This is a genomic window from Streptococcus mitis (assembly GCF_000722705.1).
Taxonomy (GTDB): Bacteria; Bacillota; Bacilli; order Lactobacillales; family Streptococcaceae; genus Streptococcus; species Streptococcus mitis_P.
In genome coordinates this window covers 460,901-505,369 of the sequence record NZ_JPFW01000007.1, presented here as the reverse complement: position 1 = coordinate 505,369, position 44,469 = coordinate 460,901, and the positions used below count along the sequence as shown (strand labels likewise).

The 44,469-nt window shown below is 36.3% G+C and carries 50 protein-coding genes, 1 tRNA gene, 5 pseudogenes and 1 riboswitch (1 of these 57 running past the window's edge); of the genes and pseudogenes, 48 read left to right on the top strand and 8 right to left on the bottom strand.

The window, feature by feature from the left end; all coding sequences use genetic code 11:
• Nucleotides 1-176: pseudogene (locus SK642_RS11200) on the bottom strand (IS1182 family transposase); the annotation flags it as partial.
• Here SK642_RS11200 and SK642_RS10925 point away from each other — a divergent pair.
• The gene (locus SK642_RS10925) at nucleotides 137-343 is read left to right on the top strand and encodes a hypothetical protein (protein WP_235230856.1); all 207 of its coding nucleotides are present in this window, start codon (nucleotides 137-139) and stop codon (nucleotides 341-343) included. The pseudogene SK642_RS11200 and the gene SK642_RS10925 overlap by 40 nt on opposite strands.
• Here the strand turns inward: SK642_RS10925 and mscL are convergent.
• Nucleotides 310-690 (bottom strand): large conductance mechanosensitive channel protein MscL, encoded by a 381-nt coding sequence (gene mscL, locus SK642_RS05185; RefSeq protein ID WP_033683653.1) that lies wholly within the window; start codon nucleotides 688-690, stop codon nucleotides 310-312. The two genes, SK642_RS10925 and mscL, sit on opposite strands and share 34 nt — an antisense overlap.
• Nucleotides 691-770: 80 nt before the next feature.
• Nucleotides 771-1,202 carry a GtrA family protein gene (locus tag SK642_RS05180; protein ID WP_033683650.1) on the bottom strand — a complete coding sequence of 144 codons (432 nt, stop codon included), beginning with the start codon at nucleotides 1,200-1,202 and terminating at the stop codon, nucleotides 771-773.
• Nucleotides 1,203-1,230: 28 nt separating this feature from the next.
• Nucleotides 1,231-1,328, top strand: a riboswitch (PreQ1 riboswitch).
• Here SK642_RS05180 and SK642_RS05175 point away from each other — a divergent pair.
• The 4 genes from SK642_RS05175 (at nucleotide 1,326) to dapA (ending at nucleotide 4,462) form a co-directional block, all read left to right on the top strand.
• Complete coding sequence (locus SK642_RS05175; RefSeq protein ID WP_000737072.1) at nucleotides 1,326-1,835, top strand: QueT transporter family protein; 510 nt, start codon at nucleotides 1,326-1,328, stop codon at nucleotides 1,833-1,835. (Overlaps the previous riboswitch by 3 nt.)
• Before the next feature lie 99 nt (nucleotides 1,836-1,934).
• A tRNA-Thr gene (locus SK642_RS05170) sits at nucleotides 1,935-2,007 on the top strand.
• Nucleotides 2,008-2,394: 387 nt separating this feature from the next.
• Entirely contained in the window at nucleotides 2,395-3,471 is a 1,077-nt protein-coding gene (locus SK642_RS05165) for an aspartate-semialdehyde dehydrogenase (protein WP_033683649.1), read from the top strand.
• A 55-nt stretch (nucleotides 3,472-3,526) separates the two neighbouring features.
• Nucleotides 3,527-4,462, top strand: coding sequence for a 4-hydroxy-tetrahydrodipicolinate synthase (dapA, locus tag SK642_RS05160; RefSeq protein WP_000121608.1), 936 nt, complete (start codon nucleotides 3,527-3,529; stop codon nucleotides 4,460-4,462).
• Between the two features lie 46 nt (nucleotides 4,463-4,508).
• Here dapA and mnmE read toward each other — a convergent pair whose 3' ends face one another.
• Together mnmE and SK642_RS05150 are read right to left on the bottom strand one after the other, a co-directional pair.
• On the bottom strand, nucleotides 4,509-5,882 hold the full coding sequence (gene mnmE, locus SK642_RS05155) for a tRNA uridine-5-carboxymethylaminomethyl(34) synthesis GTPase MnmE (RefSeq protein ID WP_033683648.1): 1,374 nt from the start codon (nucleotides 5,880-5,882) through the stop codon (nucleotides 4,509-4,511).
• A gap of 137 nt (nucleotides 5,883-6,019) precedes the next feature.
• Nucleotides 6,020-6,202, bottom strand: a complete 183-nt coding sequence (locus tag SK642_RS05150; RefSeq protein WP_001117401.1) for a 4-oxalocrotonate tautomerase — start codon at nucleotides 6,200-6,202, stop codon at nucleotides 6,020-6,022.
• Between the two features lie 123 nt (nucleotides 6,203-6,325).
• Between SK642_RS05150 and SK642_RS05145 the strand changes: the two genes are divergently transcribed.
• From SK642_RS05145 to SK642_RS04965, 38 genes and pseudogenes are all read left to right on the top strand, one after another.
• A complete protein-coding gene (locus SK642_RS05145; protein WP_033683647.1) occupies nucleotides 6,326-6,925 on the top strand; it encodes a thymidine kinase in 600 nt (199 codons plus the stop codon).
• Nucleotides 6,915-7,394, top strand: a complete 480-nt coding sequence (locus SK642_RS05140) for a GNAT family N-acetyltransferase (RefSeq protein ID WP_033683645.1) — start codon at nucleotides 6,915-6,917, stop codon at nucleotides 7,392-7,394. Before SK642_RS05145 ends, SK642_RS05140 begins: the two co-directional genes overlap by 11 nt.
• A 9-nt stretch (nucleotides 7,395-7,403) precedes the next feature.
• A complete protein-coding gene (gene prfA, locus SK642_RS05135; RefSeq protein WP_001028815.1) occupies nucleotides 7,404-8,483 on the top strand; it encodes a peptide chain release factor 1 in 1,080 nt (359 codons plus the stop codon).
• Nucleotides 8,483-9,319, top strand: a complete 837-nt coding sequence (gene prmC, locus SK642_RS05130) for a peptide chain release factor N(5)-glutamine methyltransferase (protein ID WP_033683644.1) — start codon at nucleotides 8,483-8,485, stop codon at nucleotides 9,317-9,319. The genes prfA and prmC overlap by 1 nt, the downstream gene beginning before the upstream one ends.
• Entirely contained in the window at nucleotides 9,303-9,905 is a 603-nt protein-coding gene (locus SK642_RS05125) for an L-threonylcarbamoyladenylate synthase (RefSeq protein ID WP_033683643.1), read from the top strand. Before prmC ends, SK642_RS05125 begins: the two co-directional genes overlap by 17 nt.
• A gap of 1 nt (nucleotide 9,906) precedes the next feature.
• The gene (locus SK642_RS05120) at nucleotides 9,907-10,338 is read left to right on the top strand and encodes a GNAT family N-acetyltransferase (protein ID WP_033683642.1); all 432 of its coding nucleotides are present in this window, start codon (nucleotides 9,907-9,909) and stop codon (nucleotides 10,336-10,338) included.
• 60 nt (nucleotides 10,339-10,398) lie between these two features.
• Nucleotides 10,399-11,655 (top strand): serine hydroxymethyltransferase, encoded by a 1,257-nt coding sequence (glyA, locus tag SK642_RS05115; RefSeq protein ID WP_033683641.1) that lies wholly within the window; start codon nucleotides 10,399-10,401, stop codon nucleotides 11,653-11,655.
• A gap of 7 nt (nucleotides 11,656-11,662) precedes the next feature.
• Nucleotides 11,663-12,637: a nucleoid-associated protein gene (locus tag SK642_RS05110; protein WP_033683640.1), complete on the top strand. Its 975-nt coding sequence runs from the start codon at nucleotides 11,663-11,665 to the stop codon at nucleotides 12,635-12,637.
• On the top strand, nucleotides 12,637-13,251 hold the full coding sequence (pmp23, locus tag SK642_RS05105; protein WP_033683639.1) for a cell wall hydrolase Pmp23: 615 nt from the start codon (nucleotides 12,637-12,639) through the stop codon (nucleotides 13,249-13,251). Before SK642_RS05110 ends, pmp23 begins: the two co-directional genes overlap by 1 nt.
• Nucleotides 13,252-13,324: 73 nt before the next feature.
• Nucleotides 13,325-14,299, top strand: coding sequence for a DUF1002 domain-containing protein (locus SK642_RS05100; RefSeq protein WP_033683638.1), 975 nt, complete (start codon nucleotides 13,325-13,327; stop codon nucleotides 14,297-14,299).
• A gap of 73 nt (nucleotides 14,300-14,372) precedes the next feature.
• Nucleotides 14,373-15,731 (top strand): 23S rRNA (uracil(1939)-C(5))-methyltransferase RlmD, encoded by a 1,359-nt coding sequence (rlmD, locus tag SK642_RS05095; protein WP_033683637.1) that lies wholly within the window; start codon nucleotides 14,373-14,375, stop codon nucleotides 15,729-15,731.
• 197 nt (nucleotides 15,732-15,928) lie between these two features.
• Nucleotides 15,929-16,546 carry a TetR/AcrR family transcriptional regulator gene (locus SK642_RS05090; RefSeq protein ID WP_033683636.1) on the top strand — a complete coding sequence of 206 codons (618 nt, stop codon included), beginning with the start codon at nucleotides 15,929-15,931 and terminating at the stop codon, nucleotides 16,544-16,546.
• Between the two features lie 109 nt (nucleotides 16,547-16,655).
• Nucleotides 16,656-17,366 (top strand): ABC transporter ATP-binding protein, encoded by a 711-nt coding sequence (locus SK642_RS05085; protein ID WP_033683635.1) that lies wholly within the window; start codon nucleotides 16,656-16,658, stop codon nucleotides 17,364-17,366.
• Nucleotides 17,359-18,918, top strand: a complete 1,560-nt coding sequence (locus tag SK642_RS05080; protein WP_033683634.1) for a membrane protein — start codon at nucleotides 17,359-17,361, stop codon at nucleotides 18,916-18,918. Before SK642_RS05085 ends, SK642_RS05080 begins: the two co-directional genes overlap by 8 nt.
• Before the next feature lie 18 nt (nucleotides 18,919-18,936).
• A complete protein-coding gene (locus SK642_RS05075) occupies nucleotides 18,937-19,158 on the top strand; it encodes a DUF1648 domain-containing protein (RefSeq protein ID WP_033683633.1) in 222 nt (73 codons plus the stop codon).
• Nucleotides 19,155-19,496, top strand: coding sequence for a GntR family transcriptional regulator (locus tag SK642_RS05070; RefSeq protein WP_033683632.1), 342 nt, complete (start codon nucleotides 19,155-19,157; stop codon nucleotides 19,494-19,496). Before SK642_RS05075 ends, SK642_RS05070 begins: the two co-directional genes overlap by 4 nt.
• Nucleotides 19,497-19,664: 168 nt before the next feature.
• A pseudogene (locus tag SK642_RS05065) lies at nucleotides 19,665-20,407 on the top strand (CPBP family intramembrane glutamic endopeptidase).
• Between the two features lie 373 nt (nucleotides 20,408-20,780).
• Nucleotides 20,781-21,346: pseudogene (locus SK642_RS05060) on the top strand (hypothetical protein).
• A gap of 321 nt (nucleotides 21,347-21,667) precedes the next feature.
• Complete coding sequence (locus SK642_RS05055) at nucleotides 21,668-21,856, top strand: hypothetical protein (RefSeq protein ID WP_000179769.1); 189 nt, start codon at nucleotides 21,668-21,670, stop codon at nucleotides 21,854-21,856.
• 63 nt (nucleotides 21,857-21,919) lie between these two features.
• A complete protein-coding gene (locus SK642_RS05050) occupies nucleotides 21,920-22,684 on the top strand; it encodes an ATP-grasp domain-containing protein (RefSeq protein WP_033683631.1) in 765 nt (254 codons plus the stop codon).
• Nucleotides 22,685-22,786: 102 nt separating this feature from the next.
• Nucleotides 22,787-24,520, top strand: a complete 1,734-nt coding sequence (locus tag SK642_RS05045) for a DUF262 domain-containing protein (protein WP_033683630.1) — start codon at nucleotides 22,787-22,789, stop codon at nucleotides 24,518-24,520.
• A gap of 26 nt (nucleotides 24,521-24,546) precedes the next feature.
• Nucleotides 24,547-25,302: a hypothetical protein gene (locus SK642_RS05040; protein WP_033683629.1), complete on the top strand. Its 756-nt coding sequence runs from the start codon at nucleotides 24,547-24,549 to the stop codon at nucleotides 25,300-25,302.
• A 347-nt stretch (nucleotides 25,303-25,649) separates the two neighbouring features.
• The gene (locus tag SK642_RS05035) at nucleotides 25,650-25,817 is read left to right on the top strand and encodes a hypothetical protein (RefSeq protein ID WP_006153932.1); all 168 of its coding nucleotides are present in this window, start codon (nucleotides 25,650-25,652) and stop codon (nucleotides 25,815-25,817) included.
• Between the two features lie 82 nt (nucleotides 25,818-25,899).
• Nucleotides 25,900-27,615, top strand: a complete 1,716-nt coding sequence (locus SK642_RS05030; RefSeq protein ID WP_033683683.1) for a hypothetical protein — start codon at nucleotides 25,900-25,902, stop codon at nucleotides 27,613-27,615.
• 163 nt (nucleotides 27,616-27,778) lie between these two features.
• On the top strand, nucleotides 27,779-28,123 hold the full coding sequence (locus SK642_RS05025) for a hypothetical protein (RefSeq protein WP_033683628.1): 345 nt from the start codon (nucleotides 27,779-27,781) through the stop codon (nucleotides 28,121-28,123).
• Nucleotides 28,124-28,198: 75 nt separating this feature from the next.
• Entirely contained in the window at nucleotides 28,199-29,482 is a 1,284-nt protein-coding gene (locus SK642_RS05020) for a hypothetical protein (protein ID WP_033683627.1), read from the top strand.
• A 236-nt stretch (nucleotides 29,483-29,718) separates the two neighbouring features.
• A complete protein-coding gene (locus tag SK642_RS05015) occupies nucleotides 29,719-30,525 on the top strand; it encodes an alpha/beta fold hydrolase (RefSeq protein ID WP_033683626.1) in 807 nt (268 codons plus the stop codon).
• A gap of 11 nt (nucleotides 30,526-30,536) precedes the next feature.
• A pseudogene (locus SK642_RS10040) lies at nucleotides 30,537-30,632 on the top strand (ADP-ribosylglycohydrolase); the annotation flags it as partial.
• A 136-nt stretch (nucleotides 30,633-30,768) separates the two neighbouring features.
• Nucleotides 30,769-31,386 (top strand): SAP domain-containing protein, encoded by a 618-nt coding sequence (locus SK642_RS05010; RefSeq protein ID WP_033683625.1) that lies wholly within the window; start codon nucleotides 30,769-30,771, stop codon nucleotides 31,384-31,386.
• A gap of 40 nt (nucleotides 31,387-31,426) precedes the next feature.
• On the top strand, nucleotides 31,427-32,281 hold the full coding sequence (locus SK642_RS05005) for an ADP-ribosylglycohydrolase family protein (RefSeq protein ID WP_033683624.1): 855 nt from the start codon (nucleotides 31,427-31,429) through the stop codon (nucleotides 32,279-32,281).
• Nucleotides 32,282-32,403: 122 nt separating this feature from the next.
• Entirely contained in the window at nucleotides 32,404-33,285 is an 882-nt protein-coding gene (locus SK642_RS05000; protein ID WP_033683623.1) for a diacylglycerol/lipid kinase family protein, read from the top strand.
• A gap of 63 nt (nucleotides 33,286-33,348) precedes the next feature.
• A complete protein-coding gene (locus tag SK642_RS04995) occupies nucleotides 33,349-33,840 on the top strand; it encodes a nucleotidyltransferase domain-containing protein (RefSeq protein WP_033683622.1) in 492 nt (163 codons plus the stop codon).
• A 147-nt stretch (nucleotides 33,841-33,987) separates the two neighbouring features.
• Nucleotides 33,988-34,644: a hypothetical protein gene (locus SK642_RS04990; protein WP_033683621.1), complete on the top strand. Its 657-nt coding sequence runs from the start codon at nucleotides 33,988-33,990 to the stop codon at nucleotides 34,642-34,644.
• Nucleotides 34,645-34,847: 203 nt separating this feature from the next.
• Nucleotides 34,848-36,590, top strand: a complete 1,743-nt coding sequence (locus tag SK642_RS04985) for a glycoside hydrolase family 13 protein (protein WP_033683620.1) — start codon at nucleotides 34,848-34,850, stop codon at nucleotides 36,588-36,590.
• 119 nt (nucleotides 36,591-36,709) lie between these two features.
• On the top strand, nucleotides 36,710-37,021 hold the full coding sequence (locus SK642_RS04980) for a hypothetical protein (RefSeq protein WP_000420556.1): 312 nt from the start codon (nucleotides 36,710-36,712) through the stop codon (nucleotides 37,019-37,021).
• A 3-nt stretch (nucleotides 37,022-37,024) separates the two neighbouring features.
• Nucleotides 37,025-37,741 carry an acyl-CoA thioester hydrolase/BAAT C-terminal domain-containing protein gene (locus SK642_RS04975; protein ID WP_033683619.1) on the top strand — a complete coding sequence of 239 codons (717 nt, stop codon included), beginning with the start codon at nucleotides 37,025-37,027 and terminating at the stop codon, nucleotides 37,739-37,741.
• A gap of 166 nt (nucleotides 37,742-37,907) precedes the next feature.
• Entirely contained in the window at nucleotides 37,908-38,078 is a 171-nt protein-coding gene (locus SK642_RS04970; RefSeq protein ID WP_033683618.1) for a hypothetical protein, read from the top strand.
• 8 nt (nucleotides 38,079-38,086) lie between these two features.
• The gene (locus SK642_RS04965; RefSeq protein ID WP_235230855.1) at nucleotides 38,087-38,488 is read left to right on the top strand and encodes a type II toxin-antitoxin system death-on-curing family toxin; all 402 of its coding nucleotides are present in this window, start codon (nucleotides 38,087-38,089) and stop codon (nucleotides 38,486-38,488) included.
• A 211-nt stretch (nucleotides 38,489-38,699) separates the two neighbouring features.
• Here SK642_RS04965 and SK642_RS04960 read toward each other — a convergent pair whose 3' ends face one another.
• From SK642_RS04960 to SK642_RS11060, 3 genes are read right to left on the bottom strand one after another with little or no spacing between them, the layout of a single operon-like run.
• The gene (locus SK642_RS04960) at nucleotides 38,700-39,515 is read right to left on the bottom strand and encodes a TIGR03943 family putative permease subunit (protein ID WP_033683617.1); all 816 of its coding nucleotides are present in this window, start codon (nucleotides 39,513-39,515) and stop codon (nucleotides 38,700-38,702) included.
• Nucleotides 39,512-40,417 carry a permease gene (locus SK642_RS04955; protein WP_033683616.1) on the bottom strand — a complete coding sequence of 302 codons (906 nt, stop codon included), beginning with the start codon at nucleotides 40,415-40,417 and terminating at the stop codon, nucleotides 39,512-39,514. Before SK642_RS04955 ends, SK642_RS04960 begins: the two co-directional genes overlap by 4 nt.
• Entirely contained in the window at nucleotides 40,418-40,549 is a 132-nt protein-coding gene (locus tag SK642_RS11060; protein WP_000268685.1) for an SPJ_0845 family protein, read from the bottom strand.
• Nucleotides 40,550-40,704: 155 nt separating this feature from the next.
• Between SK642_RS11060 and SK642_RS04945 the strand changes: the two genes are divergently transcribed.
• From SK642_RS04945 to SK642_RS04925, 5 genes and pseudogenes are all read left to right on the top strand, one after another.
• Nucleotides 40,705-41,085: a hypothetical protein gene (locus SK642_RS04945; protein ID WP_033683615.1), complete on the top strand. Its 381-nt coding sequence runs from the start codon at nucleotides 40,705-40,707 to the stop codon at nucleotides 41,083-41,085.
• A gap of 385 nt (nucleotides 41,086-41,470) precedes the next feature.
• Nucleotides 41,471-41,554, top strand: a pseudogene (locus SK642_RS10920) (acetyl transferase); the annotation flags it as partial.
• A gap of 116 nt (nucleotides 41,555-41,670) precedes the next feature.
• Entirely contained in the window at nucleotides 41,671-43,800 is a 2,130-nt protein-coding gene (locus tag SK642_RS04935; RefSeq protein WP_033683612.1) for a Tex family protein, read from the top strand.
• Complete coding sequence (locus SK642_RS04930; protein ID WP_033683611.1) at nucleotides 43,787-44,239, top strand: SprT family protein; 453 nt, start codon at nucleotides 43,787-43,789, stop codon at nucleotides 44,237-44,239. Before SK642_RS04935 ends, SK642_RS04930 begins: the two co-directional genes overlap by 14 nt.
• A 55-nt stretch (nucleotides 44,240-44,294) precedes the next feature.
• On the top strand, nucleotides 44,295-44,469 hold the 5' portion of the coding sequence (locus SK642_RS04925; protein WP_033683610.1) for a PspC domain-containing protein. The gene runs 98 nt beyond the window's last position; the window shows 175 of its 273 coding nt (coding positions 1-175); the start codon lies at nucleotides 44,295-44,297; the stop codon falls past the right edge of the window.

The following is a 44,469-nucleotide window of genomic DNA, read 5'->3' as shown; positions in this document are numbered from 1 at the left end:
TAAGCATTTTAGGGTGATAAGACGGGCGACCAAAGGCATGATAGAAGGCGTGGAAGTGACTATCCTTCAAGGTATTTACCACTTTTTTCAATAGTAAAGACAAGATGGTCTTGTGGCAAGAAGGAACTGATTTCTAGTGGTAAAGTTGTTTGATTTGTGTTATAGTGAATATGCATGGGATAGCCTTTCTAAATGGTTTATTAAGCAATTCTATTTTACCAAGACTATCGCAACCATGCAAAAAAGCAACGGCAAATCCGTTGCTTTTTTTGGAGAAAAGAGACTATTGTCCCAGTCTCTTTTAATCGATTATTTTTTCTCAAGAAGAGCTTTGATTTCTTGAAGTACTTCCAACTCAGTTGGAGCAGCTGGAGCTTCCTCTGTAACTTCTTCTTTCTTAGTAAGGCTTTGAGCTTTTTCCATAGCTTTAATAACAAAGAAGAGGACAGTACCTACAACAAGGAAGTTGATAATAGCACTCAAGAATTTACCATATGTAACACCATTCCATGCAAGCTCAGCGATGTTTTGTACTTTCGCAGCTTCCAAGGCTGGATTCAATAGAAGTGGAGTGATGATATCATTAACAAAAGAAGTAACGATAGCACCAAAGGCAGAGGCAATGATCACACCGACAGCAAGGTCAACAACATTACCACGAAGCAAAAATGCTTTAAGATCTTTTAACATTTTCATAATTCCTTTCCAAAATTTTTACTATTCATTATATATTAATTAAGAAAAGCTTGCAAGATATATGCTCAGAAATTTTATTTGTTAAAAACATAGACCTTACTTAAAATATAATTAAGAATAATTATTGATATTTGTGCAAGAACTGTTTCGATTGCATTGATTTTGTCAAGACTTTCATTTACGAATTGTCCTATGATATGAGGGAATTGAGTCACAAACAGAAAAGTAAAGAGCAAATCTAACAGAAAAGTAGAAAGGCGAGCAAGAGAAAATTTCACTAGACGCTTAGGCCAATTCTTCCTTTCTTGCTTAAACACGATAGTATCATTTGTGATAAAGGCAAAGAGAATACCGATAATATTTGCTAAAGCAGTAGCAAGAAGTTCCTGATGACTTAGTTGATAAATGACTAGTCGTGAGAGAATCGAAACTAGAGTTGTCGCAAAACCAAAAAAGAGATAAGCTAAGATTTCATTGTTAAAAAATTTTTGAATACGAATTTTCATGTTTTAAGTATAGCACAAAGCAAGTTATTGTGCTATACTGGTAAGGTTGAATGAATCAACCCTTGGTGCTTAGCTTCTTTCACCAAGCATATTACACGCGGGCAACCCGCCAAAGGAGAAAAGATGAAAAAATTAACTATTCGTGACGTAGCAGATATTGCAATCGTTGCTGCTATCTATGTTGTTTTGACTGTCACACCGCCCCTAAATGCCATTAGCTATGGTGCTTATCAGTTTCGTATTTCAGAAATGATGAACTTTATGGCTTTTTACAATCCTAAGTACATCATCGGAGTTACCATCGGTTGTATGATTGCTAATTTCTTTAGCTTCGGACTGCTAGATGTCTTTGTTGGTGGTGGATCAACCCTAGTATTCCTCAGTCTAGGTGTTTGGCTTTTTGCAAAATACAGTAAAGATTACCTCTTTAACGGATTAATTCGAAAAGATCATTTCTTCTTTTCAATCCTCTTTTCAATTTCCATGTTTACTATCGCTGCAGAGTTGAATATTGTAGCGCAATTACCATTTTTCCTTACTTGGTTTACAACAGGAATCGGTGAATTTGCCTCATTGATTATTGGAGCGATTATTATCGGTAAAATTGGTCGTCGCATCGATTTAAGCAAATAGAACAAGATAAGCTGGGTGCCTCTTACCTGGCTTTTTCTTATGGAAAATTTCTAAGGAAACTTGACAAGTTTTTCTGATTATAGTATACTTTTCAGGTAAGCTGATTTAGCTCAGTTGGCAGAGCGCATCCATGGTAAGGATGAGGTCGCCGGTTCAATCCCGGCAATTAGCATGAAAGAAACAGAAAAGCCCTTGATTTACAAGGCTTTTTGTTATGTCTGCCCCAAATTTTTCAAAGATACTTCTTATGCACCTGTGTAAAAAAACTAAAGAGTCTCTACTGTTGACAAAAGTTATTCTCTTTAGTAGAATAGTAGATGCGATGAGTCGATAGGTAGTCTTCGGACTGCTATTGAGCATAAGGAGGTCATAACGCAGGAGCGGACCTTGATGAGTTGTGTGAACCTGCTCATCACATGAAGATGCCTCTTAGTCCTTGGTCTAGCGACCGGGGATTTTTATTTTCCAAAAAATGATGAAAAAGCTTTGCAATTCATGGAAAAAGTAGTATAATACATCTATTATAGAAATTTTTAGAAAATTCCGAAAGAGGTTACTTATGGGATATACAGTTGCTGTAGTCGGCGCGACAGGTGCTGTCGGTGCTCAGATGATAAAAATGTTGGAAGAATCAACACTTCCAATCGAAAAAATCCGTTTACTTGCTTCTGCACGTTCAGCAGGCAAGACTTTGAAATTTAAAGACCAAGATATTACGATTGAAGAAACGACTGAAACAGCTTTTGAGGGAGTTGACATTGCTCTCTTTTCAGCAGGTGGTTCTACATCAGCTAAGTATGCACCATACGCAGTTAAAGCTGGAGCAGTAGTAGTAGATAACACATCTTATTTCCGTCAAAATCCAGATGTACCATTGGTTGTTCCAGAAGTCAATGCTCACGCACTTGATGCCCACAACGGGATTATTGCTTGCCCTAACTGTTCGACAATCCAAATGATGGTGGCACTTGAGCCTGTTCGTCAAAAATGGGGCTTGGATCGTATCATTGTTTCAACTTACCAAGCCGTTTCAGGTGCTGGTACGGGAGCGATTCTTGAGACACAACGTGAACTTCGTGAAGTTTTGAATGATGGTGTGAAACCGCGTGATTTGCATGCGGAAATCTTACCTTCAGGCGGTGACAAGAAGCATTATCCTATCGCCTTTAACGCTCTTCCACAAATCGATGTCTTCACTGACAATGATTACACATACGAAGAGATGAAGATGACTAAGGAAACTAAGAAAATTATGGAAGATGACACCATTGCAGTATCTGCAACATGTGTTCGTATTCCAGTCTTGTCAGCTCACTCTGAGTCAGTTTATATCGAAACAAAAGAAGTGGCTCCAATCGAAGAAGTTAAAGCAGCTATCGCGGCCTTCCCAGGTGCTGTTCTTGAAGATGATGTAGCTCATCAAATCTATCCACAAGCCATCAATGCAGTTGGTTCACGTGATACCTTTGTTGGTCGTATCCGTAAAGACTTGGATGCTGAAAAAGGAATCCACATGTGGGTTGTTTCAGATAACCTTCTCAAAGGTGCTGCTTGGAACTCAGTTCAGATTGCAGAAACTCTTCATGAACGTGGCTTGGTTCGTCCAACTGCCGAATTGAAATTTGAATTAAAATAGTTATATCGTTTAGGAGTTCAGATGAACTCCTTCTTTGAAATAGAGAGGTGTTTTCATGTCTTATCAAGATTTAAAAGAGTGTAAAATCATCACGGCCTTTATTACCCCTTTCCACGAGGATGGTTCCATCAACTTTGATGCCATTCCAGCTTTGATTGAGCATTTGTTAGCCCATCACACAGACGGAATTCTTCTTGCAGGGACGACTGCTGAGAGTCCGACTTTGACCCACGATGAAGAGTTGGAACTCTTTGCGGCTGTACAAAAGATTGTTAATGGACGTGTTCCTTTGATTGCGGGTGTAGGTACCAATGATACACGAGACTCAATCGAATTTGTCAAAGAAGTAGCAGAATTTGGTGGTTTCGCAGCTGGACTTGCTATCGTACCTTACTACAACAAACCTTCTCAAGAAGGAATGTATCAGCACTTTAAGGCGATTGCAGACGCTTCTGACCTACCAATTATTATCTATAACATTCCAGGGCGTGTGGTTGTCGAATTGACTCCAGAAACCATGCTTCGTTTAGCTGACCATCCAAATATCATCGGTGTTAAAGAATGTACTAGCTTAGCTAATATGGCTTACTTGATTGAGCACAAGCCAGAAGAGTTCTTGGTCTATACTGGTGAGGATGGAGATGCTTTCCATGCCATGAATCTTGGTGCAGATGGGGTTATTTCTGTTGCATCCCATACAAATGGGGATGAGATGCATGAGATGTTTACTGCCATTGCAGAAAGCGATATGAAGAAAGCTGCAGCTATTCAGCGCAAGTTCATTCCTAAAGTCAATGCCCTCTTCTCTTATCCAAGTCCTGCTCCTGTTAAGGCGGTTCTTAACTACATGGGATTTGAAGCTGGACCAACTCGTCTACCTCTTGTTCCAGCACCAGAAGAAGATGCCAAACGCATTATCAAGGTTGTTGTAGATGGCGACTACGAAGCAACTAAGGCAACTGTAACAGGTGTCTTAAGACCAGATTACTAATAAAGACTATAAAATCCATGACCGCAAGAATGATCATGGATTTTTCTTATTTTCCTAAACAGAATTGGCTAAAGAGTTGGGTAATGAGTTCATCTGGAGCAGCATCCCCTGTGATTTCTCCGAGGATTTCCCAAGTACGAGTCAAGTCAACTTGAAGCAAGTCAACTGGCATACCTAGTTCCAGCCCTTCTTTAACAGCCTGTAAGCTTTCGACTGCTTTTTCAATCAAGGAAATATGACGGGCATTTGATAGGTAGGTTGCATCTTGCTCAACCAAACCAGCATTTTCAAAGAAGAGGTTGTTGATTCTCTCTTCAATCTTATCGATGTTTTGATTTTTAAGAACTGAAATACGGATGACATCTTCAGGGAGTTCCGAAGTTTCAATCGCTTCAGGCAGGTCTGTTTTGTTAAGCAGAATAATGCGATTAGTATCTTGGCTGACTTCTAAGAGTTGACGATCTTGGGCGGTCAGTGGCTCGCTAGCATTTAGCACTAGCAGAACCAAGTCAGCTTCCTTGAGGGCTTTTTTGGAGCGCTCGACACCGATTTGTTCTACAATGTCATCTGTTTCACGAATTCCAGCTGTATCAATCAATTTGAGAGGTACACCATTGATGTTGACGTATTCTTCGATGACATCTCGAGTAGTACCAGCAATGTCTGTAACGATAGCCTTGTCCTCACGCAAGAGGTTGTTGAGAAGGCTTGATTTCCCAACGTTGGGACGGCCGATGATGGCAGTTGAAATTCCTTCACGGAGGATTTTACCGCGACGAGCTGTCCTAAGCAGATTGGTTAGCAACTGTTCAAACTCTAGAGTCTTCTCGCGGACAACAGCAGTAGTGGCTTCTTCAACATCGTCATACTCAGGATAGTCGATATTGACCTCGACTTGGGCAAGAGTATTGAGGATTTCTTGCCGAGTATTATTAATGAGGTCAGAAAGGGAGCCGTCTAATTGCTTAACTGCAATGTTCATGGCCTTGTCAGTTTTGGCACGGATGATGTCCATCACCGCCTCAGCCTGTGTCAAGTCTACGCGACCGTTTAGAAAGGCACGTTTAGTAAATTCTCCAGGTTCTGCCAACCGAGCTCCTTCACGGATAGCCAGCTGGAGAATCTCATTGGTTACCGCAATCCCACCGTGGGTGTTGATCTCGATAATATCCTCACGAGTGAAGGTCTTTGGAGACTTCATAGCCCCAACCATAACCTCGTCCATAACCTTACCAGTTTGAGGGTCAACGATGTGACCGTAGTTAAGAGTGTGGCTAGCAACCTGACTCAAGTCTTTCCCTTTAAAAATTTTTTGCGCAATGGTAAAACTGTCAGTTCCGCTCAAGCGGACAATACCAATGGCTCCTTCACCTAGTGGAGTAGAGATAGCAGCGATGGTATCAAATTCACGTGTAATCATAATATTTCCTTTAATTAATAGCTCTTTTCTTGGAAATTCTTCCAAGTATCCTTTCAAATTGTAACAAATTTAAACTATTTCTTCAATGGATGCCACTTGGAGATTGAAAAAGCCTAAGCAATTCTGCTTAAGCTAGCTTATTTGGTACGCATTTCCCCTTGTGGGAAGTAAGTTCCTTCTGGCATGTCGTTGATGATGACATGAACGGCTGATTGAGGGGCTCCAGTATTACGGACAACAGCTTCCGTCACTTCCTTAGCAAGAGCTTTCTTTTGCTCGAGCGTGCGTCCTTCAAATAAATCGATGCGTACAAATGGCATAATAGCTTCCTCCACTAGTTTTTGATTTCTTCTATTTTACCACATTTTGCCGTTTAAAGCTTAAGAAAATTATGATATACTAGAATGTAGCAAAAATTTAGAAATGGACGTGAAGCAAGAAGCATGGCACAGTTGTATTATCGTTATGGGACCATGAACTCTGGTAAGACCATTGAGATTCTCAAAGTGGCCTATAACTATGAGGAGCAAGGAAAAGGTGTTGTCATTATGACCTCGGCTCTGGATACGCGTGACGGTGTTGGCTATGTGTCGAGTCGTATTGGCATGAAACGCCCTGCCCTTGCGATTGAGGAAACGACGGATATCTTCGGTTATATCCGAGACCTACCAGAAAAGCCTTACTGTGTTTTGGTCGATGAAGCCCAGTTTCTCAAGCGTCACCATGTTTACGACCTAGCTCGTGTTGTGGACGAGTTAGACATACCCGTCATGGCTTTTGGTTTGAAAAATGACTTTCGCAATGAATTGTTCGAAGGTTCCAAATATCTCTTGCTTTTAGCAGACAAGATCGAAGAAATCAAGACTATTTGCCAGTATTGCAAGAAAAAGGCGACTATGGTGTTGCGTACACAGGATGGACTGCCCGTTTATGATGGTGAGCAGATTCAAATCGGTGGAAATGAAACCTATATCTCGGTTTGTCGTAAACATTATTTTGCGCCAATGATAACCTCTAACAAGGAGCAAAACTATGACAATTGAACTAAGAGATGTCACAATGGAAAATTATTTTGATGTTTTGAATTTGGATGTCAAGGAATATCAAAAACAATTCATTGCAACCAACGCAATTAGTTTAGCTGAAGCATACGTCTACACTAAAAATGGAGATTTTGTAGCTCCATTGGCAGTTTATAATAATGATGCAATCATAGGATTTGTGATGATAGCTTATGATAAAAAGATCGGAATTAGTAGTGGAAATTATTTACTATTTCGTTTTATGATTGATAAGAATCTTCAAAATCAAGGATATTTTAAACCAATTATGGATGAAGTGCTAGACTATGTTCAGACAGCGCCAGCAGGTTTAGGCAATAAACTTTGGTTGTCTTATGAACCAGAAAATGAACATGCAAGATCTTGTTACCTCAGTTATGGATTCAAAGAAACTGGGGAAATATCCGAGAACGAAGTAGTAGCAATCTATGATCTAACAATTGAGAAATAAGGAGAAAAAATGAATATCTATGATCAACTACAAGCTGTAGAAGACCGTTATGAAGAACTAGGTGAATTGTTGAGTGACCCTGATGTCGTTTCAGACACCAAGCGTTTCATGGAGCTTTCAAAAGAAGAAGCTTCAACTCGTGACACGGTAACAGCCTACCGTGAGTACAAACAAGTCCTTCAAAATATCGTTGATGCCGAAGAGATGATTAAGGAATCGGGCGGAGATGCGGATTTGGAAGAAATGGCTAAGCAAGAATTGAAAGATGCCAAGGCTGAAAAAGAAGAATACGAAGAAAAACTGAAGATCTTGCTCCTTCCAAAGGATCCAAACGATGACAAGAACATCATCCTAGAAATCCGTGGAGCAGCTGGTGGAGATGAAGCAGCACTTTTCGCTGGGGATTTGCTAACCATGTACCAAAAGTATGCAGAAGCCCAAGGATGGCGCTTTGAAGTTATGGAAGCTTCTATGAACGGTGTCGGTGGTTTCAAAGAAGTGGTTGCTATGGTTTCGGGTCAGTCTGTATACTCTAAACTCAAGTATGAATCAGGTGCCCACCGAGTGCAACGTGTTCCTGTGACAGAAAGCCAAGGCCGTGTACATACTTCGACAGCCACAGTTCTTGTCATGCCTGAAGTGGAAGAAGTAGAATACGATATCGATCCAAAAGACCTTCGTGTTGACATCTACCACGCATCAGGTGCTGGTGGACAGAACGTCAACAAGGTTGCGACTGCTGTTCGTATCGTTCACTTGCCAACCAATATTAAGGTTGAGATGCAGGAAGAACGTACGCAGCAGAAGAACCGTGAGAAGGCCATGAAAATCATCCGCGCGCGTGTCGCTGACCACTTCGCACAAATTGCACAAGATGAACAAGATGCTGAGCGTAAGTCGACAATCGGTACTGGTGACCGTTCAGAACGGATTCGTACTTATAACTTCCCACAAAACCGTGTCACAGACCACCGTATCGGCTTGACCCTCCAAAAACTAGATACCATTTTGTCCGGTAAATTGGATGAAGTTGTGGATGCTTTGGTTCTTTATGACCAAACACAAAAATTAGAAGAATTAAACAAGTAATGAAATTAGCTCAATTATTTTCAGATTTTGAAGAAGAGTTGATAAGACAAGGAGAGGAAGCAGAAAGCCTCTCTTTTGTCTATCGTAGCCTGAAAAATCTATCTTTTACGGACTTTGTTTTTGCCCTCCAGCAGGAAGTGACGGAAGAGGAAGAAGTATTTGTAAAAGGAATTTTCCAACAGCTAGCAGCTCATAAACCGGCACAGTACATCATTGGACAGGCAGATTTTTATGGAATGCAGTTAAAAGTTGATGAGCGCGTATTGATTCCTCGTCCAGAGACAGAGGAGTTGGTTGAGCTTATCCTAGCTGAAAATCCTGAGACGAATCTTTCAGTTCTGGATATCGGTACAGGTAGCGGAGCTATTGCTCTTGCCTTAGCAAAAAACAGACCAGATTGGTCAGTGACGGCAGCGGATATTTCCCAAGATGTTTTAGATTTAGCTAGCGAAAATGCTAAAAAGCAAAATCTTCAAATATTTTTAAAAAAATCTGACTGTTTTACAGAAATTTCTGAAAAATATGATATAATTGTTTCCAATCCACCCTATATCTCTCGTGAAGATGAGTCAGAGGTAGGCTTGAATGTTTTGTATTCAGAGCCTCATCTAGCTCTCTTTGCAGATGAGGATGGCCTAGCTATTTACCGTAGAATTGCGGAAGATGCAAAAGACTATCTCAAAGATGGTGGTAAGATTTACCTTGAAATTGGATACAAGCAAGGTCAAAGTGTTCCTGAACTTTTTAGGAAACATCTTCCTGAAAAACGAGTACGAACGCTCAAGGACCAGTTTGGTCAAGATAGGATGGTTGTAATTGATGATGGACAGGATTAGGCAAGAGTTGGAAAAGGGGGGGGCGGTTGTTTTACCTACGGAGACAGTTTACGGTCTCTTTGCCAAGGCTCTAGACGAAAAAGCGGTTGATCATGTTTATCAACTCAAATGTCGTCCAAGAGACAAGGCGCTTAACCTCAATATCGCCTCTCTAGAGGACATCTTGTACTTTTCTAAGAATCAGCCAACTTATCTACAAAAACTTGTAGAGACCTTTTTACCAGGTCCCTTGACCATTATACTAGAAGCCAATGACCGAGTTCCCTATTGGGTCAATTCTGGTCTCGCGACTGTTGGATTTCGAATGCCCAGTCACCCCATTACACTAGATTTGATTTGTGAGACAGGTCCATTGATTGGGCCGTCTGCCAATATTTCAGGTCAGGCAAGTGGGATAACCTTTGAACAAATTCTGAAGGATTTTGACCAAGAGGTTTTGGGCCTAGAGGACGATGCTTTTCTAACTGGACAGGATTCTACTATCTTGGACTTGTCTGGAGATAAGGTGAAAATCTTACGTCAAGGGGCCATTAAGCGAGAAGATATTCTTGCTCGGTTGCCAGAGATTTCTTTTGAGGAGGAATGAGATGCTAAGAGATTTAAGAGAAACTGATGTGAAAGCTATATGTGACATCAATCAAGAGGCTTTGGGCTACTCTTTTAGTCCAGAGGACACGGCTAACCAACTGGTTAGATTGTCTCAGGATTCCCATCATTTCCTACTTGCTTATGAGGATGCAGCTAGTCATGCCTTGCTTGGATATGTCCATGCTGAAGTTTACGAATCCCTCTATTCCAAAGCAGGCTTTAATATCTTAGGATTGGCGGTTTCTCCTCAAGCACAAGGGCGAGGTATCGGTAAAAGCTTACTGCAAGGGGTGGAGGAAGAAGCAAAAAGACGTGGTTATGAGTTTATCCGATTAAACTCTGCCGATCATCGTCTGGGTGCTCATGCATTTTATGAAAAAGTTGGTTATACTTGTGATAAAGTGCAGAAACGGTTTATTCGCATCTTTTAGTTTATTTTCGTATTGTAAAAACAAACTAGAGGACCAGTCACACTATAAAGGAGAAGACCTATGATTTTTGACAAAGATGATTTTAAAGCATACGATGCTGATCTCTGGAATGCTATTGCCAAAGAAGAAGAACGCCAACAAAACAACATCGAGTTGATTGCTTCGGAAAACGTAGTTTCCAAGGCTGTTATGGCTGCGCAAGGGTCTATCTTGACGAATAAATACGCCGAAGGCTACCCAGGACGCCGTTACTATGGTGGAACTGATGTAGTAGATGTGGTAGAGACTCTTGCTATTGAACGCGCAAAAGAAATTTTCGGTGCTAAATTTGCCAATGTCCAACCTCACTCAGGAAGTCAAGCCAACTGTGCAGCTTACATGGCCTTGATTGAACCAGGTGATACCGTTATGGGAATGGATTTGGCAGCAGGTGGACACTTGACCCACGGAGCTCCTGTTAGCTTCTCAGGTCAAACCTACAACTTTGTGTCTTATAGTGTGGATCCTGAAACGGAACTCTTGGACTTTGATGCCATCTTGAAACAAGCCCAAGAAGTAAAACCAAAATTGATTGTAGCTGGTGCTTCAGCCTATTCTCAAATTATCGACTTTTCAAAATTCCGTGAAATTGCTGATGCCGTTGGTGCTAAGCTCATGGTAGATATGGCCCACATCGCTGGTTTGGTGGCGGCTGGTCTACATCCAAGCCCAGTGCCATACGCTCACATCACGACAACAACGACCCACAAAACCCTTCGTGGTCCACGTGGTGGTTTGATTTTGACTAATGATGAGGAATTAGCTAAGAAAATCAATTCAGCAATTTTCCCAGGTATTCAAGGCGGTCCTTTGGAGCATGTTGTGGCGGCTAAGGCTGTCTCATTCAAAGAAGTTTTGGATCCAGCCTTCAAGGAATATGCTGCTAATGTCATCAAAAACAGCAAGGCTATGGCAGATGTCTTCTTGCAAGACCCTGATTTCCGTATCATTTCTGGCGGAACTGAAAACCACCTCTTCCTAGTGGACGTGACTAAGGTTGTAGAAAACGGAAAAGTTGCTCAAAACTTGCTGGATGAAGTCAATATTACCCTAAATAAAAACTCAATCCCTTACGAAAGCTTGTCACCATTCAAGACAAGCGGAATTCGTATCGGATCTGCAGCTATCACTGCACGTGGATTTGGTGAAGAAGAAAGCCGCAAAGTTGCTGAACTCATCATTAAAACCCTTAAAAATGCAGAAAATGAAGCTGTCTTAGAAGAAGTGAGAAGAGAAGTCAAAGCGTTGACAGATGCCTTCCCATTATACGAGGACTAAAATTTTTATGGACATTTATATTAAGAAAGCTATTATCCATCAGTTCAGTCCCGATGATACCGAGCTGTTCCTAGCGGATAAGTTTCTCAATATCACTCCAAAAATCGAAGAATACCTGCGTAAAAAAATCGAACGTGTGTATTCAGATGAAGCCAAGACTGGGATTTTCGAAGAAGAAAATCCCTTCTTCAATCACATCACAGACGATTTGTTGGAGACATCAATAACACTGGCTAATCTCTGGAAAGAAGAGTTTAGCATTTCTGAAAACCTCAAGACTAATGACTTGATTTTTGTGCAATTTTCTAAAGAAGGGGTGGAACATTTCGCTTTTTTGCGAATTGCACTGCGTGAGACTCTGACTCACCTCGGAGGAGAAGTTGATAATCCAATTAAGCTGACTCAGAATAATCTGCCTGGATTTGGAACGGGTGCTGACGAGGCCTTGGTGGTTAATCTTCTGAGTCGCAAGTATCATCTGATTGAAAAACGAATCAAGTACAACGGGGCTTTCTTGAACTATTTTTCAGACAACCTCCTTGCCGTCGCCCCTAAGATTTCACCTAAGAAATCCATCAAGGAGCTGGAAAAAACGGCACAGCGCATTGCTGAGACTTTTAACACAGATGATTTTCAATTTCAATCTAAGGTCAAATCAGCTATTTTCAATAACCTGGAAGAAAGCAATGAATTGTCACCTGAAAAATTGGCCAATGACCTTTTTGACAACAATCTGACGGCTCGTTTGAGCTTTATTGACCAAGTTAAAGAATCTGTACCAGAACCTGTTCAATTTGATGAAATTGATGCCAGTCGCCAATTAAAGAAATTTGAAAACCAAAAACTTTCCTTGTCAAATGGAATTGAGCTCATCGTTCCCAATAACGTCTATCAAGACGCCGAGTCTGTTGAGTTTATCCAAAATGACAATGGAACTTACTCTATCTTAATCAAAAATATCGAGGATATCCAAAGTAAATAATGTTTAAACGAATTCGAAGAGTGCTTGTACTAGCAGTCTTCCTTTTTGCTGGATATAAAGCTTACCGTATTCACCAAGATGTCAAGCAAGTCATGACCTATCAACCCATGGTGCGAGAAATCTTGAGTGAAAAAGATACCCCAGCAAACGAAGAGCTTGTGCTCGCTATGATTTATACTGAAACAAAAGGAAAAGAAGGCGATGTTATGCAGTCTAGTGAGTCTGCAAGTGGTTCAACCAATACCATCAATGATAATGCCTCTAGCATTCGACAAGGTGTTCAAACTCTGACAGACAATCTCTATCTGGCCCAGAAGAAGGGGGTAGATGTCTGGACGGCTGTTCAAGCCTATAATTTTGGACCTGCCTATATTGATTATATCGCCCAAAATGGCAAGGAAAACACCTTGGCTCTGGCCAAACAGTACTCTCGTGATACTGTTGCTCCCTTGCTTGGTAATACCACTGGAAAGACTTATAGTTATATTCACCCCATTTCCATTTTTCATGGAGCCGAACTCTATGTAAATGGAGGAAACTATTATTATTCTAGACAGGTGCAACTTAACCTTTACATCATCAAATGTTTCACTCTCTTTTCGACATCTGGCTAGCCCAGGTGTTTTTGTTATAAGTTTTCTTTAAGATAGATATATTACTCTAGAAAGGTAAAGGAGGATAATCCCTATGAGAAAGAAACTCTTTCTGACTAGTGCTGCGGTCTTGTGGACAGTAACAGCTATGAATAGCGCCCATGCAGCAACAGATGTGCAAAAAGTTATCGATGAAACCTATGTTCAACCTGAATACGTCCTAGGTTCTTCGTTGTCTGAAGATCAAAAAAATCAAACTCTAAAAAAACTGGGCTACAATGCCTCAACAGATACTAAAGAACTCAAGACTATGACACCTGATGTCTATTCTAAAATCATGAATGTGGCCAATGATTCTAGTTTACAGTTGTATTCATCAGCCAAGATTCAAAAGCTAGGTGACAAGTCGTCACTTGAGGTCAAGATTGAAACACCAGAAAACATCACTAAGGTGACGCAGGATATGTACCGAAATGCAGCCGTAACTCTGGGCGTGGAACATGCCAAAATCACTGTAGCATCCCCTATTCCAGTTACAGGTGAGAGTGCCTTAGCAGGGATTTACTATTCGCTAGAGGCTAATGGAGCCAAGGTGCCACAAGCCAACAAAGATTTGGCTCAAGAAGAGTTAAAGGCTTTGTCTGATATCAATGCTGAAAACAAGGACAAAACAGGCTATGATGCTAATAAATTAAACGTTGCTTTAGCAGACATTAAGTCAGGACTCGCCAAAGCTAAAGAAAGCAAGGGAAATCTGACGGAGGAAGATGTCCGCAAAATCGTTGAAGATACCTTAAAAAATTACAAACTTGATCAGGTCATAACAGGAAACCAGATCAATATCATCATCAATTTTGCTTTGAATCTCTCAAAGAGTGATATCCTCAGCAATGCAGACTTCACTAAAACCCTGAATGACCTTAAACAAAGCATCGTATCACAAGCTGGCGACAGTTTTAAAAATATCAACCTTAACTTTGATGCGGATAAGGCGCTAGAGGACGGCGGTAATTTCCTAAGCTCCCTCTGGCAAGCCATTGTCAACTTCTTCAAGAGTTTTGGTTCTTAAGAAATTTCATGGTATAATAGATGGTAACCGTAACGTTGCCGTCTTTTTTGTCGGTCAATAGAAAGAGAAGAGAATGTTAAAGAAAAATGATATTGTAGAGGTTGAAATTATTGATTTGACCCATGAAGGTGCAGGAGTTGCCAAGGTGGATGGTTTGGTCTTTTTTGTCGAGAATGCTTTACCAAGTGAAAAAATCCTCATGCGAGTCCTCAAGGTTAATAAAAAGATTGGTTTTGGGAAGGTTGAAGAATACCTTGTTCAATCACAACACCGTAATCAAGATCTAGATTTGGCTTACCTTCGTTCAGGAATCGCGGATTTAGGTCATCTTGCTTATCCAGAACAGCTCAAGTTTAAAACTAAGCAAGTCAAGGACAGTCTATACAAGATTGCTGGAATTGCTGATGTAGAGGTTGCTGAAACTTTAGGTATGAAAAATCCAGTCAAGTACCGAAATAAGGCGCAAGTACCTGTTCGTCGAGTCAATGGTGTCTTGGACACAGGATTTTTCCGTAAGAATTCCCACGACCTCATGCCTCTGGAAGATTTCTTTATCCAAGATCCTGTGATTGACGAGCTAGTGGTAGCCCTACGCGACTTGCTCCGTCGTTATGATTTGAAACCTTATGACGAAAAGGAACAGTCCGGCTTGGTTCGGAACCTTGTGGTGCGTCGTGGCCACTACTCAGGGCAAATCATGGTTATTTTGGTAACAACTCGTCCTAAAGTTTTCCGTGTGGAACAATTGATTGAACAAATCATCAAGCAGTTACCAGAGATTGTGTCTGTTATGCAAAATATCAACGACCAAAATACCAATGCGATTTTTGGTAAGGAATGGCGCACTCTTTATGGACAAGACTTTATCACTGACCAGATGTTGGGAAATGACTACCAGATCGCTGGCCCAGCCTTTTATCAAGTCAATACTGAAATGGCTGAAAAACTCTATCAAACAGCCATTGACTTTGCGGAGTTAAAAGAAGATGATGTGGTTATTGATGCCTATTCTGGTATCGGCACGATTGGCCTTTCCGTTGCGAAACATGTCAAGGAAGTCTATGGTGTGGAGGTTATTCCAGAAGCGGTTGAGAATAGCAAGAAGAATGTTGCATTAAACAATATCACAAATGCTCACTATGTCTGTGACACAGCTGAAAATGCCATAAAGAATTGGCTCAAAGACGGTATTCAACCAAGTGTTATATTGGTTGATCCTCCACGCAAGGGATTGACCGAGAGCTTTATCAAAGCAAGTACCCAAACTGGAGCTGATCGTATTGCCTATATCTCTTGTAATGTCGCAACCATGGCGCGTGATATCAAACTCTACCAAGAGTTGGGATATGAATTGAAGAAAGTACAACCAGTGGATCTGTTTCCTCAAACGCATCACGTGGAGTGTGTGAGTTTGTTAGTGAAATGCAGTTAAACCTCAAAAGGTTCACCCAAACCTTTTGAGTCCCACAAACGCATCACGTCGAGGCGGTATCACTGCTTGTACGAGCTTAGAAAAAAATGTTGACGAAAAATCCTTGGTGTCAAGGATTTTTTGGTATCCTCAAAAAGGTAATTTTTAATTGACAATTTGTCAGTAGAGTAGTATAATTTATAATCAGGAGGAATAAAATGCGAGATGTAAAAGATCCGGAAATTCGACGGGCTGAGATTATGGATGCTGCTATGCTCCTCTTTATGGAGAAAGGATATGCGAACACAACAACTCAGGATATAGTCGATAAGGTAAATATATCACGAGGTTTGTTATACTATCACTTTAAGAACAAAGAAGATATTCTGTATTGTCTTGTGGAACGTTATTCAGAGAAATTATTGAGAGATGTTCATGTGATTGTCAATGATGACGACAAAACTGCTATTGAAAAAATAAGAGCCTTTATAGATGCCACAATAATCTCTACAGATAACGTTTCAGCGGAAGGAACTGAGTTACAAAAGACGGTTGATCTTGAAGAAAATCGTTATATGTTAGATAAGTTATCTCATAAGCTCATTGAAAAACTGACTATATATTTTAATAGGATAATAAATCAAGGCATCTCAGAAAAAGTATTTTTTGTAAAATATCCATCAGAAACAGCAGAATTCCTGATGACAGCCTATGTTTTTGTTTCCAATAACATAGGTATAAAAACTTCAAAGAAAGAACCTGTCAAAGATTACTTGGATGCATTTAAGATAATGCTAGAACAAAACCTAAATACAGAGGAACTCTTTAGCTATTAAAAAGAGATGGAATTTCTGTAAAGAGAACTATGTGCCGATAGCTAAATAAAAACAAGCTATCGGTATTATTTCAAAGTATAACTGACAAATTGTCAATGAGGGTGAAAATATGTTAGAGATAAAGAATTTTAGTAAATGTTATGGGGATAAAAAGGTTGTGGATAACCTATCTATTTCAGTACAGCCTGGAGATATTTATGGTTTTATTGGAGCAAATGGTGCGGGGAAAACGTCAACGATAAAGGCAGTTGTCGGTATCCATGATTTTGAAGACGGAAGTATAATTATCAACGGTCATTCTATTAAAGAAGAACCTGTTATTTGTAAAAAAATGATGGCGTATATCCCAGATAATCCAGATTTGTATGAACATATGACAGGACTTCAATATATTAATTTTATTGCTGACTTGTTTGAAATTCCTACAAAAATACGCAGGGAGAGAATCCAAAAATACGGTGATTTATTTGATATGACTGAGCATCTTTCGGGGATTATTTCTTCATATTCACATGGTATGAAGCAACGAACAGCGATTATTTCTGCACTTGTACATTCTCCCAAACTGTTGATTTTAGATGAACCTTTTGTTGGGCTAGATCCCAAAGCAACTTTCCTACTAAAGAAAATTATGCATGAGTGTGTTTCAGATGGAGGTGCTATTTTCTTTTCAACCCATGTATTGGATGTTGCGGAAAAATTATGTAATAAGATTGCCATTATCAAAAATGGAAAGTTAATTGCAAGTGGCAATACAGGAGACGTCAAAGGTGATGAATCATTGGAGGCATTTTTCATGGAGGTGCAGGACAATGAGTAACATTTGGATACTGCTTAAAGCGCAATTGATTAATTTCTTTCCTATTAACGAGATTAGAGATTCAGGAAATAAAAAACAAAGTTCAATGGCTATTGCGAGTTTTGGCATAATAACCCTTTCCTTATTTTGCTTTGTTTATAATATACTAACAGCGAAAACATTGGTACACGTCGGACAGCAGGACTTGATACCGGCATATATGGTCTCTGTCTCAAGTTTTTCAATACTATTTTTAACAGTATTTTATTCGAATGGCATTTTATTTGGAAGTCGAGATATGGAAATTCTCTTATCTTTACCTGTTAAAAGTTTGGATATTATTACCAGCAAGTTCATGTTTATGTACTTATTGAATTTTTTAATAGGATTGATGTTTATGCTCCCGGGTGGAATTGTATGGATCTTGAATGGAAGTTTAAACGTCTTACAAATTGTACTGTATTTTACTTCTATCATCTTTGCTCCCTTGATACCTATGTGTATAGCAGCATGTATGGGAATCATTGTTGTGACTATTTCATCTTATTTTAAGAGGAAAAATGTTATTGCTCTAATCTTTTCATTTGCAATGATAGGCATAATTGGATATATTGCAGTGTCAGCTATGAAATCAGGTAATGAAGACAGCATTGAGATCATGCTTTCTAAGCAAATTACAGAACTGTACCCAATATCCGGGTTATTCGTGCAACACACAAATTTTCCAATGTATATTGGAATGGGATTTTATATAGTTCTTTCAATAGTCGTCTTTTATCTATTTGTCAAAATTGCTTCGTTGAAGTATGGACTACTTAATATACTTGCCAATACAAAATCAAGATATGCTAATGACAAAGTATCTTATGAAAGAAAATCGGTATTTTTTGCCTTGTATCAAAAAGAGCTTGGACGATTTTTAAGTTCTTATATGGCAGTCTTGAATGCTGGGCTTGGAGTGATTCTTTTATGTGTCTTTAGTATATGTTTCCTGTTTAATTCTGTAGGGCAAATAGGAAATTCTACAGGAATTGAAAATATAAATGAGTATCTTTCAAACTTAGCTCCCGTCTTTATTTCATCTATGCTTTCACTCAGTTGTGCAGCAGCTTCATCTATGTCTTTAGAGGGTAAAAATATTTGGATTTTGAAAAGTTCTCCGGTTGAGGTAAGAATGATTTTAAATGCTAAGATAGCTGTTAATCTTACACTTCATTTGATTGGATATATGATTTCTGTATCTGTATTTGTGCTAAAACTAGATATGAATCTCATTCAAGTCACGAACCTAATTATTGTTCCTATATGTTACTCCTTTTTTATAACTGTAATCGGAATTGCATTAAATAAAAAATATCCTAACTATGATTGGGACAGTGAGATGATAGTTGTCAAACAAAGTCTTCCTGTTATTGTAACTGGAATTATTGGTATGATTGCGCTTATTACGCCACTTTTGCTTAATTGGCTGTTTAATCTTCCGATTATATTTGTTTTACAGGTAGTATCAGTAGTTTTATTGGTTATTACAATGGGTGTTTATTTAACAATAAGCAAGTCAAATTTTATCTAGTTAAAGGAGAAAAATAAGATGAAAAACAGACTGATAAAAGATATTTTGGTGTTATTAGTAATCCTAGCTATAATAGTTGTTATTTGTAGATTTCTCCCAGAAAAAGTTCCGATTCATTTCAATGCAAAAGGAGAAGCAGATATGTTTGCAAATAAATACTATCTTCTACTAGCTACAGTCATCCCCTATTCTGCATATTGGAAGTTTGTTAGGGAAAGTGAAAATAAAAAGATTAAATGAAACCCCATCTATATTTACAAATTACATCAAAATTAAGAACGACTATTTTAAGAGGTGATTATGCACCTGAACAACAAATTCCTTCAATAAGGAGATTAGCAGAAAACGAGAAGTGTAATCCGGCAACTATTAAAAAAGTAATGAAAGTTCTCGAAGAACAGAATTTGGTTATTAGCTGTGGAACATTAGGATATTTTGTCATAGCAAGCGAGCAAGAAATAAAGGAGTTAAGATATCAAGAATCTAACAAGCTAGTGAAAATTTTGTTTGAAAAACTAGGTGAACTAGGCTTTTCAGAAGATGAGATTGTCAATTTATTTTTTAGAAAAGATGCTTAGAAGAAATTGAATGGAAATTTATTAGGATTATTTGTGAAAGTATAGAAAAGCCTTGATTGTAAGGCTTTTTTGTGTTTTTATGATAGAATATAGGTAGTTATAATCGAGAGCAACTAAGAAGTAGTAAAAAAATATTATACGTAGAATAATCAAGATTAGGAAGATAAGATGACAGAAATTGACAAAAAGAATTTAAAAAATTATCTTTATTTTACATTTGGAATTACTTATATAGCTTGGGGGCTTCTTGCCATATTTACTCAATCTCATATTTTGGGATTAGAAACATTTATAGGGAGAATGTTACATATAGTAGGTGCACTTGGTCCAGCTATTGCAAGTGGCTTTTATTTGAAAAGTAATAATATAAAATTTAAACATTTTGTATTTAATAAAAGAAAAAATAGTAGTATTTATTTCATTATTCATTTGTTAGCAATTTTGATACTATTCTCTGTATCTTCATTAGAATTAAACGGAGTATCAATTTATCTGATGCCACTATTCTTTATACAATTAATTTTTTTGGTGGTGGACATGAAGAATTAGGATGGAGAGGTATATTACAACCGTTACTTGATAAAAAATATACTTATTGGCAATCTAATTTGATTGTAGGATCAATTTGGGGGATTTGGCATCTGCCTTTATGGTTTATAGTTGGAGAAAGCCATCAAGGATTTCCTTTTATTTTATTTTTTATATATACATTATTTTTAAGTTTTGTTTTAGGGCTTCTTTATCGTCAAACGAAATCAGTGGGGTACTGTCTATTATTTCATGCGTTCGCAAATTTGTTAAATCTCTATTTTGTGTTAAAAATTAATGTTATTTTTACCATCATTTTTATTGGTTATTTGATTTATACAATATTGGCTAGTAATAGAATTAATAAGGAAACAACATTTTAAAATTTAGATCAGGATATCCATTATTAAAAGTAACGATTTGCTAATTAGATGATCTATGTTAGAGAATTTTCTATTATAATTTAAAGTGGAGTGATGAATGTCGTTTCTTTTGGAAGTAGTGATAACCTTTCCGTTACACAGTATCATTCTAAAATGATTTTTACTGCCTTTCGTTTATTAATATAAAAGAAGAATATTACCACATGTTGAGGCGGTATCACTGCTTGTACGAGCTGAGGTATCAGCGAAGTAGAAGTAAATGATCTCCCATGCGATAGGACTCGTAGAATGAGGAGGGAAACCGACGAAATGATACAGAAAGTCTTAACTGGTCAAGTGACGTGCTTATTTACATTAGCCTAATAATGAATCGATGGTTATATTGGAATTGTACCAAAATGATTATTCTAAAGATTTAGTTGCGTTTGATTCCATAGAAGATGGGAAAACTTTTGTAGCTCAAATCCCGGGATACACTCTGGAACAGAAGATGGTTTTGAAGTGGAATATTTTAATCCTAAAAACATACAGGATTATATGGAAATTATTTTTAACGGAAATATTGTTCCTTTATCTAAATTTATGTTCGATCCTGAGGAAAATGTAGACATTATTTGGAAAGAGATTTCAAATTTATCCCTCAAAAACGATAGAGTGATTGAAGGATATTCAAAAATCGATGCATATGTCGTTAACAACCATGAAATTAAAACCTATGTTGAAGCGAGAGAAGCGAACTATCGCCAGGCAAAAGACTTTCTAGAAGGCAGCGGATATGAATTAGACAGAAGCTTTTTCGGAAGTGAAGACGGCGAAGCGATTCTCTACAGAAAAAAAGGGAGAGAAGATTGGCATTTCTTGTGTCACTTAGACCCAATGTTTGTAGAGATTGAAGATGTAGAAGGATATGTTGAAGAAGAGATGGGAGAGATTCAATAGTCAATCAAAGTTCCTTGTGAGTATGTACCTTTGCTAGTAAAAGCGTCAAAACGTTGTAACGAAGGGGGTTAAGAAAACCCTTGAGTGTAAGCCTTTTTCTTCTTTAGAGGGAAATTATTAGAGTAGCCTCTCATAATTTATACTAGATTTGATAACTTATTTGAGACAGATTTTATTTCTATAAATACTGTGAAAATTTTTTAATACCAAAGATTTAAAGTTACTGTGTTAAAAAACCTCTCCACTTTTAAACTAATGTATTATAAAAATCAGTTGACACAAGTGTTACACCTGTGATAGAATTAACTTGAGGTGAAGTAAATGGCAACTGATAAAAATAGAATAATGATTAGCTTGGATGATAAAAATCTAGAGAAACTTGAAAATTTAGTAGAAGATGCTAGAGATAGAAGGGGAATGCGACTAACAAAGTCCCAGGTTATAGAATTGCTCCTAAATACTGTTGATTATTTCGATGATATTATGGGAGCTATTTACTCAAAAAAATAACAGCATAAATGCTATTATTTTTTTTACAAATAGGTGTAACACTAGTGATATAGGAGTGATGAAATGGTTGTTTATATTAGACAAAGCAAACTACCAAGTGAAGTTTCAATTAATAAGTACAATGCTCAAGTAGGTGCCTACTTACAAGGAGAAGAAGTTATTTTATATCAATCTTTTTCTGAAATAAAACAGTTAACAAGTGATGATACAGTTGTAGATTATATAACGGAGACTAGAGCATTACTAAAAATGATGGGGTTAAATGTTCCGGTTTATGACTATCCTATTGAGCTTAAAGAGTTTTATGGTCGAAAGATTTATGCTGGAATTTTAGGAGAGATTATGAATATACCTGATAATTGGGGAAAATTTATTAAGCCTAAAGCTGGTTCAAAAGTCTTTACTGGAAGAGTTGTTAATGGAACCCATGATTTAATAGGTATTGGTCTACCTTTTGATTATCCTATATGGATTAGTGAGGTTGTAGAATTCATAGCTGAATGGCGTTGTTTTGTGTTAGATGGTCGCGTATTAGATGTTCGACCCTATACAGGTGATTATCATGCATTATTTGATCCTAGTGTAATTGATGAAGCCATATCATGTTGGAAAGATGGGCCAATAGCTTATGGACTAGATATCGGTGTTGCTCGAGATGGCAAGACACTTGTTGTTGAAGTAAATGATGGTTATGCATTAGGAAATTATGGCCTATCTCCTTTAAACTCAATCAATTTTCATAAAGCTAGATGGAAAGAAATGGTAAAACCTTATTTTGAAAAAAACGATGTTTTTACTATGCCTGAAAATGGAAATATAAGTTTCTAAAAGGAACAGAAATAAATCTGTGTAACTGCAACTAATAAGTTGCAGTTTTTTATTTTGAATAATGATATAATAGTATAAAGTAATATTCAAGGGGATGTTAATATGCCAAAGGGTTTTCAAACTCCTATAACCATTACAGAAGCGATTGATAAAATTGATGAAAATAAATATGTTTTGCCAGGAATTCAACGACGTTTTGTTTGGGGAAAAAATCAAATTGAACTACTTTTCGACAGTATTATGAGAGATTACCCTTTTAATTCATTGATGTTGTGGGAAATAAATTCTCCTCAAATAAAAAATAATTATAACTATTATTCTTTTTTGAGAAAGTATAAACAAAGATTTGAAGTTGAAAATGAAATGATTAATAAAACAGCTTCCGATGATGATTTTTTTGCTGTTATTGATGGGCAACAAAGACTAAATAGCTTATACCTTGGTTTAAAAGGAAGCTATACAATGAAAAAACCTCATAGACCTTGGGTAGATAAATCTGATTACTTTGAAGAACAGTTTTTATATTTAGATATTACTTCGGAATACCAAAGTGAATCAGATATCGACAGAGCATATAATTTCAGATTTTTGCCGAAATCTGAGGCTGAAAATAGTAAAGATAAAACTTGGTATAAAGTCGGTGATATTCTTCAAATAAATCCTGATGACATATTTGAAGAAATTAGTGATTTTGTTGAACAACAATTAAATATAAAAGATAAAAAATACGCACGTAATACACTAAGAAAATTAAATAAAGTAATTAGGGAAGATAAAATTCTTAATTACTACTTGGAAACCGAACAAGATCTTGATAAAGTATTAGATATATTTATACGCACAAACGACGGTGGGACTAAATTAACATTTTCAGATTTGTTAATGTCAGTTTTAACAACTCATTGGAAAGAGAGTAGGGATGAGTTCGATGAATTAATTAAAGATGTCCGTAGCTTTTGCGATTTTAATATTAGTTCGGATTTAATAATTAAATCTATTTTAATGTTGTTTTCTAATGATATTAAAAATAGAGTAAAAAATTTTGATGAAGAATTATTAAATTCTGTAATTAAAAATTGGTCTAGAATAAAATTAAGCATTTCCAATACTTTCCAAATGTTTTATAGGATGGGATTTAATTCTCAAACTTTTCCAGCTCTAAATGCTGCAATTCCCATTATTTATTATGTTTATAAAAATAACTTAGAAGAAGAGATTATTAAGGTTAGATTCTTTGGTAGCATAAATCATAAATTGATTAAACAATGGCTTATTTTATCTTTCCTGAAGAGAATATTTGGTGGTCAATCCAATACTGTTCTTGTTGATCTTAGAAAGATTATTAATGAGAATAGCAGTTCTAGTTTTCCTTTACAAGTTATTATTGATAAAGCTAAATCAAATCCAACAAAAAACTATAACTTCGACACTGAATTTATTGACGATTTGTTTGAACGGACATACGGTGGAGATGTATTTTTTGTACTATCATTATTTTATCAAGATTTAGATTACTTTAACCAAAATTTCCATGTTGATCATATTCATCCTCAAACACTATTCAAAAGAAAAAATAGTTCTTATAGTGCCATGATTGAAAGAGTTGGTAAAAATTGGAATAAATTAGGTAATTTGCAACTATTAAATAGTGAACTCAATACAGCAAAAAGTGATAATGATCTAGCTACCTGGGTTAAAAATAATGGTATTTCTAAAAAACGATTATTTATTGATGAGTCAGTAAGTTTGGATTTTTCTGATTTTGAAGAGTTTTATACAAACAGGGTTATTAATATGAAAGAACATTTGAGAACTATTTTAAATGATAAGTGGTAATATAAAAATAAGCTTGGAGAAATCACATGAGCATAGATAAAAAATGTTTAGAAGAACAATTTAATTACGACGATACATCAGAATCTGAATTAAAGATTATTTTTAAAAAAAGACTAGAAGAAGCAAAAGAAAAATCCGTCTTTAAACCTTTCTGTATACCATATAGTCATAGTGAGTATAAAAAGGACATTGTTCTTAATGAAGAGGTAGTACTTGAGAAAGGTTTTCATTTTTATCATCATTCAGAAAGTGAACTAGTAGAATATGCATTAAAGCATAGAAACAATATCCAATTACATATCAATTCTATGTCAGATTTGTGGCTAGATGAATATCCAGCACCAAATGAATCAGGTCGTGCATTTATGGTATCTACTAATGGAAATCATCGTAGATTAGTCTTTAAATGTTTGGGTTTGAAATTTATAGAGGCCAACATTCAAAAAAAGAGAGGTAGTTGGAGATATTACTTTCATAGACCAAATAGCTTTATGATAATGTTATTAAAATGGCTAATTTTTAACAAAAGGATTGAGGTTGAGTATTTGGATAGTCGAACTTATTTGATCACAGATTCTTCGAATCTAATTCCATGGATTTTACCAAACTCAGAAATTTTTAAAGCATCAGATATTCGAAAAGATATGTTGAAACGATTAAACTTAGTAGAAAAATCATTCGGAAAACAGGATTTTGATGATGGTTTTATAAGAAAATCATTTCTTTTGTGGTATATACAAGTTCTACGAGTAAATTTTATTATTTATCTAAAAAAATTGTAATAATTTTACTTTGATTCAGAATCTGTATGCTATGCTACTAGTATCAGATTAATACTTTTTACTGTCTATACAAAAACTTAGACTTGTTAGTTTTCAGTTAAATGATTAACAGGTTTAAGAATAAGACCATAGTGGTTTCTTATTCTCTTCAATTGATTTTGTATAATTTTTACAATTTAAATATACTCGGTATCATTACTAATAACAGTGTATTCCACTATATAAAGAATTGACAGATTTAAATCTCTGAAGTATACTAGAGTAATCCAGTGGAAACATTGGATAGGGCAACAATATACCCACCTATATATATTCTTGGCTTTAAAGCCTGAAAGGAGGTGTGTGTTATGAACTTAACTGTCTTAATTGACTGGAAGTTCGTTGTTGCCCTTGGCACAGCTGCGGTTGGAACCATTTTCGCTTTGAATATGGATTCTTCAGCAGCTGAGCGTGTTTCAATCCATGCGATTGAAGCTACTAAGGAGTTTGCAGTTGCTACTAAAAGCAACTGTTAACTCCTATATACTTGGAGAAGCACATAATCTCAGGATTTTATGCTTTTTTTATTTTATAAAAATATTCAAGGTTAGAAAAATAATGAAAAAAATTGACTGTTCATATATCTATAAAGAAGAAATTGATAAAAATATAAATATGCTAAAGCATTTTATAGAATCGTGGGTGAAATCCCAGTCTATTCGGAATGAAGAACTTTTTCAATTTGCTGATGATGATTTCTATTTTTATCGTTTCGCAGTAGAAAGACAGGAAAAAGCTGCTAAAATATTACTAACTAACATCCTTTGGCGGGTACTGAAGGAGTATAATATACCTGTAGAATATTCACATGGTGCTCCATTTATTTTTATAATTAAAGAAAATCATGAACGAATAGGATATAGATTAGCAGATTTCCTTGAAGATGAAGATATCAATACTATTCTTAAATCTAATCATGTCGATAAAGCGATTATCCTTAGAACTTCAAAAGGTAAGCAAACAAATAAATTAATTGAGCTAGAGAATCAACAATATAAAGATGCAAATGTAAATATAAGAGCATTATCTATTCATGAATTTTATTTAAAACAATTTGGTGAAGAAGAATATAAAGAGTTTATTGATTCTATTGATAATTACCTAAACGTTATAAAGGAAATCACAAGTTATAAATCTGTTAAATTTCTTTCTAAAATGAATCTGGCTTCAATAAAAATATTTGAACAGAAAAAGCTTAGAGATTGGGATTATTTGAATTACAGGTATCAGATTATTAACGCAAATGATAAGAAAGTCCAGAACTATTTATATCTCACTCAAAAAGATATTATTTTTGAAAATCTGGATGATATGCATAAATTATACATTTTCAATAAATTATATGAAACAATGGTAAGTTCGAACGAATATGCTAGAAGTTTTATAACGTCGGAATGGCTTTATGATTCGTTTAAGGGTAAAAAGAACTTTGATTACACCTCCGTCGTTAGTGGTTACTTAAAGTCTATTGAACAGTTATTGTATAAGATTGTTATGCTCAATATTGACAACGATTGTAAAATAGCAATGAAACGAGATATGTTAAAAAAAGCTTTCAGACGGAATATCCCAGTTTTTGAGCTAATTGATAACAAATTTAATAAAATCCCCGAAAACAGGCTAGGGAACAATTATAGGTTCACAAACTATCCATATATCGAATTTACGGAACATCATAAAGAATTCATGGATAGTTCTATTGGAACTTTTGAGTATTTTTTAAGATGTAATAAGCATATTTTTTCAAATCCGGATAACGCAAAAACAGTTACTGACATGATTAGTTGTTTTAGAATTGAATGTCGAAACGGTTTCTTTCATACTCATAATTTAAATGATTGGGATTTTGTTAAAAAAATACGTAAAAATACGATATACCTTTATTTCGTCTTATTGGGATCATGTATTATTCCAGAAAGGAGGAGACATGAGTTAAATCTTATTTACCATGATCAATTTGATGAACTTTGTAAAATAATCCGAGAATTCAAGAAGTATAATATATATTTTGTATTTGAATATGAAGGTGGAATAAAACAAAAACTAGTATATGACATTTATAATAACACTATTGGATTTAATGATGATGGTGTAGAACATTATGATGGTCTTTTATTCTATAAAGTAGACGAATTTGAAGATTCTCTTAAACAGATTGATAAAGGTGAGTTAGAAGATAAAAAGCTTTATTTAACTAGAGTTAATTTACCGAAAAAAATATTTGGAGTTCATAGAAAACATCGAAACTATGAATATGAAGAAATTATTTTTTGATTGATAATAATTTTTCATTGAATATATTTTAGATTATTAACTTTTAGAGAACAGTGTGCAACACATAAATTATATAGTTAAGGCGAGGAACTAGATAGCATCCTATCAAGATATTTTTAAATAGATGATATTGCATTTTGGATTATGACAAAGGAGTACTAACATGCCGAAATATACCGACGAAGATATTAGAAAATTAAATAAAATTACATTAAAAATTGCTGGTGATTATTTAGGTATAAGTTCACAAGCAGTTGCTATAGGTCTTAGAAATAATCTTCTTCCAATTGGTTTTGCTATTCATAATGAAGAAAGAGACAGACGTTTCACTGAGAGTTGGTCATATCATATTGTCGCTGAAAGAATGATTTCTTACAATCACGGTAAACTATCAGAGATCCGTGTTAAAAATATTGAAGCCAGTTTAGATAAAATTATAGAGGAATTTAACGGTTTAAAACAAGATTTACTTTTTATATTAAGCGAAAATGCAGAAGTGAAGAATTAGAAGTTTTTGAATTTGCGTTTTCGCTTGGTATATATAAAAATGGTGATGTAAAATATAAGGGTAAAGGTGTTTCAAATGAAGATGATAAAGACCTTTTCTATAGACGAACTCTATGAAGAAATCTGGGAGATAAGTGCAAAACAAGTTTCATTGAAATATGATTTAAGTTATTCTGACTTACTCAAGAAATGTAAAGAATTTGAAATTCCAATTCCAAAGGGTAGTTATTGGTATCGTAAGAATACTGGACAAGACCTAAGTGAACTTATTGTTCCATTACCACAAAATGACATAAATGAGGTTCATATTGATAGAAAAAGTTTCAAGAACAGTAGAATTAAAGCTGCTAAACATAAAGAAGATAATACGGAGGATAAAAACGAAGATACTGTTAAACTTGATACAACTAGTATAAGAAGTTCATTATCATTTATAGAGGACGATAAAATAGAGCGTATTATTGAAGCAGTTTCAAACCTAAATCAGGCTCCAAATAAGAGATTACATAAATCTGTAGCTAATCTAAGGGATAAAATTGCAGAGTGGAATAAGAGGGAAAAAGCAGCTTCTTATCCTTACTTTGATTCTAGACACAGATATAATGATTTAAAAGAACCTAAATTTGTAAAAAATATTTCACTAAATTCTCTTCCGCGTTTATATCGCTTTTTGGATACACTAGTTACTGTTATTGAAAAAATCGGCGATAATGTAACTTCAAATTGGGATATTCAAATTGAAAAGGATATTGTTCGTTTTGAAGTTATAGAATCAACAGACAAAGTAAATCATGAATTAACAAAAGAAGAAGCTAAAGAACTAGCAGAGTACAATGATAGCATTAAGTTTAATAGATATGCTTTTAAACCAAGAATAAAGAAGTATGACTATATTCCAAATGGAAAATTTCGATTTAAGATAATAGATAGTAAATACATTAAAGATACTAAAGAATTCACACTTGAAGAATCAATATCAGAAATAATTGTTTTAATTTACCAAGAGTATTATAAAGTTAAGAATTTACGACTTGAACGTGAAGAGAGAGAAAGACTATACGAAGAAGAACAAGATCGAAAAAGAAAATTACAAAATAGAATCGATGAAGAGAAGAAGCGAACAATGTCTCTTCTGAATATGCTAGAAGATTTTCAAACAGCAAATGATTTAAGACTAATGGCTGATAAATTGGAGATAGCAGGGAAACTTAGTAAAGAGGAAATTGATTGGATTAGATCCAAAGCTGACTGGATCGACCCAATAGTTTCTTCAACAGACGAATTACTAGGAATTAGAAATCATGAAAATTCTAGAGAACAAAAAGAACAATATCTAAGTGAGAAAAGGTACTACTGGTAACTTTGTTAATAGAATTTTTACAAAGTGTAGTGTTATTGGAGTAAATGATTAACTAATCTATTAATAAATCATTTTACACATTTATTTTAAATAGGTCTTTAATGCAAGGCAGTATATATTTTCATTCTATAATATAGAAGTTTGCTAGCACTACATACGGAGGCAGTATCACTGCTTGTTCAAACTGATTTAACAAGTATTTATCTAGTGAAAGCCCTACAGTAAGGAGTTTAAACATGAAATTCCATGAATTTGGGGATAAGAATTTACCTCCTATCTTACTAATACACGGTGGTGGCAGTTCTTGGTGGAATTATCTTCGTCAAGCACGAATCTTGTCAAAAGAATACCGTATTATTCTACCCACTTTGAATGGCCACGGTGAGGAATATCAACTTGATTATGTTTCTACTGAAGATTCTGCTTTGGAGATTCTAGACTATATCAAAGCAAACTGTGGTGGGAAATTGTTTGCAATCGGTGGTGTTTCACTTGGTGGTCAAATTGCCATGGAGCTTTTGTCTTTAGATAGTGAAATTGCTGAGAAGGCCATCATAGACGGAAGCCTCTGTATTCCTCAACCAAGGTTAGCTAAAATCAGTATCTTTCTAGTGTCTCTATTTGATAAACTGATGTTCAATAAATTCTCTTGCAAACTTCAGTTAAGCATGATGAACAAACTCTATCCTAAACTGGCTTATCCAGAGGAAATAAAAGCTTATTATTTAGAGGATTTGCCAAGGACGCCTGTCAAAACATTGGTGACCATTTACAAAAACTATATGGGGCATTACAAGCTGAAAAATATGATTTCTGCTAGCAAGGCTCAGGTTCTGTATATCTATGGTGAAAAAGAATTGAACTGTGTGAAAGAATCAGCGAAATTATTTCATCAGCTACATTCAAATACAATTTTGTATGAGGCAAAGGGCTATAACCACGGCTATTTATCAGCTTACCTGCCTCATGAGTGGATTGATTTGGTGGTGCCATTTTTAAAGAGTGATTCATTAGAAATGTGTAACGAATCCGATATGCCATAAGGAGGAATCTGATGCTAGGAGCAATTATTGGAGATATTGAAGGTTCTGTTTACGAATGGAACAATATCAAAACTCAGGATTTTCCTTTATTTCGTGAGGATTGTTTTTCACGGATGATATGGTAAGTCCGAACCGCTGAGAGTGTGAGTTTGTTAGTGAAACATAGTTAATCCTCAAACTAAAGAAACTAAAACTCCATTATTTTGTGATGATAACCTAAATTGACTTTAAGGAGGTGAAATATTGATAGAAAGCAGACCTGTGTTTGAAAAAATCTCATCCTTTGATGAGTTTAATAAATACTATTGGTATCGTGATGAACTTTTACAGATATGCAAGTCATTAGGGATTGAAAATAGAGGTACCAAACAAGAACTCAATCATATTATTGAGCAGTACTTTAAGGGGAATTTGATTAAAAAATCATCAATAAAAAGAAAAAAGAAACAAGTAGAAGTCCTTACCTTAGACACGCCCTTACTTGAATGTGGATTCTCCTTTAATACACACTTTAGAGAATATTTCTCAACTTTAACAGATGTTTCGCCATTTAAATTTACTGCTGATATGGCTACAGCTTGGAGAAAAGTAAAAAGAAAAAATGATTTGAGTTTTACAATCCAAGATATGCTAAAAGTTTATTATGGAAATTCAGATTATGCCAAGTATGACCATTCAGTTTGTCAATGGAATCAATTTTTAAAGGATTTCTGTGCAGACGAAAATAGTCGTAATTACTCGAATAAATTAAAAGTGGCTTCTATCCTATGGAAAGAAGTTCGAAATTCAAGTAATGAAAAAATTTATTCAAAGAATCTTTTGAGTGAATATGCTGGTAAAATAAAAGAATATGGCGAGTAGATTAGTCAGTATAAACCAATAGTTCACAAGGAGGAATTTTATGCTAGGAGCAATTATTGGAGACATTGTAGGTTCTGTTTACGAGTGGGACAATATCAAAACAAAGGACTTTCCTTTATTTCGGAAAGACTGCTTTTTCACGGATGATACGGTTATGACCTGTGCTGTTGCAGAAGCGATTATGAATGGGGGACAAAAGAATGACTTTATTGACGCTATGAAGAAATATGGCAGAATGTATCCGAATGCTGATTATGGTGCTCGGTTTAATGCATGGCTAAACAGCGATAACCGTGAGCCTTATAATAGCTTTGGGAATGGATCAGCTATGCGTGTTTCTCCCTGTGCTTGGGTCATGGACTGTGGTTTTTATGCAAGAACTGGTATGTGGCCATCATCTAGAGGACTTGCAAGCCTTTCTGCAGAGGTAACTCATAACCATCCAGAAGGTATCAAAGGTGCCATGGCTACAGCTGATGCTATTTTTCTATGTCGTTTTTACTTTGGTGGTTATTGTAGCGAATATGGGCAACCAATCAATGACAATCCTACCGAATGTAAAAAACGTATTAAGGATTATATTGAGAAGGAATACGGCTACAATCTATCTCAAACTTTAGATGAAATTCGCCCTACATATCGTTTCAACGAAACTTGTCAGGATACTGTCCCTCAGGCCATTATTGCCTTTCTTGAAAGTACAGACTTTGAAGATGCGATAAGAAACGCCATCTCACTTGGTGGCGACAGTGATACACTTGCTGCAATCACTGGTAGCATAGCAGAGGCAGCTTATGGTATTTCTGATTGGATAAAGGATAAGGCCTACTCTTACTTGGATGAACCCTTAAAGGATGTACTAAGGCGATGGGATAATAAGGTTGATATAAAATAAAAGAGTTTAAATCTACAGTACTTCATATTTCGTTTTTCTATATTTTCATTGTATAATGGGAATACGTTTAGTTGCATAGGATGAAATGTAACTATTTCTAACGGATTTCGAGGAGAAAATCAATGAAAAAAGCAATGTTGATTATCAACCCTACCTCTGGTGGGGAGAAGGCTTTGGATTACAAAGAAAAGCTGGAGAATAAGGCAAAAGATTATTTTGAGCTCGTGGAAACCAAAATTACAGAAAAAGCGTTGGATGCAACACATTTTGCTGAAGAAGCTTCTCGTGAACAGTACGATGCAGTAGTTGTTTTTGGTGGAGACGGTACTGTCAATGAAGTTATTTCGGGAATCGCTGAGAGAGACTACATTCCTAAGTTAGGGATTATCCCTGGTGGGACGGGTAACCTCATTACAAAACTTTTGGAAATCAATCAAGACATCGATGGGGCAATTGATGAACTGGATTTTGATTTAACAAATAAGATTGATATCGGTAAAGCAAATGATAACTATTTTGGTTATATCTTTAGTATCGGTTCTCTTCCTGAGGCGATTCACAATGTTGAAATCGAGGATAAGACAAAATTCGGTATTTTAGCTTATGCTGTAAATACCATGAAGTCTGTCATGACGGATCAGGTCTTTAATATTAGGGTTGAAACAGAAAATGGAAATTATGTTGGTGAAGCTAGTCATGTTTTGGTTCTCTTGACAAATTACTTCGCTGATAAGAAAATCTTTGAAGAAAACAAGGACGGCTATGCCAACATTTTGATTCTGAAAGATGCTTCAATATTCTCCAAATTATCCGTTATTCCTGATTTATTGAAAGGCGATGTTGTCGCAAATGATAATATCGAATATATTAAAGCTCGCAATATTAAAATCTCTTCAGATAGTGAATTGGAGTCAGACGTTGACGGCGATAAATCGGATAACCTACCTGTAGAGATTAAGGTACTGGGCCAGCATATTGAAGTATTTTCAAAACCGAAAGCGTAGAAGGTAAAAATTAGTTTATTATTCACAACGAAATTAAGTTCTATATCAACGATTGGAGGAGGAATGAATTCTCTATTTGATGAATTTCGAACAATTTGTTCTCATTTAAACCAAATCGGAATCACACCGACGCTCATGGGGTCCTTGGGTTTTGAATACCGTTCAAATGAAGAATGGAGGCCGTCTGACATTGACATTCATGTGCCTGGTGATCCTAGAGGTTGGGAAGCACCTGATCATCTCAGAATTTATGAGTGGAACAAGATAATGAAAGTGATGAAACACTTAGGCTATGCCTTAATAGATATTCATGAGCATGAATTCAAAAAAGATGGTCTGAGTGTTGAATTCGGAAGTATCGATTCTTTACCTGATTTTGCAGGAGTTTCGGAATCGGATATAGAGCTGGTTCATCTCGAAAACATCACTTTTCGCGTTCCAAGTTTGGAACAGTTTTTAAGTATTTACAAGGCTTCTTCCCAAGATTCTTATCGAAATGAGCACAATAACAATAAGGATTTTAAAAAAATTGAGTGGCTGGAAAGACATTTGTAAATCTATCTTTCTTTACAACCATTAAAATTCAATTAAATAATATAGATATCTCAAAATATTTAATTAGTTTCAAGAAAGTTTTATTAATAGATATTATTCATAACATAGTGCTTAATTTAGTGTTTTTATAAAATCGGAGGGATTGATTTGTCAATTTTAACAGAAAAAACAGAATGGCTCTGGAAAAAAAATCAGGGGCTATGGCTTAAAGAAATTGTTAAATATATTGAAGCAAATGATTTAGTTGATTATAATTTTCAGGACAATAACGAATGGACTTCTAGAGATTATGAACAGTCACCTTTATGCCAGATAATTTGGGGAGAAATAGTTTCCAGTTACCTTTCTAAGAAATTCGGCGAAGAGTACACATATTTAATAAATAGGTATTATTTAACAGTACAAAGCGATACGAAAAGTTTTCGTTTTCTCTTTGATGTAATGAATAATGGTAAGGCAGCATATAATCCTTCTTATAGGACCAAAGATAATAGTAATATTATATATAAATATCATTATATTGGTAATTTTACCCCTATTCCAGGTAATGTTCCATTAAAGCGAAGTTTACAATTTAGTCACAAAGTTTTTCAAGAAGATTGGAACAAGATGATAGAGCATATTAGAGATCGTTGGAATGAATTTAAGTTTGATTTGACGTTTGATGAATATATTGAGATGACTTTTCAAACCGATTATTATTCAAACAAAAAATTTAATAAGATTAGTGGAAAAGAAGATATAAAAAATATGATTATTTCGAGAGGCAAGCTAATAGAAGGACGGTTAAAAGAGCTAATTTAAAATTAAGTATGAACTATTTAAGCAGAGTTTAGAAAAAAGTTTAAAATTGAAAAGCCTTTTTTAAGGCTTTTTGTATACTTAAAAAGATAGTTCTTTTAAAAATGGACTATTCTTGCAAATAGTTTACAAAAATAGTATACTGGATTTATTAATTTTGAAAACGCTTGCGTAAAATTTGGATTAAAACTTTAGGAGACAAATTGATGGAATTAAGTGCTATTTACCATCGACCTGAGTCGGAATATGCCTATCTTTACAAGGATAAGAAACTTCATATTCGGATTCGAACTAAGAAAGGGGACATTGAAAGCATCAACTTGCATTATGGTGATCCTTTTATTTTTATGGAAGAATTTTATCAGGATACGAAGGAAATGGCCAAGCTGACTTCTGACGCTTTATTTGACTATTGGCAGGTTGAAGTTTCCGTTGACTTTGCACGTATTCAGTATCTATTTGAACTCAAGGATACAGAAGGCCAAAATATTTTGTATGGCGATAAAGGCTGCGTTGAAAATTCTCTAGAAAATCTTCATGCTATTGGAAATGGCTTTAAGTTCCCTTATCTTCATGAGATTGATGCATGCCAGGTTCCTGACTGGGTTTCAGAAACGGTATGGTATCAGATATTCCCTGAAAGATTTGCTAATGGAAATGCTCTATTAAACCCAGAAGGGACTTTAGCCTGGGATTCCTCTATCACACCTAAAAGTGATGATTTCTTTGGTGGTGATTTACAAGGCATTATTGACCATCTGGATTATTTGCAAGACTTGGGCATTACTGGACTTTATCTCTGTCCTATCTTTGAATCTACGAGCAATCACAAGTACAATACGACGGCTTATTTTGAAATTGACCATCATTTTGGAGACAAGGAAACCTTTCGGGAACTGGTTAAGCAAGCTCATCAGCGTGGTATGAAAATCATGCTGGATGCTGTATTTAACCATATTGGTTCGCAATCTCCTCAATGGCAAGATGTTATCGAACATGGTGAGCAATCTGCTTATAAAGATTGGTTCCATATTCATCAATTCCCAGTGACGACTGAAAAACTAGCCAACAAGAGAGAGTTGCCTTATCATGCTTTTGGTTTCGAGGACTATATGCCTAAGCTAAATACGGCCAATCCAGAGGTCAAGGATTATCTTTTAAAGGTTGCGACTTATTGGATTGAAGAGTTTGATATTGATGCTTGGCGTTTGGATGTGGCTAATGAGATTGACCATCAGTTCTGGAAGGATTTTCGCAAGGCAGTATTAGCTAAAAAACCTGATCTTTATATCCTAGGAGAAGTCTGGCATACGTCTCAGCCTTGGCTAAATGGCGATGAGTTCCATGCCGTCATGAATTATCCTTTATCTGATAGTATCAAGGACTATTTCTTACGAGGTGTTAAGAAGACCGACCAGTTCATAGATGAAATCAATGGCCAGTCTATGTACTACAAGAAACAGATTTCAGAAGTGATGTTTAATCTCCTAGATTCGCATGATACAGAGCGAATCCTGTGGACGGCAAATGAAGACTCTCAACTGGTCAAATCAGCCTTAGCCTTCCTCTTTTTACAAAAAGGAACACCGTGTATCTATTACGGAACAGAGTTATCCTTGACAGGAGGACCAGATCCAGATTGTCGTCGTTGTATGCCTTGGGAACGTGTATCAAGTGACAATGATATGCTGAATTTCATGAAGCGGCTGATTAATATTAGAAAACAAGCGTCACCAACCATTCAGCATGGTAAGTATAGCCTAAAAGAAATCAAACAAGATGTAGTATCTCTGGAATGGACATACGAAGGACGGGACCTTAAAGCTATCTTTAACCAATCAAAAGAAGATTATCATTTACAAAAAGAAGCAGTAGCACTAGCAAGCAATTGCCAAGAATTGGAGAATCAGCTTGTCATCTCTCCAAAAGGATTTGTGATTTTTCATTAAAGTACAATTATGAGCGACAGGAAAGTTGTAGTATAGAGAAGATTTTACAAACAGACTAATTGTCGTCTTGCTACAATTGGTATATAATTTAACTTAGAGAAAATAGGAGGACTAATCTAATGGAATTAAAAGATTTTACAGAAAAAGAACAGGAAATGATTAAGAAGGGGCTCACTACGTCTAAGATTAGTGACAAGGAAACTGCTGAGAAGATTCTTGCACTCGTCCCACAAGACTTGATTAAGCGAATCCCGTTTTTCGTCAGAAAACATGCTACGACACGTACGATTAAACGCATTTCAATTGAACACCCAGAACTCTACGCTGCAGCTCAAACAAGTGGTGAGATTCCAGAAAAAGAACGCGAAGAATTGCGTCAGATTATCACGACTATCTTTGAACAAAAGATGAATAAACATAGTATTAAGTAGAGAATGAAAAAATATTTTATTGGCGGATTGGGAAGCAATGTCTATCATAGCAAGGATTTTCTTCAAGAACTAGATTCGCAGGTCTGTTTTCTAAATCCGTATGAAAAGCATCTTCGAGATGAAACAGAATTGAAAGCATGGTTTAAAAAGGAAATAGTAGAGGGAGAATCTATCTGTCTGATAGGCAATTCTCTTGGAGGGGATTTGGCTCGTTATCTCGCATCGGAATTTCATGAAGTGAAAAAACTGATTCTTTTGGATGGAGGCTATCTAGATTTAGATAAGATTTTACCTTTAGATACAGAGTTAGAGGAAGCTAAAAACTATATTGAATCTCAAGTTGTTTCGGACTTAAATCTTCTTATTTCTAAAGAGAAATCTGAAGCAAAGCATTGGTCAGAAAATATGGAGAAAGCCGTAAGACAGTCTTATCACTGGAATGCGGAGTATGATAGATATGAGTTAGCTATAAATTATGAAAATATAGAAGCTATTCTTCGACTACGGCGGAAAATACAAGCTTTTAAGAGAGAAGTGGGGGATACCTTATTTATTAGTCCTCGCTATCCTAATGAAGCTACATGGAGAGAGGAAGCCCTAAAAGAATTGCCAGACTATTTTGATACCATTTTTCTAAAAAACTTTAGTCATGAGCTTTATACTGAAGCACCTAAAGAAAGCGCTAGCCTAATTAATGAGTGGATCTCTTGTTCTCATTGAGCTACTTGTATTACTTGAAATGGTATAAGATTTAAAATAGCGGCATTAATAACTTTTCAAAACTATAATATTTATTGACTCTGATAGAGATTGTTACGGAAGCGAATTATCCTGCCATTGTAATTACCGCAATTATTTATTTTAATACAGAAAAGGAGAAAATAAGATGGTCGTGAAAATAAGAAAACAAGGAAATTCAATCACTATTCCAAGTGGTGTAAAATCGGAAGAATTGGGTCAGCAGGTTTCCTATGTATCTGATGATGCCTTTGACTTAAATGTAGATAAAATCTTTGACAGATACGACGATGTTTTCAAAGCTTTGCTGGAAAAATAACAGTATAATTGACAGAAAAGCAAATTGAAAAAATAAATGCTTTAGCAATTCAGTGTTATTCTCCAAATAAGGAAATTCAGACAGTTAGTCCTTCGGCTTTAAATATGATTGTCAATTTACCAGAACAATTTGTCTTTGGGAAGCCTCTTTATCCAACAATTTTCGAAAAGGCAACGATACTATTTGTCCAATTGATAAAGAAGCATGTTTTTACCAATGCTAATAAACGAACTGCTTTCTTTGCTTTAGTAAAATTTCTGCAATTACATGGCTATCGTTTTACTGTTTCGGTTGAAGAAGCGGTAAATATGTGCGTGACTATCGCAGTAGAGTCCTTAACAGATGAAAGCTTAACAACTTACGCCAAATGGGTCTCTGAACATTCGTTTAGAGTTAATGGAAAAAATTAAGCTCAAATATTTAATTCTTGTAAGTATAAAAATAGATAAAGAGACTATATTAGAAATCTGTCATGCAGAAACTTATATTGTTTCTTTTTATTGATGAGTGAGAATTTTCGATGTCTTCCTACATCTCATATATCAAAAAACGAACAGGCTCTTTTTCTGTCATTCAGAAGAGAACTTGTTCGTTTTGTTATTTATGTTTTTATCTCGTTTTTCAAAACACTCGATACACATAGGGATTTTCTGGTTTATCGACTTTGGTAAAGCTATCGATTTCCAAGGTTGGGAGGTTTTGTTTAAGTTCTTTATGGTAGTGATTGACCAGTTTTCCTTTAGCTGTAATCCAGGTGTTGTTTTCATATTGACGGGTATTTCCCTTGGTCAGCAATCCATACACACCCGAATCTGCGATACAGTGAATAATGCCGAAGCGGAATAGAAATTGGCTATTGGCATGACTGGGGTCATTGTAGACAAAGCCTGTGAACTGGACTGTCTTGCCCTCAAACTCATCTGGATAGTCGTATATGGCTTCCATGACTTCCATATAGTTTTCATTCGTAATCTGAATGCTATCTTGGGACAAGTATTTATCTGCCGCCGTTCGCATTTCCTTTTCATAGGCTGTTTTTGAGAAATAAGAACTGGTATCTGGTTTCAAATATTGGCTTGTCGTTCCTTCACTGATCTGAATGGCTTGATCCGTTCCTTCTGATAAGGGGAAATGATAACCTTTAGCAGAAACGGTTTGTGAATCCAAGCTAACAGTTGGGAAAGTTAAACCAACGACAATTGGAATAGCCAGAAGAGCAATACTCGTCACCTTCGCTAATCGGTTGTTCAGATGACTGTGGGTTTTGACTTGCTTCATCCAGATATACAATTGAACGATTGCCAAGATAAAGGAAAGCACTATAGAAATATAGGCCAAATAGGAATAGTGCATGTTGATGTACTGGTTTAATTTGCCCGACAAATGAAGATAAATGGTCAGTTCAAAATAGCCAGCTAAAACTAAAAATCGAATCATAGGATGACTCCAATCAAGAGAGAATAGACTAAAACAACCAGAGTTACAATCGTTATGAAGTGACTGATAAATCGTGCTTTCAAGTAATTTTTCATCATGAGAATATTTTTGATATCCAGCATTGGGCCAATGACGAGAAAGGCTAAAACTGGTGCCAAACCGAAACTCGATAGAAGAGAAGCGCCGATAAAGGCATCCGCCTCACTACAGAGTGAAAGAAGAAAGGCCAAAAGCATCAAGAGCAAGATGGCAAAAAGAGGGGTCGCACTGATAGAGGTCAGAATTCGAGTTGGAACGTAGACCTGTATCATGGAGGCAAAGAGACAGCCAAATACCAAATAACGTCCCGTATCAAAAAATTCATCAATGGCTTGCACAAAGACTTGAAACACTTTTTTTGCAGAGCTCAAATGAGAAAAATCATGTTCATGACAGGCCATACGATTTTCTTTTTGAATCGGTTCTTCCCAGAAAAATCCTAGAAAAATCCCTAGTATCACAGCCACAACGATGGACCCTAGAGCTCGTAACAGGGCAACATGGAAGGAGTTGCCAAAGGCAGAATAAGTCGCAAAGAGTACAATGGGATTGATAACAGGTGCTGTTACAAGAAAGGGAACCGCTGTGTAACTGGGAACCTTCTTTTCCAGAAAACGATTGATGATGGGGACTATTCCACATTCACAAGAGGGAAAAAGCATCCCAACGAAGGTCCCCAAAAAGATTCTCCCCCAACGATTTCGAGGAAGAAAATGATAAACTTTTTCAGGAGTGATATAGACTTCAATCACTCCTGAAAGAATACTTCCTATCAGTACGAAAGGGAGGGCTTCAATGATAATGGAGAGAAAAATGGCTCCAGTCTGAAGCATACTAGATGGGAGTTGTTGGAAAGCAGTCATCTAGTTTTTCTTTTCTGCTTTGGCTTTTTTCTCTTTGTCATCAGGGAAAGTGACTTGTTTCAAATCAGGGAGTTTCGCAAACTCTTCAAACATTTTGTCCAAGTCGTCTCGTTTTGTAAATTTTACAGCCATAGGTGTACCTCGATTCTAAATTCTACCTCTATTATACTATTATTTTGAGGAAAAGGGAAAAGTTAAAATTGAGTATCTAACGAATCATAGAGTTTGATATATCCTGATATACACTATGATTGTGATATAATAGTTGTGGAATAACGGAGGAAATGATGGATCACGAAAAAATCGGTCAGGTTACCGACGAAGTAAAAGAAATTTTTAATATTGTTCTTGAAGCTAGTGACATCAAGGTCAACAAAGATGGTTTAAGAAGCCGTATGTTGAAACGACATCATAATGATGTAATTCATCATATCGAAGACCTAGAACTTATACTAAGTAATCCAGATTTCGTTGGGGTCAATCCACGAGAGAAAGATGCTAGTTTTGAATATGTTAAAAGATTTGATGATAATGTTCTTGTTGCCATCAAGTTACATAAGAGTAGCGATTTCTTTTATGTTCCGACCATGTATCGCTTGCAAGATTTCAAGTTACAAAGTCGTATCAAATCTGGTAGATTGAGAAAGCTTGACAAAAAAAGTAGTTAGTGCTAGAATAACATTAATGAAAGACATTTGAGGGCAGAAAGGTTCCTGTCGCACCTTGCAAAAGGTATCTGAGATGCTGGGTACACCGACCAGCCAAGTGTCCGTTATTCCAAGGGAGGGGCTTAAATGCTCCTTTTTTATTTAAAATTTCAAAATAGATTACACCCACCGCAAGTTCAGACTGGCGGTTTTTTATTTCTCAAAAATACGCATTTTGAACGATTAGAAACAGAAAATTTCAATCCTATTGTTCAAAAAAGCGTTTTCTTGAAGAATAGGGTGGGAGAATCGTGGCGTATTATTGTCAAAAATAAAAACAGTGAAATTAATCACTGATCCTTTTGTAAACTATTAGAATTAAATTGTAATCTTCTCAATAATACTGGTCCCAGAACTGGCTATTATGTCTGATCCATTAAATACTTTTGATATCATGACTTGGTTAAAAAAAGGCGGCAATGCTATATAAATAATACGTTATTTGCACCATAGAATATTGAGATGAAGCAAATTTATTCTCCACATATTGTTTTTAAATACTGTAAGAGCTAATTTGAAACGATTAGCTTATGGTATAATAGATTCATGGATAAAAAATATGAAAAAATCTCTCAGGATTTGGGAGTGACGTTAAAGCAAATTGATACTGTTCTAAGTTTGACAGCTGAAGGGGCGACAATTCCCTTTATCGCGCGTTATCGCAAGGACATGACTGGTAGTTTGGATGAGGTGGCGATTAAAGCCATTATCGACTTGGATAAAAGCCTTACCAACCTCAATGACCGTAAGGAAGCTGTTTTGGCTAAGATTCAAGAACAAGGAAAGTTGACCAAGGAATTGGAAGAGGCTATCCTAGCTGCCGAAAAATTAGCAGACGTAGAAGAACTCTACCTTCCTTACAAGGAAAAGCGTCGGACCAAGGCAACCATTGCCCGTGAAGCTGGACTCTTTCCTCTTGCTCGTCTGATTTTGCAGAATGTAGCTGACTTAGAGAAAGAAGCTGAGAAGTTTGTTTGTGAAGGATTTGCGACTAGCAAGGAAGCCTTGGCTGGTGCAGTTGATATCTTGGTCGAAGCCTTATCGGAAGATGTCAATTTACGTGCTATGACTTATCAGGAGGTGCTGAGACACTCTAAACTAACTTCTCAAGTTAAGAATGAAAGTCTTGATGAAAAGCAGGTTTTTCAGATTTACTATGATTTTTCAGAGACGGTTGGAAATATGCAAGGTTATCGAACCTTGGCTCTCAATCGTGGGGAGAAGATAGGTATCTTGAAGATCGGTTTTGAACATGCGACGGATCGTATTCTAGCTTTCTTTGCTGCTCGTTTCAAGGTAAAAAATGCCTATATTGATGAAGTTGTTCAGCAATCTGTTAAGAAAAAAGTCTTGCCTGCTATCGAGCGCCGTATTCGGACAGAATTAACTGAAAAGGCAGAAGAAGGGGCTATCCAACTCTTTTCTGACAACCTGCGAAATCTACTCTTGGTTGCTCCGCTGAAAGGGCGCGTGGTTCTTGGATTTGACCCAGCCTTTCGTACAGGTGCCAAGCTAGCCGTTGTTGATGCAACTGGGAAAATGCTGGCGACACAGGTTATTTATCCTGTCAAACCAGCATCAGCTCGTCAAATCGAAGAAGCAAAGAAAGATTTGGCAGATTTGATTGGTCAATACAGTGTAGAAATTATTGCTATCGGAAATGGGACGGCCAGTCGTGAAAGTGAAGCCTTTGTGGCCGAAGTTCTTAAAGAGTTTCCAGAAGTCAGCTATGTTATCGTCAATGAAAGCGGTGCTTCTGTCTATTCTGCCAGCGAACTTGCTCGCCAGGAATTTCCAGACTTGACCGTTGAAAAGCGCTCTGCTATCTCAATCGCCCGTCGCTTGCAAGATCCCCTTGCGGAATTGGTCAAAATCGATCCTAAGTCAATCGGTGTCGGTCAATATCAGCATGATGTCAGTCAGAAGAAACTATCTGAAAGTCTGGACTTTGTCGTGGATACCGTGGTCAACCAAGTCGGTGTCAATGTCAATACAGCCAGCCCAGCTCTTCTTTCCCATGTCGCTGGACTCAATAAAACCATCTCTGAAAATATTGTCAAATACCGTGAGGAAGAAGGGAAAATCACTTCACGAGACCAAATCAAGAAAGTTCCTCGTCTGGGGGCCAAGGCCTTTGAGCAGGCTGCTGGTTTCCTCCGTATCCCTGAAAGTAGCAATATCCTTGATAATACAGGAGTTCACCCAGAAAACTATGCTGCGGTTAAGGAGCTCTTCAAACGCTTGGATATCAAGGACTTGAATGAAGAGGCCCAAAGCAAACTCAAATCCCTATCAGTCAAAGATATGGCGCAAGAGCTAGACCTTGGTCCCGAAACTCTTAAAGATATTATTGCAGACCTTCTCAAACCAGGTCGAGATTTCCGTGATTCCTTTGACGCACCTGTGCTTCGCCAAGATGTCCTAGATATCAAGGACTTAGTGGTTGGTCAAAAGCTAGAAGGCGTGGTGCGTAATGTCGTTGACTTCGGTGCTTTTGTTGATATCGGAATTCACGAGGATGGCTTGATTCACATTTCTCATATGAGTCGCAAATTTATCAAACATCCCAGTCAAGTGGTGTCAGTTGGAGATTTGGTGACCGTTTGGGTTAAGAAAATTGATACTGAACGTGAAAAAGTCAATCTGTCGCTCCTGGCTCCAAATGAAACTGACTGATTACGCCAAGCAGGTTTCACTAGAAGACTTCGGCAGACCTTTTATCCATCAAGTCCAGTGGAATAGGCGTCTACGTTCGACAGGTGGGCGATTTTTCCCAAAAGATGGGCATTTGGATTTCAACCCCAAAGTTTATCAGGAACTGGGTTTGGATGTTTTTAGAAAAATTGTCCGACATGAACTCTGTCATTATCACCTCTATTTTCAAGGGAAGGGCTATCAACACAAGGATCGGGATTTTAAGGAACTTTTGAAAGCAGTGGATGGATTACGTTTTGTACCATCCTTGCCTAATAGCAACTCTAAAACAATCAGGATCTATCGTTGCCAATCCTGCCAGCAAACTTATCAGCGTAAGCGAAGGATTGATACCAAACGCTATCGTTGTGGAGTTTGTCGAGGAAAGCTATTACTAGTAAATCAGTCTGAGGACCGATGAAGGCCAAGCCTATCCGTGATATACTAAGTCTAACCTAGCAGAAAGAGGAAATAACATGAACAGTAAATTTTATAAAATGAGACGAAATCGCATGATTTCAGGAGTTCTGGCAGGTTTGTCAGACAAGTGGAACTTTGATGTTACCCTTGTTCGTTTCTTGTTTGCCATTTTTACAGTCGCAAACTTTGGACTCGGTGTGATTATCTATATCATCCTAGCTTCTGTCATGC

Excerpts from the sequence above, each read along its gene's own strand:
- SK642_RS04970 (WP_033683618.1), top strand. The coding sequence starts at position 37,908 with ATGGTCGTGAAAATAAGAAAACAAGGAAATTCAATCACTATTCCAAGT.
- SK642_RS04960 (WP_033683617.1), bottom strand. The coding sequence starts at position 39,515 with ATGATTCGATTTTTAGTTTTAGCTGGCTATTTTGAACTGACCATTTAT.
- SK642_RS04955 (WP_033683616.1), bottom strand. The coding sequence starts at position 40,417 with ATGACTGCTTTCCAACAACTCCCATCTAGTATGCTTCAGACTGGAGCC.
- SK642_RS05035 (WP_006153932.1), top strand. The coding sequence starts at position 25,650 with ATGAACTTAACTGTCTTAATTGACTGGAAGTTCGTTGTTGCCCTTGGC.
- SK642_RS05020 (WP_033683627.1), top strand. The coding sequence starts at position 28,199 with ATGAAGATGATAAAGACCTTTTCTATAGACGAACTCTATGAAGAAATC.
- SK642_RS05075 (WP_033683633.1), top strand. The coding sequence starts at position 18,937 with ATGAAAAACAGACTGATAAAAGATATTTTGGTGTTATTAGTAATCCTA.
- pmp23 (WP_033683639.1), top strand. The coding sequence starts at position 12,637 with ATGTTTAAACGAATTCGAAGAGTGCTTGTACTAGCAGTCTTCCTTTTT.
- dapA (WP_000121608.1), top strand. The coding sequence starts at position 3,527 with ATGTCTTATCAAGATTTAAAAGAGTGTAAAATCATCACGGCCTTTATT.
- SK642_RS05005 (WP_033683624.1), top strand. The coding sequence starts at position 31,427 with ATGCTAGGAGCAATTATTGGAGACATTGTAGGTTCTGTTTACGAGTGG.
- SK642_RS05030 (WP_033683683.1), top strand. The coding sequence starts at position 25,900 with ATGAAAAAAATTGACTGTTCATATATCTATAAAGAAGAAATTGATAAA.
- SK642_RS05080 (WP_033683634.1), top strand. The coding sequence starts at position 17,359 with ATGAGTAACATTTGGATACTGCTTAAAGCGCAATTGATTAATTTCTTT.
- rlmD (WP_033683637.1), top strand. The coding sequence starts at position 14,373 with ATGTTAAAGAAAAATGATATTGTAGAGGTTGAAATTATTGATTTGACC.
- SK642_RS05015 (WP_033683626.1), top strand. The coding sequence starts at position 29,719 with ATGAAATTCCATGAATTTGGGGATAAGAATTTACCTCCTATCTTACTA.
- mscL (WP_033683653.1), bottom strand. The coding sequence starts at position 690 with ATGTTAAAAGATCTTAAAGCATTTTTGCTTCGTGGTAATGTTGTTGAC.
- SK642_RS11060 (WP_000268685.1), bottom strand. The coding sequence starts at position 40,549 with ATGGCTGTAAAATTTACAAAACGAGACGACTTGGACAAAATGTTTGAA.
- SK642_RS05110 (WP_033683640.1), top strand. The coding sequence starts at position 11,663 with ATGGACATTTATATTAAGAAAGCTATTATCCATCAGTTCAGTCCCGAT.
- SK642_RS05000 (WP_033683623.1), top strand. The coding sequence starts at position 32,404 with ATGAAAAAAGCAATGTTGATTATCAACCCTACCTCTGGTGGGGAGAAG.
- SK642_RS05055 (WP_000179769.1), top strand. The coding sequence starts at position 21,668 with ATGGCAACTGATAAAAATAGAATAATGATTAGCTTGGATGATAAAAAT.
- glyA (WP_033683641.1), top strand. The coding sequence starts at position 10,399 with ATGATTTTTGACAAAGATGATTTTAAAGCATACGATGCTGATCTCTGG.
- SK642_RS04975 (WP_033683619.1), top strand. The coding sequence starts at position 37,025 with ATGAAAAAATATTTTATTGGCGGATTGGGAAGCAATGTCTATCATAGC.
- SK642_RS05120 (WP_033683642.1), top strand. The coding sequence starts at position 9,907 with ATGCTAAGAGATTTAAGAGAAACTGATGTGAAAGCTATATGTGACATC.
- SK642_RS04985 (WP_033683620.1), top strand. The coding sequence starts at position 34,848 with ATGGAATTAAGTGCTATTTACCATCGACCTGAGTCGGAATATGCCTAT.
- SK642_RS04930 (WP_033683611.1), top strand. The coding sequence starts at position 43,787 with ATGAAACTGACTGATTACGCCAAGCAGGTTTCACTAGAAGACTTCGGC.
- SK642_RS05025 (WP_033683628.1), top strand. The coding sequence starts at position 27,779 with ATGCCGAAATATACCGACGAAGATATTAGAAAATTAAATAAAATTACA.
- SK642_RS05180 (WP_033683650.1), bottom strand. The coding sequence starts at position 1,202 with ATGAAAATTCGTATTCAAAAATTTTTTAACAATGAAATCTTAGCTTAT.
- SK642_RS05140 (WP_033683645.1), top strand. The coding sequence starts at position 6,915 with ATGACAATTGAACTAAGAGATGTCACAATGGAAAATTATTTTGATGTT.
- SK642_RS05165 (WP_033683649.1), top strand. The coding sequence starts at position 2,395 with ATGGGATATACAGTTGCTGTAGTCGGCGCGACAGGTGCTGTCGGTGCT.
- SK642_RS04980 (WP_000420556.1), top strand. The coding sequence starts at position 36,710 with ATGGAATTAAAAGATTTTACAGAAAAAGAACAGGAAATGATTAAGAAG.
- SK642_RS05100 (WP_033683638.1), top strand. The coding sequence starts at position 13,325 with ATGAGAAAGAAACTCTTTCTGACTAGTGCTGCGGTCTTGTGGACAGTA.
- SK642_RS05175 (WP_000737072.1), top strand. The coding sequence starts at position 1,326 with ATGAAAAAATTAACTATTCGTGACGTAGCAGATATTGCAATCGTTGCT.
- prmC (WP_033683644.1), top strand. The coding sequence starts at position 8,483 with ATGAAATTAGCTCAATTATTTTCAGATTTTGAAGAAGAGTTGATAAGA.
- SK642_RS05125 (WP_033683643.1), top strand. The coding sequence starts at position 9,303 with ATGATGGACAGGATTAGGCAAGAGTTGGAAAAGGGGGGGGCGGTTGTT.
- SK642_RS05085 (WP_033683635.1), top strand. The coding sequence starts at position 16,656 with ATGTTAGAGATAAAGAATTTTAGTAAATGTTATGGGGATAAAAAGGTT.
- prfA (WP_001028815.1), top strand. The coding sequence starts at position 7,404 with ATGAATATCTATGATCAACTACAAGCTGTAGAAGACCGTTATGAAGAA.
- SK642_RS04935 (WP_033683612.1), top strand. The coding sequence starts at position 41,671 with ATGGATAAAAAATATGAAAAAATCTCTCAGGATTTGGGAGTGACGTTA.
- SK642_RS04995 (WP_033683622.1), top strand. The coding sequence starts at position 33,349 with ATGAATTCTCTATTTGATGAATTTCGAACAATTTGTTCTCATTTAAAC.
- SK642_RS04945 (WP_033683615.1), top strand. The coding sequence starts at position 40,705 with ATGGATCACGAAAAAATCGGTCAGGTTACCGACGAAGTAAAAGAAATT.
- SK642_RS05040 (WP_033683629.1), top strand. The coding sequence starts at position 24,547 with ATGAGCATAGATAAAAAATGTTTAGAAGAACAATTTAATTACGACGAT.
- SK642_RS05145 (WP_033683647.1), top strand. The coding sequence starts at position 6,326 with ATGGCACAGTTGTATTATCGTTATGGGACCATGAACTCTGGTAAGACC.
- SK642_RS05045 (WP_033683630.1), top strand. The coding sequence starts at position 22,787 with ATGCCAAAGGGTTTTCAAACTCCTATAACCATTACAGAAGCGATTGAT.
- SK642_RS05050 (WP_033683631.1), top strand. The coding sequence starts at position 21,920 with ATGGTTGTTTATATTAGACAAAGCAAACTACCAAGTGAAGTTTCAATT.
- SK642_RS05150 (WP_001117401.1), bottom strand. The coding sequence starts at position 6,202 with ATGCCATTTGTACGCATCGATTTATTTGAAGGACGCACGCTCGAGCAA.
- SK642_RS05090 (WP_033683636.1), top strand. The coding sequence starts at position 15,929 with ATGCGAGATGTAAAAGATCCGGAAATTCGACGGGCTGAGATTATGGAT.
- mnmE (WP_033683648.1), bottom strand. The coding sequence starts at position 5,882 with ATGATTACACGTGAATTTGATACCATCGCTGCTATCTCTACTCCACTA.
- SK642_RS05070 (WP_033683632.1), top strand. The coding sequence starts at position 19,155 with ATGAAACCCCATCTATATTTACAAATTACATCAAAATTAAGAACGACT.